At 38.7% G+C, this 56341-nt stretch carries 65 protein-coding genes, 1 pseudogene and 1 riboswitch (1 of these 67 cut by a window edge); of the genes and pseudogenes, 55 read left to right on the top strand and 11 right to left on the bottom strand.

The window, feature by feature from the left end; genetic code table 11:
- On the top strand, positions 1-2706 hold the final stretch of the coding sequence (locus tag ACQKTA_RS08030) for a Cna B-type domain-containing protein (protein WP_427813383.1). 3675 nt of this gene lie to the left of the window's left edge; 2706 of the gene's 6381 nt are visible here — the last part of the coding sequence; its start codon lies beyond the left edge, outside the window; its stop codon occupies positions 2704-2706.
- A gap of 85 nt (positions 2707-2791) precedes the next feature.
- Here the strand turns inward: ACQKTA_RS08030 and ACQKTA_RS08025 are convergent, their stop codons facing one another.
- Positions 2792-4294: a helix-turn-helix domain-containing protein gene (locus ACQKTA_RS08025; RefSeq protein ID WP_427813382.1), complete on the bottom strand. Its 1503-nt coding sequence runs from the start codon at positions 4292-4294 to the stop codon at positions 2792-2794.
- 171 nt (positions 4295-4465) lie between these two features.
- Here ACQKTA_RS08025 and ACQKTA_RS08020 point away from each other — a divergent pair, with 171 nt between their 5' ends.
- Positions 4466-5059 (top strand): TMEM175 family protein, encoded by a 594-nt coding sequence (locus ACQKTA_RS08020; protein ID WP_407855091.1) that lies wholly within the window; start codon positions 4466-4468, stop codon positions 5057-5059.
- 25 nt (positions 5060-5084) lie between these two features.
- Here ACQKTA_RS08020 and ACQKTA_RS08015 read toward each other — a convergent pair whose 3' ends face one another.
- Both ACQKTA_RS08015 and ACQKTA_RS08010 read right to left on the bottom strand, forming a co-directional pair.
- Positions 5085-5828 carry an amino acid ABC transporter ATP-binding protein gene (locus ACQKTA_RS08015; protein ID WP_427813381.1) on the bottom strand — a complete coding sequence of 248 codons (744 nt, stop codon included), beginning with the start codon at positions 5826-5828 and terminating at the stop codon, positions 5085-5087.
- A 39-nt stretch (positions 5829-5867) separates the two neighbouring features.
- The gene (locus ACQKTA_RS08010) at positions 5868-7466 is read right to left on the bottom strand and encodes an ABC transporter permease subunit (RefSeq protein WP_427813380.1); all 1599 of its coding nucleotides are present in this window, start codon (positions 7464-7466) and stop codon (positions 5868-5870) included.
- A gap of 127 nt (positions 7467-7593) precedes the next feature.
- Positions 7594-7767, bottom strand: a riboswitch (Lysine riboswitch).
- A 211-nt stretch (positions 7768-7978) separates the two neighbouring features.
- Between ACQKTA_RS08010 and ACQKTA_RS08005 the strand changes: the two genes are divergently transcribed.
- From ACQKTA_RS08005 to ACQKTA_RS07995, 3 genes are read left to right on the top strand one after another with little or no spacing between them, the layout of a single operon-like run.
- Positions 7979-8683, top strand: a complete 705-nt coding sequence (locus tag ACQKTA_RS08005) for an NAD-dependent protein deacylase (protein WP_427813379.1) — start codon at positions 7979-7981, stop codon at positions 8681-8683.
- 56 nt (positions 8684-8739) lie between these two features.
- Positions 8740-9582: a chorismate mutase gene (locus ACQKTA_RS08000; RefSeq protein WP_332579842.1), complete on the top strand. Its 843-nt coding sequence runs from the start codon at positions 8740-8742 to the stop codon at positions 9580-9582.
- Positions 9575-10096 (top strand): transcription repressor NadR, encoded by a 522-nt coding sequence (locus tag ACQKTA_RS07995; protein WP_427813378.1) that lies wholly within the window; start codon positions 9575-9577, stop codon positions 10094-10096. The genes ACQKTA_RS08000 and ACQKTA_RS07995 overlap by 8 nt, the downstream gene beginning before the upstream one ends.
- 93 nt (positions 10097-10189) lie before the next feature.
- Here the strand turns inward: ACQKTA_RS07995 and def are convergent, their stop codons facing one another.
- Complete coding sequence (gene def / locus ACQKTA_RS07990; RefSeq protein ID WP_427813377.1) at positions 10190-10753, bottom strand: peptide deformylase; 564 nt, start codon at positions 10751-10753, stop codon at positions 10190-10192.
- 266 nt (positions 10754-11019) lie between these two features.
- On the opposite strand from def, the gene rpsO reads away from it, so the two are divergent.
- The 3 genes from rpsO (at position 11020) to ACQKTA_RS07975 (ending at position 15888) form a co-directional block, all read left to right on the top strand.
- Positions 11020-11289, top strand: coding sequence for a 30S ribosomal protein S15 (gene rpsO / locus ACQKTA_RS07985; protein WP_332579839.1), 270 nt, complete (start codon positions 11020-11022; stop codon positions 11287-11289).
- A 219-nt stretch (positions 11290-11508) separates the two neighbouring features.
- Positions 11509-13632 carry a polyribonucleotide nucleotidyltransferase gene (pnp, locus tag ACQKTA_RS07980; protein ID WP_427813376.1) on the top strand — a complete coding sequence of 708 codons (2124 nt, stop codon included), beginning with the start codon at positions 11509-11511 and terminating at the stop codon, positions 13630-13632.
- A 258-nt stretch (positions 13633-13890) separates the two neighbouring features.
- Positions 13891-15888, top strand: a complete 1998-nt coding sequence (locus ACQKTA_RS07975; RefSeq protein ID WP_427813375.1) for a KUP/HAK/KT family potassium transporter — start codon at positions 13891-13893, stop codon at positions 15886-15888.
- A gap of 29 nt (positions 15889-15917) precedes the next feature.
- Here ACQKTA_RS07975 and ACQKTA_RS07970 read toward each other — a convergent pair whose 3' ends face one another.
- From ACQKTA_RS07970 to ACQKTA_RS07960, 3 genes are all read right to left on the bottom strand, one after another.
- Entirely contained in the window at positions 15918-17291 is a 1374-nt protein-coding gene (locus ACQKTA_RS07970; RefSeq protein WP_427813374.1) for an MATE family efflux transporter, read from the bottom strand.
- 122 nt (positions 17292-17413) lie between these two features.
- The gene (locus ACQKTA_RS07965; RefSeq protein WP_427813373.1) at positions 17414-17737 is read right to left on the bottom strand and encodes a DUF960 domain-containing protein; all 324 of its coding nucleotides are present in this window, start codon (positions 17735-17737) and stop codon (positions 17414-17416) included.
- Between the two features lie 233 nt (positions 17738-17970).
- Entirely contained in the window at positions 17971-18588 is a 618-nt protein-coding gene (locus ACQKTA_RS07960) for a 50S ribosomal protein L25/general stress protein Ctc (protein ID WP_407856721.1), read from the bottom strand.
- Between the two features lie 397 nt (positions 18589-18985).
- Here ACQKTA_RS07960 and ACQKTA_RS07955 point away from each other — a divergent pair, with 397 nt between their 5' ends.
- The 4 genes from ACQKTA_RS07955 to arr all read left to right on the top strand — a co-directional run bounded on the left by ACQKTA_RS07955 (position 18986) and on the right by arr (position 21621).
- Positions 18986-19702: a 16S rRNA pseudouridine(516) synthase gene (locus ACQKTA_RS07955; RefSeq protein ID WP_427813372.1), complete on the top strand. Its 717-nt coding sequence runs from the start codon at positions 18986-18988 to the stop codon at positions 19700-19702.
- 11 nt (positions 19703-19713) lie between these two features.
- Positions 19714-20400: a YjjG family noncanonical pyrimidine nucleotidase gene (locus ACQKTA_RS07950; RefSeq protein WP_427813371.1), complete on the top strand. Its 687-nt coding sequence runs from the start codon at positions 19714-19716 to the stop codon at positions 20398-20400.
- 71 nt (positions 20401-20471) lie between these two features.
- Positions 20472-21098, top strand: coding sequence for a uridine kinase (gene udk, locus ACQKTA_RS07945; protein ID WP_332579831.1), 627 nt, complete (start codon positions 20472-20474; stop codon positions 21096-21098).
- 106 nt (positions 21099-21204) lie between these two features.
- The gene (gene arr, locus ACQKTA_RS07940) at positions 21205-21621 is read left to right on the top strand and encodes an NAD(+)--rifampin ADP-ribosyltransferase (RefSeq protein WP_427813370.1); all 417 of its coding nucleotides are present in this window, start codon (positions 21205-21207) and stop codon (positions 21619-21621) included.
- A 47-nt stretch (positions 21622-21668) separates the two neighbouring features.
- On the opposite strand, the gene ACQKTA_RS07935 is transcribed toward arr, so the two are convergent.
- Together ACQKTA_RS07935 and rpiA are read right to left on the bottom strand one after the other, a co-directional pair.
- Complete coding sequence (locus ACQKTA_RS07935; RefSeq protein WP_332579830.1) at positions 21669-22355, bottom strand: 2,3-diphosphoglycerate-dependent phosphoglycerate mutase; 687 nt, start codon at positions 22353-22355, stop codon at positions 21669-21671.
- Between the two features lie 129 nt (positions 22356-22484).
- Positions 22485-23165 (bottom strand): ribose-5-phosphate isomerase RpiA, encoded by a 681-nt coding sequence (gene rpiA / locus ACQKTA_RS07930; protein ID WP_427813369.1) that lies wholly within the window; start codon positions 23163-23165, stop codon positions 22485-22487.
- Between the two features lie 404 nt (positions 23166-23569).
- On the opposite strand from rpiA, the gene rpsL reads away from it, so the two are divergent.
- The 38 genes and pseudogenes from rpsL to truA all read left to right on the top strand — a co-directional run bounded on the left by rpsL (position 23570) and on the right by truA (position 46711).
- Entirely contained in the window at positions 23570-23983 is a 414-nt protein-coding gene (rpsL, locus tag ACQKTA_RS07925) for a 30S ribosomal protein S12 (protein ID WP_010742744.1), read from the top strand.
- A gap of 44 nt (positions 23984-24027) precedes the next feature.
- Positions 24028-24498 (top strand): 30S ribosomal protein S7, encoded by a 471-nt coding sequence (rpsG, locus tag ACQKTA_RS07920; RefSeq protein WP_071857892.1) that lies wholly within the window; start codon positions 24028-24030, stop codon positions 24496-24498.
- Positions 24499-24577: 79 nt separating this feature from the next.
- Positions 24578-26662, top strand: a complete 2085-nt coding sequence (fusA, locus tag ACQKTA_RS07915; protein ID WP_427813368.1) for an elongation factor G — start codon at positions 24578-24580, stop codon at positions 26660-26662.
- A 162-nt stretch (positions 26663-26824) separates the two neighbouring features.
- On the top strand, positions 26825-28012 hold the full coding sequence (gene tuf / locus ACQKTA_RS07910; RefSeq protein WP_332654171.1) for an elongation factor Tu: 1188 nt from the start codon (positions 26825-26827) through the stop codon (positions 28010-28012).
- Between the two features lie 140 nt (positions 28013-28152).
- Positions 28153-28899 carry a type 1 glutamine amidotransferase domain-containing protein gene (locus ACQKTA_RS07905; protein WP_427813367.1) on the top strand — a complete coding sequence of 249 codons (747 nt, stop codon included), beginning with the start codon at positions 28153-28155 and terminating at the stop codon, positions 28897-28899.
- A 287-nt stretch (positions 28900-29186) separates the two neighbouring features.
- On the top strand, positions 29187-29495 hold the full coding sequence (gene rpsJ, locus ACQKTA_RS07900; protein WP_010756438.1) for a 30S ribosomal protein S10: 309 nt from the start codon (positions 29187-29189) through the stop codon (positions 29493-29495).
- Between the two features lie 21 nt (positions 29496-29516).
- A complete protein-coding gene (gene rplC, locus ACQKTA_RS07895; RefSeq protein ID WP_427813366.1) occupies positions 29517-30146 on the top strand; it encodes a 50S ribosomal protein L3 in 630 nt (209 codons plus the stop codon).
- Between the two features lie 28 nt (positions 30147-30174).
- Complete coding sequence (gene rplD, locus ACQKTA_RS07890; protein ID WP_407855077.1) at positions 30175-30798, top strand: 50S ribosomal protein L4; 624 nt, start codon at positions 30175-30177, stop codon at positions 30796-30798.
- Positions 30798-31085 (top strand): 50S ribosomal protein L23, encoded by a 288-nt coding sequence (rplW, locus tag ACQKTA_RS07885; RefSeq protein ID WP_407855076.1) that lies wholly within the window; start codon positions 30798-30800, stop codon positions 31083-31085. Before rplD ends, rplW begins: the two co-directional genes overlap by 1 nt.
- 42 nt (positions 31086-31127) lie before the next feature.
- Positions 31128-31961 carry a 50S ribosomal protein L2 gene (rplB, locus tag ACQKTA_RS07880; RefSeq protein ID WP_427813365.1) on the top strand — a complete coding sequence of 278 codons (834 nt, stop codon included), beginning with the start codon at positions 31128-31130 and terminating at the stop codon, positions 31959-31961.
- A 42-nt stretch (positions 31962-32003) separates the two neighbouring features.
- Positions 32004-32282, top strand: a complete 279-nt coding sequence (rpsS, locus tag ACQKTA_RS07875) for a 30S ribosomal protein S19 (RefSeq protein ID WP_071857885.1) — start codon at positions 32004-32006, stop codon at positions 32280-32282.
- A gap of 21 nt (positions 32283-32303) precedes the next feature.
- Positions 32304-32651, top strand: a complete 348-nt coding sequence (rplV, locus tag ACQKTA_RS07870) for a 50S ribosomal protein L22 (RefSeq protein WP_071857884.1) — start codon at positions 32304-32306, stop codon at positions 32649-32651.
- 13 nt (positions 32652-32664) lie between these two features.
- A complete protein-coding gene (rpsC, locus tag ACQKTA_RS07865; RefSeq protein WP_071857883.1) occupies positions 32665-33321 on the top strand; it encodes a 30S ribosomal protein S3 in 657 nt (218 codons plus the stop codon).
- Positions 33322-33323: 2 nt separating this feature from the next.
- Complete coding sequence (rplP, locus tag ACQKTA_RS07860) at positions 33324-33758, top strand: 50S ribosomal protein L16 (RefSeq protein ID WP_071857882.1); 435 nt, start codon at positions 33324-33326, stop codon at positions 33756-33758.
- Positions 33748-33939 carry a 50S ribosomal protein L29 gene (rpmC, locus tag ACQKTA_RS07855; RefSeq protein ID WP_071857881.1) on the top strand — a complete coding sequence of 64 codons (192 nt, stop codon included), beginning with the start codon at positions 33748-33750 and terminating at the stop codon, positions 33937-33939. Before rplP ends, rpmC begins: the two co-directional genes overlap by 11 nt.
- 21 nt (positions 33940-33960) lie before the next feature.
- Complete coding sequence (rpsQ, locus tag ACQKTA_RS07850; RefSeq protein WP_071857880.1) at positions 33961-34227, top strand: 30S ribosomal protein S17; 267 nt, start codon at positions 33961-33963, stop codon at positions 34225-34227.
- A gap of 55 nt (positions 34228-34282) precedes the next feature.
- Positions 34283-34651, top strand: coding sequence for a 50S ribosomal protein L14 (gene rplN / locus ACQKTA_RS07845; RefSeq protein WP_010742760.1), 369 nt, complete (start codon positions 34283-34285; stop codon positions 34649-34651).
- 35 nt (positions 34652-34686) lie between these two features.
- A complete protein-coding gene (rplX, locus tag ACQKTA_RS07840) occupies positions 34687-34998 on the top strand; it encodes a 50S ribosomal protein L24 (RefSeq protein WP_332580457.1) in 312 nt (103 codons plus the stop codon).
- Between the two features lie 26 nt (positions 34999-35024).
- Positions 35025-35563: pseudogene (gene rplE, locus ACQKTA_RS07835) on the top strand (50S ribosomal protein L5).
- A gap of 18 nt (positions 35564-35581) precedes the next feature.
- Positions 35582-35767 carry a type Z 30S ribosomal protein S14 gene (locus ACQKTA_RS07830; RefSeq protein WP_332580455.1) on the top strand — a complete coding sequence of 62 codons (186 nt, stop codon included), beginning with the start codon at positions 35582-35584 and terminating at the stop codon, positions 35765-35767.
- Between the two features lie 32 nt (positions 35768-35799).
- Positions 35800-36198: a 30S ribosomal protein S8 gene (gene rpsH, locus ACQKTA_RS07825; RefSeq protein WP_332580454.1), complete on the top strand. Its 399-nt coding sequence runs from the start codon at positions 35800-35802 to the stop codon at positions 36196-36198.
- 31 nt (positions 36199-36229) lie between these two features.
- Complete coding sequence (gene rplF / locus ACQKTA_RS07820) at positions 36230-36766, top strand: 50S ribosomal protein L6 (RefSeq protein ID WP_427813364.1); 537 nt, start codon at positions 36230-36232, stop codon at positions 36764-36766.
- A 52-nt stretch (positions 36767-36818) separates the two neighbouring features.
- Positions 36819-37175 (top strand): 50S ribosomal protein L18, encoded by a 357-nt coding sequence (gene rplR / locus ACQKTA_RS07815; protein WP_010747204.1) that lies wholly within the window; start codon positions 36819-36821, stop codon positions 37173-37175.
- A 20-nt stretch (positions 37176-37195) separates the two neighbouring features.
- Positions 37196-37696, top strand: coding sequence for a 30S ribosomal protein S5 (gene rpsE / locus ACQKTA_RS07810; RefSeq protein WP_332580452.1), 501 nt, complete (start codon positions 37196-37198; stop codon positions 37694-37696).
- A 14-nt stretch (positions 37697-37710) separates the two neighbouring features.
- Positions 37711-37890, top strand: coding sequence for a 50S ribosomal protein L30 (gene rpmD / locus ACQKTA_RS07805; RefSeq protein WP_010747202.1), 180 nt, complete (start codon positions 37711-37713; stop codon positions 37888-37890).
- 44 nt (positions 37891-37934) lie between these two features.
- Positions 37935-38375, top strand: coding sequence for a 50S ribosomal protein L15 (gene rplO / locus ACQKTA_RS07800; RefSeq protein WP_071857873.1), 441 nt, complete (start codon positions 37935-37937; stop codon positions 38373-38375).
- Complete coding sequence (gene secY / locus ACQKTA_RS07795) at positions 38375-39676, top strand: preprotein translocase subunit SecY (RefSeq protein WP_332580451.1); 1302 nt, start codon at positions 38375-38377, stop codon at positions 39674-39676. The genes rplO and secY overlap by 1 nt, the downstream gene beginning before the upstream one ends.
- 61 nt (positions 39677-39737) lie before the next feature.
- Positions 39738-40385, top strand: a complete 648-nt coding sequence (locus ACQKTA_RS07790) for an adenylate kinase (RefSeq protein ID WP_407855074.1) — start codon at positions 39738-39740, stop codon at positions 40383-40385.
- Positions 40386-40557: 172 nt separating this feature from the next.
- Positions 40558-40776: a translation initiation factor IF-1 gene (gene infA, locus ACQKTA_RS07785; RefSeq protein WP_010742771.1), complete on the top strand. Its 219-nt coding sequence runs from the start codon at positions 40558-40560 to the stop codon at positions 40774-40776.
- Between the two features lie 33 nt (positions 40777-40809).
- Positions 40810-40926, top strand: a complete 117-nt coding sequence (gene rpmJ / locus ACQKTA_RS07780) for a 50S ribosomal protein L36 (protein ID WP_010742772.1) — start codon at positions 40810-40812, stop codon at positions 40924-40926.
- Between the two features lie 18 nt (positions 40927-40944).
- On the top strand, positions 40945-41310 hold the full coding sequence (gene rpsM / locus ACQKTA_RS07775; protein WP_071857870.1) for a 30S ribosomal protein S13: 366 nt from the start codon (positions 40945-40947) through the stop codon (positions 41308-41310).
- Between the two features lie 24 nt (positions 41311-41334).
- Positions 41335-41724, top strand: a complete 390-nt coding sequence (gene rpsK, locus ACQKTA_RS07770) for a 30S ribosomal protein S11 (protein ID WP_010742774.1) — start codon at positions 41335-41337, stop codon at positions 41722-41724.
- An 80-nt stretch (positions 41725-41804) separates the two neighbouring features.
- Positions 41805-42743, top strand: a complete 939-nt coding sequence (locus ACQKTA_RS07765; protein ID WP_071857868.1) for a DNA-directed RNA polymerase subunit alpha — start codon at positions 41805-41807, stop codon at positions 42741-42743.
- A gap of 27 nt (positions 42744-42770) precedes the next feature.
- Complete coding sequence (gene rplQ, locus ACQKTA_RS07760; RefSeq protein WP_427813363.1) at positions 42771-43151, top strand: 50S ribosomal protein L17; 381 nt, start codon at positions 42771-42773, stop codon at positions 43149-43151.
- A 253-nt stretch (positions 43152-43404) separates the two neighbouring features.
- Complete coding sequence (locus tag ACQKTA_RS07755) at positions 43405-44241, top strand: energy-coupling factor ABC transporter ATP-binding protein (protein WP_427813362.1); 837 nt, start codon at positions 43405-43407, stop codon at positions 44239-44241.
- The gene (locus tag ACQKTA_RS07750) at positions 44217-45086 is read left to right on the top strand and encodes an energy-coupling factor ABC transporter ATP-binding protein (RefSeq protein WP_427814526.1); all 870 of its coding nucleotides are present in this window, start codon (positions 44217-44219) and stop codon (positions 45084-45086) included. Before ACQKTA_RS07755 ends, ACQKTA_RS07750 begins: the two co-directional genes overlap by 25 nt.
- Positions 45076-45873: an energy-coupling factor transporter transmembrane component T family protein gene (locus ACQKTA_RS07745; RefSeq protein WP_427814525.1), complete on the top strand. Its 798-nt coding sequence runs from the start codon at positions 45076-45078 to the stop codon at positions 45871-45873. Before ACQKTA_RS07750 ends, ACQKTA_RS07745 begins: the two co-directional genes overlap by 11 nt.
- 91 nt (positions 45874-45964) lie before the next feature.
- Entirely contained in the window at positions 45965-46711 is a 747-nt protein-coding gene (gene truA, locus ACQKTA_RS07740; RefSeq protein WP_427813361.1) for a tRNA pseudouridine(38-40) synthase TruA, read from the top strand.
- 82 nt (positions 46712-46793) lie between these two features.
- Here the strand turns inward: truA and ACQKTA_RS07735 are convergent, their stop codons facing one another.
- Complete coding sequence (locus ACQKTA_RS07735; RefSeq protein ID WP_427813360.1) at positions 46794-49388, bottom strand: YfhO family protein; 2595 nt, start codon at positions 49386-49388, stop codon at positions 46794-46796.
- Between the two features lie 240 nt (positions 49389-49628).
- Positions 49629-49817 carry a 50S ribosomal protein L28 gene (gene rpmB / locus ACQKTA_RS07730; protein ID WP_010747188.1) on the bottom strand — a complete coding sequence of 63 codons (189 nt, stop codon included), beginning with the start codon at positions 49815-49817 and terminating at the stop codon, positions 49629-49631.
- A gap of 323 nt (positions 49818-50140) precedes the next feature.
- On the opposite strand from rpmB, the gene ACQKTA_RS07725 reads away from it, so the two are divergent.
- The 5 genes from ACQKTA_RS07725 (at position 50141) to acpP (ending at position 56099) form a co-directional block, all read left to right on the top strand.
- Positions 50141-50503 carry an Asp23/Gls24 family envelope stress response protein gene (locus tag ACQKTA_RS07725; RefSeq protein WP_316401957.1) on the top strand — a complete coding sequence of 121 codons (363 nt, stop codon included), beginning with the start codon at positions 50141-50143 and terminating at the stop codon, positions 50501-50503.
- 29 nt (positions 50504-50532) lie between these two features.
- A complete protein-coding gene (locus ACQKTA_RS07720; RefSeq protein WP_332580445.1) occupies positions 50533-52215 on the top strand; it encodes a DAK2 domain-containing protein in 1683 nt (560 codons plus the stop codon).
- A gap of 105 nt (positions 52216-52320) precedes the next feature.
- On the top strand, positions 52321-54354 hold the full coding sequence (gene recG / locus ACQKTA_RS07715) for an ATP-dependent DNA helicase RecG (RefSeq protein ID WP_427813359.1): 2034 nt from the start codon (positions 52321-52323) through the stop codon (positions 54352-54354).
- A gap of 377 nt (positions 54355-54731) precedes the next feature.
- On the top strand, positions 54732-55730 hold the full coding sequence (plsX, locus tag ACQKTA_RS07710; RefSeq protein WP_332580443.1) for a phosphate acyltransferase PlsX: 999 nt from the start codon (positions 54732-54734) through the stop codon (positions 55728-55730).
- Positions 55731-55853: 123 nt separating this feature from the next.
- Positions 55854-56099, top strand: a complete 246-nt coding sequence (gene acpP, locus ACQKTA_RS07705) for an acyl carrier protein (RefSeq protein ID WP_332580442.1) — start codon at positions 55854-55856, stop codon at positions 56097-56099.
- Positions 56100-56341: the final 242 nt, after the last annotated feature.

Below are 56341 nucleotides of genomic sequence, written 5' to 3'. Positions count from 1 at the left end.
ATAAATGAAACCAACGTAGCTGCTAATTATCAAGCAGAAACTAACGGAAATAATATTACTAACACGCTAAAAATAACTTCTGTTTCTGGTGAAAAAACATGGAATGATAACAACAACCAATATAATTTGCGTCCAAGCAGTATCAAGGTTCAATTATTACAAGACAAAACACCAATGACAGGTGCAGAATATACAAAAGAAGTAAAAGTTGATCAAAATGGTAAGTGGGATTACACGTTTACAGGATTACCAAAATATGATTCAGAAGGTCATGAGTATAACTATAGTGTTCAAGAAATTGAAGAGAATAAAAATTATACTTCTACAGTAACGGGGATGGATCTAGCTAATAAATTAGCAACAACTAAAGTTAGCGTAGATAAGACATGGAATGACCAAGACAATACGTATAAAACTCGTCCTAAAAATTTAACTGCTACTTTAATGGTCAAACAAGCAGATGGATGGAAAACTTTTAAAGAAGTATTTGGTTCAGACAAATCGCTTGAATTAAATCAAGCGAACAATTGGAAAGGTGATTTTGATAATTTACCCGTTTACGATAAAGAACAAAATCAAGTTCAATATGGGGTAAAAGAAGAATTATCAACCAATACTTACACACCAAATGGTGCTAATGAGGGCGAACAGCAAGTAACGGTCGCTGATGTAGCTGGTATCAGCCATTTGACGAATAACTTGAATACCGTCGCAGTAACAGTCAATAAAACATGGAAAGATTTTGATAATAAATTCAATACACGTCCTAATGAAATTACCTTCCAACTTTATGCATGGACCAAAGATGAAGCCGATGCTGAAAAATTTGGGACTGCCGATCGATCGTCTGGAGAATATACGATCGAAGGTAATGAACAATATCAGTTTAGTCCGTTGACGATTAATGGTTTACCTAAGTATGATCAAAACGGCAACGAGATGCATTACAAAGTTAAAGAAATAAATATTCAAAAAAACTATCAAGCAACACCAAATTATTCGGCGAAAGATAATAGCTTATCAATCGAAAATATCTTAGAAACTACCGATGTGACAATCAATAAGCAATGGGATGATCAAGGGAATCAAGCCTTTGAAAGACCAGAAGTTACATTGCAATTGTTCCGTAAAGTTGCGGGATCTGATGCTGAAGCTATGCCGGGTGCTGATTATACTAAGACGATCAAAGCTGGTAGTAAAGCGGACAGTTGGTCATACACATTTAAAAACTTACCTAAAAAAGATAGTACTGGAAATGTGTATAGTTACTCAGTGAAGGAAATGTCTAAAGACAGCAATTATCAAGCTAGTCAAGTTGATCCACTAACTGTTAAGAATACTTTGATTACTAAACAAGTGCGAGTAGTGAAACATTGGGAAGATTTTGATAATAAATATAATTCACGTCCAGATGAAATTGAATTTAATTTAATGTATAAACAAGATGGTCAAGAACGAGCATTTATGGATATCAATCAAAAAGCGGTAACCAAGTCAATTAAAGTTGCAGCTGGAAATGATTGGAGTTACACCTTTGATAAGTTACCAGCCAAAGATGCTCAAGGAAATGACTATACGTATGATGTCCAAGAAGTATTGAAAAAAGCTGGTAAAGTAATTACACCTAACTACACATCAGAAAATCTTGGAACAACTATGAATAATACGTTAAGAGTTATTACCGTTGATGGTAAAAAACAATGGGATGACCAAGACAATAAATTCAATAGTCGTCCAACAAGTATCAAAGTCCAATTACTACAAAATGGAAAAGCAATGTCGGGAGACAAATACATCCAAGAAGTTAAAGTGAACGAAGACGGAACATGGAGTTATGCCTTTGATAAACTCCCTGAACTAGATACAAACGGTGAAAAATATGTTTATACCGTTAAAGAATTAGATGTACCAAAAAATTATCAAGTCACAGAAGCAGGTATGGACGTCACTAATAAATTAGCTACGACTTCTGTCAGTGGTAAAAAACACTGGGATGACCAAGACAATAAATTCAATAGTCGCCCAACAAGTATCAAAGTCCAATTACTACAAAATGAAAAAGCAATGTCGGGAGACGAATACATCCAAGAAGTTAAAGTGAATGGAGACGGAACATGGAACTATGCCTTTAAGGAACTCCCTGAACTAGATACAAAAGGTGAAAAATATGTTTATACCGTTAAAGAATTAGATACACCAAAAAATTATCAAGCCACAGAAGCTGGTATGGATATCACTAACAAATTAATTACAACTTCTTTTGCAGGAGATAAAGTTTGGGATGACCAAGATGATCAAGATAAAATACGACCTACAAAAGTGACGATTGTTCTATTGCAAAATGGGAAGCAAATTGCTCAGACAGAAACTTCTGCTAAAGAGAAGTGGCATTATCGATTTGAGAAATTAGCTAAATATGATCGTAAGGGTGATCGTTACGATTATGCAGTCAAAGAATTAAATGTTCCCAAAGGCTATCAATCATCAGTAGAAGGACATACGATTATTAATCGTCATACACCAACGCCACCAACATCGGATACGCCAAAGGATCATTTGCCAACTACAAAGGGTGGCACAGGTAAAACAGATGCTAAGATGTACCCACAAACGAATGATAAGAATCAAGTAATTTGGATGATTATAGGTGTAGTAATCATTCTTCTTGTAATTATGATTTGGTCTCGTAAAAGAAAGAGCGAATAATTAAAAAAGACTGGATCGCATTTTAAGATCCAGTCTTTTTTTAAATAAAAACAAGCTGAAGCACTTACTGCTTCAGCTTGTTTTTCTATTCATATACGCGATTTTTCTTGTCGTAAATATTTCGTAATTCCATATATAGTGGAATTAATTCGTTTTTAGTATAAGGAAAATCTAATTGATACAATGGAATATTTGGTTTTTCTTTTTTCAATAATGAAGATGAGCTGATAATCAAGTCGTAATCTTCTTTTAGTGAGATGTCATAAGGCTCTGCATCAATAAAGCGCAAATCTTCTAAGAAGCGATACAAGTCACGAACAAAGATCGCATTATGTTCTAAAGCAATCCCTATTTTAAGATTATTCGCATAAGGGAATTGATTAAAGTAAGGTAGCAATAAACGATTAAATGCACGCGTAAGATAAGGATGCACAGAACTCATAAAGCTGTATGATGGATTGTCTTTAGCCATTTGCATAAATTTTTGGATATTTTGGAAAAGAATGTACTCACCACGTGTTTGTTTTTCATGAGGATTCATCACTAATTCGATCATGCTAGGAAATGGTTGACGGAAAATGAAATAGCCAAATGTAATATTTAATAAATTAGCTACAACCAATGGGTCATCCATTACTTCCGGACGATCAGGGAACAAGGCTTTTTTAGCAAAGTTTCGGAATTCAACGACAAACTCATTGACAGGATTTGGTCGAGCATCAAAATCATGAATCGTTTGTTTCAGACTTTGATCGTCTCGTATCGTGTAAAATGGAGCATAATGAGCCAAGAAATAAATGAAACTAGACTCACCTTTCAATTGACGTGTCGTCATTGGTACATCGATAATGTCACGCAATGAAGTAAAATCGTAATAAGGATTATCCTTCATTAAGAAATTATAGCGTGGATCGTATTTAACAAATTTCTTTTTCTTAGTACGAATGATAAAGATACAAGTAAAGAGTTTCAGTTCTTGGTTACCAAAGTAAGTTCTTGATAATGGGAAATAATCTTTGTAGGTGTCAATCAGCTGGTTCATTAAGTGCTGGTCCACATTTAATGGACATTCGATTCCGCGTGTTCCTAACCATAAAAGATCAAATAATGCTAAGCGGATCAAACGTTCATCGCCAGACATCCCAGCTTCTGTATAGGTAAAGCGAATGTTGAAACGTTTTAAATGTTTTTTTAGCTTGTCGATCTTACGTGATACGGTCGAACGACTCACAAAATATTTTTCACAAAAATGTTCGATAGTCGGGTTTTCTTCGTTTAAAAAGTATAAGATAAATTGGAATGGAACTGCTTGTTGCAATAAATGATAGCGATACTCATCGACACTAGCATTCAGATTTTCTAGATTAACTTTTCCGGCACGCATCATGATCGATTCATGATTGGGACGGATCTCTGCTAATTCTTGATCAATTTCATTTAATTCAATCACACTCTGTTGATAATTTAAGTCTAAATCTTCTGACAATTGGTTGATGGCTAAGACTTGTTTTGATGATTGATTTAAGTATTTAAAAATGTTAAAACGTAAGAGGAGTGACGAATCAAACATAAGTTCCTCGTATAACATCTATATTCCTCCTTATTAATTTCATCCACTAATCTGAATTTTTTTAGTATATTTTCTCCTATATTGTACTTTATTTACATAGGACTGTCAGTTATAAACTGAAGAAATATGGCCAAATTTACATAAAGAAAAAATAAATTTCATGATATTTTAAGAAAGAAGTTGAAGAAAATGACAAAGTCACGTTTAGAAGCGTTTACAGATGGGGTAGTAGCAATTGTCTTGACAGTGCTGGTATTGAACATTCAAATACCTGACGCGCCGACGTTAGCTTCTCTAGTGAGCATCACAAATACATTATTTGCTTATATTGTTAGTTTTATTTTTGTAGCAGTCATTTGGGTCAATCATCATAGGATGATGCAATTGGCGAATAGAATCGATTATCGAGTGATTTGGGCAAACATCTTTTGGCTTTTTTGGCTAACCTTGTGTCCAGCAGTGACGAGTTGGGTGGGGCGAAATCCAGAGTCTTTCTGGCCTGAATTTTCCTATGTGGTCATTTATATGATGTGGAGTTTTTCTTATGGTATCTTATCTAAACAATTGATTCAAGCAAACGAACCTGATAGCAAGGTCGCACAAGTTTTAAAAAAAGATCAAAGAAGTAAGCTATCGATCATCATCAATTTATTAATGTTAGCGGGTATTTTTATTTTTCCGCCGATCGGTATTATAGGACGTTTCTTAGTCTCCGGGATTTGGGTGATCTCATATCAAAAGGCTGATGAGTATTATCAAAAAATAATAAAGAAAAAGTCGTAGGATTTTATTCCTACGACTTTTTTTATTACGCTTGTGGATGTAAGACACGGTGCAAGAATTCTTTTGTTCGCTCTTCTTTAGGATGAACAAAGATATCTTCTGGTGTTCCTTCTTCTGCGATCAGGCCTTTATCCATAAAAATGACGCGATCAGAGACTTCCTTAGCAAAAGCCATCTCATGCGTAACAACGACCATGGTCAATCCACTCTCAGCTAATTTTTTCATAATTTGTAAAACATCACCGACCATTTCAGGGTCTAGAGCAGAGGTCGGTTCATCGAACAACATCACTTCAGGATCCATCGACAGCGCACGCGCAATGGCGACCCGTTGTTTTTGTCCCCCAGATAATTGGGCTGGTTTAGCATCGATAAAGCGAGCCATGCCAACTTTTTCTAGGTTTTCAATAGCTACTTTATGAGCTTCCGCTTCTTTACGCCCTAACACCGTTAGTTGTCCGCTCATACAGTTTTGCAATACATTCATGTTGTTGAATAGATTAAATGATTGAAATACCATTCCTAAATGTGTTCGATATTTTGGCAAGTTGTAACCAGGAGTTAAAACATTTTCACCTTGGTACATAATTTTTCCATCGGTGGGTGTTTCTAATAAGTTGATGCAACGTAAAAAGGTAGATTTACCAGAGCCAGATGCACCAATAATCGTGACAACTTCTCCTTTGTTTACATTCATGTTGATATCTTTTAAGACGAGATTATCGCCGAAACTTTTTTTCAAATGTTCGATTTCAATAATACTACTCATAATGATCCTCCCTAATTGATACGAATTTCTGATTGATTTTTATTTGTCTTCGCCAATTGCAACATCTACGTCATCTAAACGTACATAAGCAGAAGGGCCGTCCATTTTTTTCTCAACGACACGTAAAATACGTGTTGCTGTGAAGGTCAAGATAAAGTAAATCACACAAATGATGAAGTACGTTTGGAAGAACAGATAGTTCGTTCCAGCAGCTGATTTCCCTTGGAAGAACAATTCAGAAACAGAGATGATACTCAATACGGAAGTATCTTTAATATTGATAACTAATTCATTCCCAGTTGCTGGCAAGATATTACGTAGTACTTGCGGTAAAACAACTTTCCGCATCGTTTGGCCATGGGTCATCCCGATAGCATGTGCAGCTTCGAATTGACCTGGATCGACAGCGAAGATTCCGCCGCGAACGATTTCAGACATATATGCACCTGTATTAATAGAAACAATGAACAAAGCAGCTAATGTCCGATTTAAATCAATTCCGAAAGCCATTGCGATTCCGTAGTAGATAACTGCGGATTGAACGATCATCGGTGTACCACGGAAGATTTCAATGTAAGCATTTAAGATCCAACCAAAAAGTTTTTGGAAACCACGCTTAGCGCTATTGTCGGAAACAGGCAGTGTACGGAACACACCGACTAACAAGCCAATCAGTGTACCAACAGTCGTACCAATGATTGCTAACATCAATGTCACACCTGTACCACGTAAGAACATCATGCCGTTTTGTCTTAAGATGCGCACAAAGACATTTTCTTTCTTACCACTTGAACTTTGAGTTTCATCTGAAGCAGGTTGATCTTTGATTGCTTGGTCCATAATTTTTACGCGTTCTTCTTTTGAAATTCCCGCTAAAATTTGATTGACTTGAGCAACATCCGAATCGCCTTTACGCATCCCGACAGAGACTTGAACATCTTCTGGATTGGTTTGGAAACCATTTGCATCATCAAATTCGACCATTTTCAAATCAGAATTGACACTTTCAGCTGTTACACCTTCAGGGCGTTCGCTGACATACCCATCAATAGTTCCTGACTCTAGGGCAACACGCATTGCTGGAAAATTATCCATCGCTTGTTGTTTGTTGACTCCAGGTATTTGTGAAATCACGTCGTAATGGAATGTACTTAATTGGGCAGTGACTTTCGCACCAGAGAAATCTTTGATCGAAGTCGCTTTTGCATATTTGGTATCTTTGCGTGTAACGATAACTAATTGTGATTCGTAATAAGGATCTGAAAAATCAATTTCTTTACTGCGTTCAGCTGTAGGAGACATCCCTGCGATGATCGCATCGATTTTTCCAGATTGTAATGCAGGTAGTAAGCCATCCCACTCAGTTTTTACGATGACTAATTTACGATTCATTTTTTCGGCGATTTTCTTTGCCATTTGGACATCATAGCCGCCGGCGTAAGATTTATCTCCTTGGATCTGTACAGCGCCATTGCGGTCATTGTTTTGGGTCCAGTTGAAAGGAGCATATCCGGCTTCCATACCGACTCTCAATTCTCCTTCAGGGGTTTTTTCGTCAGCATGGCTGACTAATGGTGCAGCAAAAAGTGAAATAAACAAAGCAATAAATGCGATAACTGAAAAGTTTCTTCTATTCATAATTTCTCCCTTTCTTGAAATTACGAGATTGGGTAATGCTGTCTTTGGAAAAATTTGCAACAAAAAAAGCCGCCGATAAAGTCTATAAGGCCGCTTGCAAATAATAAGAAGATGATGTTCCCTCTCACAAAAACATAGCGCAACTTAGCATCACTGCTAAGACAGTCCGCAAGTTCTTAGCTTGCGTCCCAACATACAGAATAAAGAGAATCCTATACATTTCGGCGAAACTTCCTAGACCTATTTCATCGTGTCTCTACACTCCATAGGGTTAATAAGGTTCGCGACCTCTACCTCATTGATTTGAGGCATCTCGTATTCAGTTATTATGTTTCACAGTCTAAAGCCTAAAAATACAAAAGTCAATAAAATCGTTTAAATTAGCCAAAAATAATATTTGAATATTCTAATTTTAATGGATGATTTGTCAGAAAGGACAAAAAATCAAAAGATTAATTGGCTTTTTTGTTTTGTCCTGCATTTATATTATACTGTTTTATGAGGTGACAAAAATGGAGATTACAGTAGATCAAGCAATTGAAACTATTAAAAAGAGTTCAAAAACCACATTTCTTACTGGGGCAGGAGTATCGACGCCTTCTGGAGTACCTGATTACCGTTCGTTGCAAGGTGTTTATCATGGAATCGAAGCGCCAGAGTATTTATTAAGTAATGAATGTCTGATCAATGAACCTGAAAAATTTTATACATTTGTCAAACACTTATATCATACAAAGGCTGAACCTAATGTGATTCATCGCATGATGGCAGAAATGGAACGTACAAAACAAGCATGGGTGATTTCACAAAATATTGACGGGCTTCATGCCGCTGCAGGAAGTCAGCGATTGGTAAATTTTCATGGCTCCCTTTATAATTGTTACTGTCGTCAATGTAGACAAACTGTCGCCTGGAGTGATTATCTAATAAGTGACCGTCATGTGACTTGTGGTGGTCAGCTTCGACCAGATATTGTTTTATATGGTGAGGGGTTTGACGACGACGTGATCCAACAAGCGGTTAAGGCAGTCCGACAGGCAGAATTGATTGTAATCGTAGGAACGAGTTTTCAGGTCCATCCATTTTGTGATTTGGTTTATGAAAAAAATAGCAACACGCAAATAATCGTCATCAATAAAACACCCATCTATTTAGCGGGTGACTATAAGTTTGTCCAAACAGATGGTACAACCGTTTTTCAACAATTAGATCAATGAACGGGATTTTTTTAATATATGAACATTCAAACGAGAACTACTAGGAGGAACTATACGTGGAATTAACAGAAAAAGAAAAGATGATCGCTGGAAAATTATATTTTGCCGGTGATCCTGAATTATCTGCGGATCGAAAGGATGCTCGAGTAAAATTGCGAGCAATCAATCAAGAAACGGATAAAACCAAACGAGAAATATTCGTGAAAGAGGCATTTGGTGGAACGAAAAACCATGTGTATATTGAGCCGTCGATTTCTTTTGACTATGGATACAATATTTTTGTAGGGGAGAATTTTTATTGCAATTTCCACAATGTCTTTCTAGATATTTGTCCGATTACGATCGGCGATAATTGTATGTTCGGACCAAACGTCCAACTATATACAGCAAGCCATCCCATTGAGCCAGTAAAACGCAATAGTGGTTTAGAATTAGGAAAGCCAATTACGATCGGCGACAATGTTTGGATCGGTGGAGCGGCTGTAATTGTTCCTGGGGTAACATTAGGCGACAATGTTGTAGTGGCAGCTGGATCAGTAGTAACAAAATCATTTCCTGATAATGTTGTCGTGGGAGGTAATCCTGCACAAATCATTAAAACGATTGAAGAAGAACCTAAAAAAGATCAATTGACTGAAGCACGTAAAAAAATTGATCAGATTGATCAAGAGCTGGTCAATCTTTTAGAAAAACGTATGTCCGCTGTATCAGAAGTGACAGCCTATAAAGCGCAAACGAAAAAGGCTGTTTTAGACACTAATCGTGAACAAGTTGTATTACAAAAGATCGCGGAGGCTGTAAAAGATGAAACTTACCGTGAAACAATCGTTGAGACGTTTAAAGATATCATGAAACAATCACGTAACTATCAAGAAGGGCGGTTAAACAAACATGATTGATGGCGATCACAGAAAAGCACAGATTTTAGCCGCATTGCAAGAAACCGAAAAACCGATCAGCGCTACGAGCTTCGCTAAGGAATTTGGAGTTAGTCGTCAGATCGTTGTTGGAGATGTGGCTTTGTTGCGAGCAGCCGGTGAAAATATTGTCGCAACTGCTAGAGGCTATTTATTAGAAAGAGAATCAAAAAAATTAGTTAGTAAAATTGCCGTCCAACACGGTCGTTCCCAGGCAGAAGAAGAGTTGCGTATCATCGTGGAACATGGCGGAGAAGTCATCGATGTGATTGTGGAGCATCCCTTGTATGGCGAGTTAGCTGGCGGACTCCACGTGGCATCGCAAAAAGATATTGACCGCTTTTTATTGGCAGCCCAAAAATATCAGGCCGCTTTTTTATCTGAATTAACAGATGGCATCCACTTGCATACGATTGCCTATGAAAGTATCGAAAATTTAGCTGAAATCGAGCAAGCCCTTGCTAAAGCAGGTATCTTATATGAAGAAAGAATTTAAACAAATTGTTTAGAAACTAATCGCCTTCTGATCTTTATATAGGTAAAAAACAAGGACAAAAGTATTTTTACTTTTGTCCTTGTTTTCTTTTAGTTAGTCGATGACTAGCACGCCATCTTTTAAGTGTAATGGATTTTTATCATTGATATGATCGTAGAACATGATGCCGTTGATATGGTCGATCTCATGTTGAACTACGATTGCTTCATAGTTTTTAAGGCGAACTTTGTGGGCTTCACCGGCTGCATCAAAATAAGAAACGGTGATGCGAGCAGCACGTACAACGTAACCTGGTACTTCACGGTCAACGGATAAACAGCCTTCACCTTCGCCAAGGCAAGCTTCTTGAACGGAATGGCTCAAGACTTTTGGATTATACATAACCGTACTTAAACTACTTTCTGGCTTTTCTGGGTCAGTGCTTGGAACGTGAACAGCAATGATCCGTTTTGAAATATCTAATTGGGGAGCCGCTAAACCAACTCCACCACGTAAGTGTAATTCTTCTGCTTTTACGGGATCTTGACTATTTTTTAGAAATTGCAACATTTCATTACCAAGTTCCACGTCTTCAGCAGTTGGAGGGATCGGGACTTCTTTTGCGACTGCGCCCAAGGTTGGATTGCCTTCCCGAATAATATCATCCATTGTGATCATTAAAAAAGTCTCCTCTCAGACATGTTTTCATCACATCAGTTTAACACAAAAAATAAGTAAGGTAAAAAAACTGTTTTTCTTTATCTGTTCTTTAAAAATTTTGTAATGATTTCAAAAGTAAGAGTTAAAATTTTGTATAGCTTGATTTTTCAAGCCGAATCGAGTAAAGTATTAGAGTGTGCATAGACACGCCACCTATCACTTGGTTAGGCGAATCACCAACGCTTTACTCAGTCATAGGGAAAAATCAGAAAGAGGTGAAAAACATGGCAATTTCAAAAGAACGTAAAAACGAAATCATCAATGATTTTGCACGCCATGAAGGAGATACTGGTTCTCCAGAAGTACAAATCGCTGTATTAACGGAAGATATCAATCAATTGAATGAGCATGCACGTACCCACAAAAAAGACCACCATTCATACCGTGGCCTTATGAAAAAAATTGGACATCGTCGTAACTTGTTAGCTTACTTACGTAAAACTGACATCCAACGTTACCGTGAATTAATCCAACGTCTAGGACTACGTCGTTAATTCGTACTACTATGAAAGTGAGGTTCCTAGGAATCTCACTTTTTTTGCTAGTTATGATTGAAAACTGAAAATGTCTGAGTTTCGCTCAGAAAAAATAAAAGCCCATTTGATTAGCGTGTTGTCACTCTACTAACCAAATGCAAGTAGCAGTTGAATTGTTCAACCGCTATTTCCATTTGTTTAGTAGCGTCGCACTGGTCAAAGGGAAAAGGAGAAATTATGTCAGAAAAACAAGTTTTTAAAACCACTTGGGGCGGACGTCCTCTGCAAGTTGAAATCGGTCAGCTTGCCAAACAAGCAAATGGTGCTGTATTGGTTCGCTATGGCGATACTGTTGTATTAAGTGCTGCAGTAGCTTCAAAAGAAGCAAAAGATACCGACTTTTTCCCATTAACAATCAACTACGAAGAAAAAATGTATGCAGTCGGAAAAATCCCTGGCGGCTTCATCAAGCGTGAAGGACGTCCAAGTACTGAAGCGACTTTGACTGCTCGTTTGATCGACCGTCCAATTCGTCCAATGTTTGCAGATGGCTTCCGTAATGAAGTCCAAGTAACAAACGTTGTAATGAGTGTGGAACAAGATTGCTCACCATCAATGGCTGCAATGTTTGGTTCTTCTTTAGCATTAGCAATTTCAGATATTCCATTCGACGGACCGATTGCAGGTGTCGATGTAGGTCGCGTGAACGGTGAATATGTTTTAAATCCTACAGTTGAACAACATGCACAGTCGGATATCGATTTAACTGTTGCTGGAACAAAACAAGCCATCAATATGGTAGAATCTGGTGCCAAAGAAGTATCTGAAGAAGATATGTTAGGCGCGTTATTATTTGGTTTCGATGCAATCAAAGAAATGGTTGCTTTCCAATCTGAAATCGTCGCTGCTGTTGGTAAAGAAAAAATGGAAGTTTCTTTATTGCAAGTCGATGCTGAATTGAAAAAAGAAATTTTTGCTGGCTACTATGAAACAATGAAAACAGCCGTAATGACAATGGATAAATTAGCGCGTGAAGACGAGATCGAAAAAGTAAAAGCAACAGTGAAAGAAGTCTACGCTGAAAAATTTGCTGATCACGAAGACGCAGCGCATTTAACAAAAGAAGTTAAACAAATCGCTGAAGATCTTGAAAAAGATGTGGTTCGCGAGTTGATCACGATTGACAAGATCCGTCCTGACGGCCGTAAATTAGATGAAATTCGTCCATTAGCTGCTGAAACAGGTCTTTTACCACGAGTTCATGGTTCAGGTCTATTCACTCGGGGACAAACACAAGCATTATCTGCTTGTACATTAGCTCCACTAGGCGAACACCAAATTATTGATGGATTAGGTTCGGTTGAAAGTAAACGATTCATCCATCATTATAATTTCCCTCAATTTTCTGTAGGTTCAACTGGACGCGCTGGTTCTCCAGGTCGTCGTGAAATTGGACACGGAGCATTAGGTGAACGTGCGTTAGCTCAAATTATTCCAAGTGAAGAAGATTTCCCTTATACAATTCGTTTAGTTGCGGAAGTATTGGAATCAAATGGTTCTTCATCTCAAGCAAGTATTTGTGCGGGTACTTTAGCATTGATGGATGCTGGTGTGCCAATCAAAGCACCTGTTGCCGGAATCGCTATGGGACTTGTCTCTGATGGCGAAAACTACACGATTTTAACCGATATTCAAGGTCTTGAAGATCATCTTGGCGATATGGACTTTAAAGTTGCAGGAACAAAAGATGGTATCACAGCTTTACAAATGGATATCAAAATCCAAGGTATCACTGAACAAATCCTTTCTGAAGCCTTAACACAAGCGAAAAAAGCGCGGATGGAAATCTTAGAAGTCTTAACAGACACAATTGCTGAACCACGTAAAGAACTAAGTCAATACGCACCGAAAATCGAAATGATCAAGATCGATCCAGATAAGATCAAAACAGTTATCGGTAAAGGCGGAGACACAATCAATGGAATCATTGAAGAAACTGGCGTTAAAATCGATATCGATCAAGATGGCAATGTCAGCATCGCTTCATCTGACGCTGAAATGATCCAAAAAGCCATCAAGATTATTGAAGAATTAACAAAAGAAGTGAAAGTCGGCGAAGTTTACTTAGGTAAAGTTGTCCGCGTTGAAAAATTCGGTGCATTTGTTAACTTGATCAAAGGAAAAGATGCGTTAGTGCATATTTCTCAACTTGCAAATGAACGTGTAAATAAAGTAGAAGATGTAGTTAAACTAGGCGATGAAGTCTTAGTGAAAGTAACTGAAATCGACCGTCAAGGCCGTGTTAATGCATCTCGTAAAGCGATGTTAACCGAAGAAGACGGCAAAAAAGAAGAAAAATAAGCTTGAAAATGAATATTTTCTTTGACAAACCTATTATTAAGTCGGATAATACGGATAAGTTTTAGGGGAGTAGCAACATAGAATAATATTCTATGCTTTTAGATCAACAACTAGTGCCTGGCACTGGTCTAAGAGATAATTTGCAAGACCTAAACAATAGTGAAAGCTGTTGTTTAGGTCTTTTTTTGTATTCAATGTGCTTTCTTCATAAAACAGATGCAGCCGAATAGGCGATTATTTATCTTAGGAGTGTGCAAAATGGAAAAGAAAAAAGATCATATGCGAAGGCTCTCAGCAGCAGGATTACTGATTGCGATGGGTGTTGTTTATGGTGATATTGGAACAAGTCCGTTGTATGTGATGAAAGCTATTTTAGAATCAAATGGTGGCTTAGAGACAGTCACTAAAGATTTTGTACTGGGAGCAGTCTCATTGGTTTTTTGGACAGTCATGCTTTTAACAACAGTCAAATATGTTTTGATTGCTTTACGAGCAGACAATCATGGTGAAGGCGGGATCTTCTCTCTATACACCTTGGTACGTAAAGGTGGGAAATACTTGATTGTTCCTGCGATGATCGGTGGGGCTGCTTTATTAGCAGATGGTGTACTGACTCCAGCAGTGACCGTGACTACAGCAATCGAAGGTCTACGAGGAATTCCTGATTTTTATCAAAAATTTGGCAATAATCAAAACATCATTGTTATCATTACTTTAATTATTCTATTGTTCTTATTTTTGATTCAACGTTTTGGAACAGATTTTGTTGGAAAAGCCTTTGGGCCAGTCATGTTTCTCTGGTTTACATTTTTAGGTTTGATGGGGATCCTGAATATTCCTTATGATTTCAGTGTCATTAAAGCTATCAATCCTTATTATGCCGTCCATCTGTTGTTTAATCCAGATAATAAAATGGGTGTCTTTATTTTAGGAAGTATTTTCCTAGCGACTACCGGAGCAGAAGCACTTTATTCAGATATGGGCCATGTCGGTAAAAAGAGTATTCATTTTAGTTGGCCGTACGTCTTAGTGTGTTTGATGCTGAATTATGCAGGACAAGCTGCTTGGATTTTGCACGCCAAAGGAGATGTTTCGATTGAAGCAATCGAAAATTTAAATCCTTTTTTCCAGATTTTACCTGACGGCTGGATGATTTTTGGCGTGGCATTTGCTACCGTTGCTGCAGTTGTTGCGTCGCAAGCGTTGATCTCTGGCTCATTCACGTTAGTCTCTGAAGCCATCAAATTAAAACTATTGCCAAGAATGCGCATCATTTATCCTGGTAAAAGTATCGGACAAATGTACATACCCGCAATCAATCTGATTTTATGGGCTGCTTGTTCGATCATTGTTTTAACTTTCCGAACCTCTAGCCATATGGAAGCAGCCTATGGTCTTTCGATCACGGTGACTATGTTGATGACGACTTTCTTGTTGTACCATTATTTGCTGCAAAACGGGACATCGAAAATAGTAGCGACGTTGATGCTTGTTTTCTTTGGTGTTTTAGAAGGTTTCTTCTTTATCTCAAGTGTGACTAAGTTCTTCCATGGTGGTTTTGTAGCGGTGGCCATGGCATTAATCATTTTAGGTGTGATGTATATTTGGCATCGTAGTAATCGGGTCCAAGAAAATGCGGGTCAAGATGTAAATTTAAGAGATTATCTGCCACAGCTGAAAGAACTCCGTGAAGATGATACGATTCCGTATTATCAAACGAATGTGGTTTTCTTAGTACCGCGTTTAGAGGGAGATAATATTCCGCAACAATTTGTTTATTCGATTTTAGATAAACGTTTGAAACGAGCAAAAGTATATTGGTTTGTCAATGTGGAAGTAACAGATGAACCGTACACAGAAGAGTATAGTATTGATATGATGGAGACAGATTTTGTTGTAAAAGTTAAATTGTATCTAGGTTTCCGAATTGCGCAAGATGTGAATGTCTATCTGCGTCAGATCATCCATGATTTGATGAAACAAGAACGTTTGCCGAAACAACCGCAACATTACTCACTGACACCTGGTAGACAAGTCGGAGATTTCCGTTTCGTGATGATCCAAGAAGAATTATCGAATGTAACTAAAGTCGATAAATGGGATCGTCAAGTCATGCAAGCGCGTTTGGCGATTAAACACCACACTGTGGCACCAGAAAGATGGTTTGGGATCGAATACAGTGAAGTGACTTATGAGACTGTTCCTTTGATTGTTGGCGAAACAAGAAAAACCTGGCTAAAAGAAAGAAAAATATAAGCATCAAAGAAAAAGAGTGGAGCCCATAATCAGGCTTCACTCTTTATTTGTTGTAATTCAAATGTTTGCGATTGATCGAGTTTCTTTAATTTGCGCATTGCAGCAAAATAAGAAGTTAATAGTACAGCTGTTGATCCCATCCAAGCTAGAGGTGAAGCGAAAGACGCACCGGCAAAACCGAAGGAATGAGTCAAAATAATCGCTGCGAAAGAACGCATCACTAGTTCCATGATTCCGGCAAGTGTTGGGATTTTTGCTTGACCTAAACCTTGTAAGGTATAACGTAAGACAAGCAAAATCGCTAAAATCCAGTACAACGAACCGTTGATATTGAAATAAATTTGTGCTAACTCAAAGACACGTGTTTCGCTAGGGCTAACAAAAAGTCCTACAAAGAAATGTCCGCATGTAACAACTAAAATTCCTGCAAAAATCCCAAAGCCGATACACATCATCAAACATTGTTTCACACCTTGCAAGATCCGACCGTATTCTTTTGCTCCTAAGTTTTGAGCGGTGAACGTAGCCATCGTGATACCGAATGACATCATCGGTAAAATAGCTAATTGATCGATTCGGCTAGCGGTTGTTTGAGCAGCAACGACGTCTGTTCCTAGAGTATTCAAAGCCGACTGTAAGATAACGGCACCGATCGCGATGATCGATGATTGGAATCCCATTGGCAAAGCAGATTTTAAATGAATTTGAAATTCTTCTTTATCAAAAGAAAAATGTTTGCGATTGATTTGCAACAAAGGGATTTTTCGACGAATAAACCAGATACACATCAAGCTAGAGAAGACTTGTGCAATAACAGTAGCAAATCCAGCTCCGGCAACGCCCATATGGAAGTACATGATAAATATCAAATCTAGTACAACATTGATGACTACGGCTAAAGCTAAGAAAAAGAGTGGTGTACGGCTGTCGCCTAAAGCACGTACCATATTCGACAAAAGATTAAAACTCATAGAAGCAAAAATACCGGCTAAAATAACTGAAATAAATTCTTGTGCTTGATTTAAAAGTTCGGGAGGCGTCTGCATTAATAATAGTAAAGGTCGTAAAAACAGTAAGCTTAGTGTCGTCAAAACAATCGTAACACCTAAACTAATCAAAATCGAAGTGGTAAAACTTTTGCGTACACCTTGAGCATCTTTTGCTCCAAAGCGCTGTGCGGTAATAATCGACAAACCAGAAGTCAAACCTTGGGCAAAACCAATAATCAAGAAACTAACACTACTAGTCGCACCAACGGCAGCTAATGCATCTTTGCCTAACGTTTGTCCTACGACAACCATATCAACCATACTATAAAATTGCTGAAAAACATTTCCTACGAATAATGGCAAAGCAAACAGAATAATCAATTTTGCGGGATTTCCACGAGTTAATTCTTTCATCTTTCTCCTACTTTCTAAATAAATTTTCTGAACGATATTACCATAAAATTTTCTGAAAGCAAGAGTATGGAACAAATTATTAAGAAAAAAAGACAACCCTTAAGAAAAGGCTGTCTTTATTACTAACGTTGACGAATTTCATTGGGTAATAAAATTGTTTGACGATGACCATCATCATATGCATAGACTTCTTGTGGAAATTCATATGAATAATTAAATGGCAAATCGATCCCTATTTCAACGTTGCTATCTTCTTGTGAGAAATGCATTGTGACATGACCATTATTGTTGATCAAATCAAAACTTAAAATATTTTCTAATGGGATCAATCCCTTTAAGTCTAAGTCAATGATATACCAGATACTATCAATCAGCTCGCCTGGTAAGCTGGACACCACACCGACAGAGGCATAACGGCTTTTTTTTGAATCGAATGTTTCGAACATAGATGTTTCCCCCTTTAGTTGGAATCACTTACTTAAAGTGCAAATAAGCTTTGTAGTGATATATTGTAAATCTTTTTAGCTAAAAAAACCACTGATTGTTCTTAACTTATAAGAAAGTCTAAATAAGTATGTGACATAGTTTAATCCAAAAAGTGAGAAGATTCAATCCATCGATCGGATAAATAAAAAGAAAAAGGTATGCTGAAATCTCAGCATACCTCGCTAGTTCTTGCTTATTCTTCTGTTGATTCGCCGATAACTTCAGGTTCTGCACCTTCAGCAACTTCATCTTCTTCAGGAAGCTCTTGAGCTTCTTGAACAGACGCAATTTGTTCTTCTGCATCAGTGACGATTGAGTAGTCACTGTTTTTAGGAAGATCAGCAATAGAGATTGAATCGCCGATTTCTAATTTAGAAATATCAACGTCGATACCTTCTGGTAATTTTTCTGGAGTTGCTGAAACAGTTACTGTATAAAGTGTTTGAGTTAACACACCGCCAGCTTTCACTCCTGCAGCTTCGCCAACTAAATTCAATTCAGTTTCAGCTTCAGTTTCTTCTGACAAGTTTACAGATAATAGTTCCACGTGAGTTAAATGCCGTGTAAAGGTGTCTGATTGTGCTTCACGCAATAATGTGTTCACTTTTTTTCCACCGATTTCAATAGCGAAAACAGTGTTGGCACCATTTTCACGCAATAGACGAGTAAATTCTCTTTCGTCGATTGAGATAGATGTGCTTTCGATCTTGTAGCCATTTACGACTGCAGGAACTTTTCCTTCGTGACGCAATTTGTTGCGTAGGGAACGGGGACGAGTTGCTCTTTCTTCTACTTTCAATGATACTGCCATAACCAAATTCCTCCTTAAAATGTGACTGTCTGTGGTTTATCAGACAGATTTTATTTAAGTGACGGGTTATTCTCAGCACAATGGCTTTGCGAAAAACGCAAAAAGACAGTCGTATACACAACTGTCCAAAAAAGTTTGAGTTCAACTTTCTCTACCAGGTCATAACGCTGTGTATGAGAAACCTTTGACACCGGAGTGTCAATTCACTTAATCGTACGAATCTCTGACTCGTATATTAAAAGTGTAGAACTCTTGCAGATAAAATGCAAGGATAAACCCTTTTGCTTTTTTTCAAAAATAATAAAAAAACTATCCGTCTATGAAGATAAAAATTGAAACAGTTGTTTTTTAAGGGGATTTCGGTATAATGAGTCCCGTATATTTTAAGGAGCGGGCCATGCGTTTAGATAAAGTAATCGAAGAAAATTTGAAGACCACACGAAAAGAAATGAAACGACTATTTTTAATGCGGAAAGTTCACGTTGATGGACTAGCGGAGATGAATCAGCAGCGCAATGTGGATAGTCGTTTGCATCAAATTGAAGTAGATGGAAAGGCGCTGCAAACAAAGCACGTTTATTATTTGTTGAATAAGCCAGCGGGCGTCGTGACGGCTAAAAAAGATTCTAAATTTAAAACGGTGACAGAATTAGTTTTACCAGAAGAGCGCCCGACGGAATTGTATCCTGTAGGACGTTTAGATCGTGATACGACAGGCCTGCTTTTATTAACAGACAATGGCCAATTAGGTTATGAGTTATTGCGGCCAGATTCCAAGGTAAATAAAACTTACCGTGCGACGATCAATGCATTAGTGACAGCCGAAGATGTTGAAGCATTTGCTGAAGGCATCGAATTTCATAGAGGGATTCGCTGTCGTCCAGCTAAACTGATTATTTTAACGGCTAATCCGATTTATTCGGAAGTGTTGCTGACGATCAAAGAAGGAAAGTTTCATCAAGTGAAAAAAATGTTTTTGGCTCGAGGGAAAAAAGTGATCAAATTAACTCGCTTAACCATGGGGCCATTACGCTTGCCAACAGATTTGAAACCAGGTAACTACCGACCGTTGACGGCAACAGAATTAAATCAATTAAAAATTTATTTTAGATAGAAGGTAATTTTATGAATTATGACACACTTTTGTTTGATATTGATGACACATTATTAGATTTTAAAGCAGCCGAAGAGGCAGCGTTGTCTAGTCTTTTTGAAGAATTAGAAGTAACACCATCGCTTGAGGTCAAGCAAAACTATAAACAAATGAACCAAGGGTTTTGGCGGGATCATGAAGCTGGATTATTATCAAGACAAGATTTATTAAATAATCGTTTCCGAATTTTCTTTGATCAATATGGTCGCAAAGTAGACGGGCCAAAAACGGAAGCTCGTTATCGGCATTATTTGAATCAGGGTTACCAGTTGATGGATCACAGTTTAGAAGTTGTAGAGAAATTAAGTCAGAAAAAGGAGCTCTATGTCGTGACGAACGGTGTTTCGGAAACACAACATCAACGATTGACCCAATCAGGTTTAGCGCCTTTTTTCAAAAAAATCTTTATTTCCGAAGAAATGGGTGTCAATAAACCAATGAAGGAATTTTTTGACATTGTCTTTTCAGAAATTCCTACTATAGATAAAACAAAAACTATTATTATTGGTGATTCTTTGACTTCGGATATCAAGGGAGGTCAAGTTGCGGGTATCGATACGATCTGGATGAACCCTAAACGTATCAAAACAACCGATATCAAACCAACATTTGAAATTAACCAGCTAACAGATCTCTATCAAATTTTAGAAGATTTTTGAGTTTTTAATAGTAATTTTAGATTGTTCCGCTATAATGGGACTAATGAAGAAACGAAAGAGGTTTTATTTGCATGAAAAACAAGCCGATTATTATTGGTGTAACGGGCGGTTCAGGAAGTGGTAAAACAAGTGTTAGTCGCGCAATCTACAGTCGTTTTCCCAATCATTCCATTATGATGTTGGAACATGATTCTTATTATAAAGACCAAAGCGGTATCAGTTTTGAAGAACGATTGGCAACGAATTATGATCATCCATTTGCTTTTGATACAGATTTATTGATTGAACATTTAAAACAGTTGACGAACTATCAATCAGTTGAAGTGCCGATTTATGATTACGTTGCGCATACTCGGAGTCAAGAAACATATGTCCAAGAACCGCAAGAAGTGATCATCTTGGAAGGTATCATGATTTTAGAGGATGAACGTTTACGCGATATGATGGATATCAAAATTTATGTCGATACAGATGATGATATTCGCATCATTCGTCGTATCAAACGTGACATGAATGAAAGAGGCCGGACATTAGACTCTGTGATCGAACAATATTTGACCGTTGTCAAACCGATGTATCATCAATTTATTGAACCCACAAAACGTTATGCCGATATTATCGTGCCAGAAGGCGGAGAAAATCACGTGGCGATTGATTTGATTGCTACGAAGGTTGCAAGTTTTTTGAATCATGATTAATTTTAAAGACGCTGAGTCTCTCTCAGGGTCTTTTTTTAATTTAAAAGCAGAATATTTTATTGATCACATACTTTTTTATACTATTGATTAATATCAGGGAGAGGGAGTGAAGACGATAGAGACTAGAGAACTAAAAGGACCCTTTTATCATGGAACAAAAGTGAAGTTAGAAGTAGGAGACTATTTAACTGCGGGACATCATTCAAATTATCGGCCGAACGTGATTATGAATCATATTTACTTTACAGCTTTAAAAGATGGTGCAGGTTTAGCGGCAGCATTAGCTAGAGGTGATGGGGATGAATATGTTTATCAAATCGAGCCTATGGGTGATTTTGAAGACGATCCAAATGTAACAGATAAAAAATTTCCAGGAAATCCGACCAAGTCATATCGGAGTATTCAACCGCTTAAAATCATTGCTCAAGTGACTGATTATCGACCATTGACGGAAGCGGAGCGTGCTGCTTGGAAAGAACGGCTGGAGGTCATTAATACTAGCGATAGTAAAATCATTAATTGAAAAGAAAAAGATCCCGACTCACCACAGTGAATCGGGAAATGTTTTTATTATAAGTAGTATTTTTTAGCTACTGTTAGGTCATCGTTCAAGTCATAAACAAGTGGTTGACCTGTTGGGATTTCTAAGTCCATGATATCTTCATCAGAAATACCTTCGATGTGTTTAGCTAATGCACGTAGTGAGTTACCGTGAGCAGCAACTAAAACAGTTTTGCCGTCTTTCAAAGCAGGCGCGATTTCATCTTGCCAGAAAGGTAAAGCACGTTCTAAAGTAACTTTTAAGTTTTCTCCTCCAGGAATATCGCGAGGGTCTAACATTGCATAACGACGATCTTGAGCAGCTGAACCTTCGTCAGTAGCTTCCATCAATGGAGGCAATACGTCGTATGAACGGCGCCAGATATGAACTTGGTCATCTCCGTATTTTTCAGCAGTTTCTTTTTTGTTTAATCCTTGTAGTTTACCATAATGACGTTCGTTTAAGCGCCAAGATTTAACTGTTGGTACCCAAAGTTGGTCAGATTCTTCAAGAATATAGTTACAAGTTTTGATTGCACGAGTTAAAACTGATGTATAAGCTACATCAAATTCAATTCCTGCTTCTTTGATTTTACGTCCGCCTTCTTTTGCTTCTTCGACACCTTCTGGAGCCAAGTCAACGTCTGCCCAACCAGTAAATTGGTTCAATTTGTTCCATTCACTTAATCCGTGACGAGAAAAAACTAATTTTGGCATAATATTCTCTCCTTTGAAATTTCTGAAATTTTCAATTACTGAGTCATTGTACAATTTTTTTGCAATGATTTCCATAAAAATGAGCGCGTTTTTTCTCAAAACACGCTCATTAAAGGGTTTTCTATCAAATTATTTTGTAGGAACGATCAAAGTTTGCGGTCCTTCAGGAGTACCGACGATCACACGAGAAATCATATCGATGAACAGACCATGTTCTACTACGCCGACACATTCATCTAATTCTTTTGCTAAAGTGCGAGGATCGGCAATTTTTTCCAAATGCAAATCAATGATATAATGTCCGCCGTCGGTTGTTAATGTTTGGCCAGCTTCATCCACGCGCCATGTTGGGTTATAACCGCGCTCTTCGAATAAACGGAAAATATTGTGACTGCCGAAAGGGACAACCTCTACTGGAAGAGGGAATTTACCTAAATGAGAGACCATTTTACTTTCATCAACGATCCAAATACAATCTTTTGAATAAGTAGCGACAACTTTTTCAAATAGTAAGGCTGCGCCGCCACCTTTGATACCTTGAAAATCTTCGCTGATCTCATCTGCGCCATCAATAGTTAAATCTACAGATTCTACATCGTCGATAGCTTTTAACGGTATTCCTAATTCTTTTGCTTGTGCTTCAGTTTTTGATGAGGTAACGACACCCGTGATCTTTAAACCTTCTTCATTTACTCTGCGGCCTAATTCTTTTACCAAATAGTAGGCAGTCGATCCAGTTCCTAATCCGACGGTCATCCCGTCTTTGACATATTTTGCCGCTTCGATCCCGACTAACTCTTTCAAATTCATTGATAATTCCCACCTTTAACTAAGTTAGGTTTATTGTAATCGGAAAAAAGAAAAAAAGATAGCCTTTTCAGTAAAAATAACCAAAAAAGAAAATCCTGATTTAAATGGTTTCTAGAACTTTAAAAATATAAAAATAAAAGTTTGGTTCGATTTCTAATTGAATTATAGTGACAAAAATAGAGTGAAACAAAATAAATAAAAAAGTTATTCTGTTTGTTGACACAGGTATTTTATCATGGTATGCTATCAAAGGTGCTTTGTGAACAGGTCTCTCGCTGAGACGTGCTGACTGTGTCAAGGTACGCTTGATAGGGAATGCAGGAATGCATTATTTTTTATCGCCGAAAAAGAACCACCAGGATGTGTGGTACTAGAAAGCGAATCGAGGAAGGAGGAAACAAGGGATGCCTACAATTAATCAATTAGTACGTAAACCTCGTAAATCAAAGGTGGAGAAATCAAATTCACCAGCATTGAACAAAGGATATAACAGCTTTAAAAAAGCTCAAACAAACGTTAACTCACCACAAAAACGTGGAGTTTGTACACGTGTGGGTACTATGACACCGAAGAAACCGAACTCAGCGTTACGTAAATATGCTCGTGTTCGTTTGTCAAACTTAATCGAAGTAACAGCTTATATTCCAGGTATCGGCCATAACTTACAAGAACATAGTGTTGTTCTTTTACGTGGTGGACGTGTAAAAGATTTACCAGGGGTACGTTATCATATCGTTCGTGGTGCACTAGATACTGCGGGTGTTAACGATCGTAAACAAAGCCGTTCTAAATACGGTACTAAAAAACCTAAAGCTTAATCAAACGAATAGATAAGACATATTTTCGGAAGGAGGAGTTACGTATGACTCGTAAAGGAACTATCGCAAAACGCGATGTTTTGCCAGATCCTATGTATAACTCTAAGTTAGTAACTCGTTTAATCAACCGTGTAATGGTTGACGGTAAACGTGGTACTGCTTCAAGTATTGTATACAACGCTTTTAGCACAATCAAAGAATCAACAGGAAATGACCCGTTGGAAGTTTTCGAACAAGCAATGGAAAACATTATGCCTGTACTAGAAGTTAAAGCTCGCCGTGTTGGGGGTTCTAACTATCAAGTACCAGTTGAAGTACGTCCAGAACGTCGTACTACTTTAGGGTTGCGTTGGGTTGTAAACTTCGCTCGTTTACGCGGCGAACATACAATGGAAGAACGCTTAGCGAAAGAAATCATGGATGCTGCTAACAACACTGGAGCTTCTGTGAAAAAACGCGAAGATACACACAAAATGGCGGAAGCCAACCGTGCATTTGCTCATTATCGTTGGTAAGATTTTTTCTGCTGGCGAAGGTCAACAGAAAAATGGCCAAAAATGCTAAATTCAATATAAGAGAGGAGCAAACAAAGAAATGGCAAGAGAATTTTCTCTAGAAAACACTCGTAATATCGGGATCATGGCCCACGTTGATGCAGGTAAAACTACAGCAACTGAGCGTATCTTGTACTACACTGGTAAAATCCATAAAATTGGTGAAACCCACGAAGGCGCTTCTCAAATGGATTGGATGGAACAAGAACAAGAACGTGGTATCACGATCACTTCCGCTGCTACTACAGCACAATGGAAAGGTCACCGCGTAAATATCATTGATACCCCAGGACACGTGGACTTCACAATCGAAGTTCAACGTTCATTACGTGTACTTGATGGCGCAGTAACTGTATTGGACTCACAATCAGGTGTAGAACCACAAACAGAAACTGTTTGGCGTCAAGCAACAGAATACCAAGTTCCACGTATCGTATTCTGTAATAAAATGGATAAAATCGGTGCAGATTTCCTTTATTCAGTAAGTACTATACACGATCGTTTACAAGCGAATGCTCATCCAATTCAATTACCAATTGGTGCTGAAGATGACTTCACTGGTATCATCGATTTAGTTAAAATGAAAGCTGAAATCTACACAAATGACTTAGGTACGGAAATTCAAGAAACTGAAATTCCTGCAGATTACCAAGAGTTAGCTGAAGAATGGCGTGAAAAATTAGTAGAAGCAGTTGCTGATACTGATGAAGACCTAATGATGAAATTCCTAGAAGGTGAAGAAATCACTGACGAAGAATTAAAAGCAGGTATCCGTAAAGCTACTCTAGCTGTTGATTTCTATCCTGTATTATGTGGTTCTGCCTTCAAGAACAAAGGTGTTCAATTGATGTTGGATGCAGTCATTGACTATCTTCCAGCACCAACAGACGTACCTGCGATCAAAGGTTTCAACCCTAAAACTGATGAAGAAACTGAACGTCCAGCTGACGATTCAGCGCCTTTCTCATCACTAGCATTTAAAGTAATGACTGACCCATTCGTAGGTCGTCTAACTTTCTTCCGTGTTTACTCAGGCGTATTGAACTCAGGTTCTTACGTATTGAATGCCTCTAAAGGCAAACGTGAACGTATCGGACGTATCCTTCAAATGCACGCGAACACTCGTAAAGAAATCGAAACGGTTTACTCTGGAGATATCGCAGCAGCTGTTGGATTGAAAGATACTACTACTGGGGATACACTTTGTGATGAAAAAGCACCAGTTATCTTAGAATCAATCGAATTCCCTGATCCAGTTATCGAAGTTGCTGTTGAACCTAAATCAAAAGCTGACCAAGATAAAATGGGTGTTGCTCTACAAAAACTAGCTGAAGAAGATCCATCATTCCGCGTTGAAACTAACGTTGAAACTGGTGAAACTGTTATCGCTGGTATGGGTGAACTTCACTTAGACGTGTTAGTTGACCGTATGCGTCGTGAATTCAAAGTTGAGGCTAACGTTGGTGCGCCTCAAGTATCTTATCGTGAAACATTCCGTGCTGCTACTAATGCAGAAGGTAAGTTTGTACGTCAGTCTGGTGGTAAAGGTCAATACGGTCACGTATGGATCGAATTTACACCAAATGAAGAAGGTGCTGGCTTCGAGTTCGAAAACGCGATTGTCGGTGGTGTGGTTCCTCGTGAATACATCCCAGCAGTTGAAAAAGGATTAGAAGATGCAATGGCAAACGGTGTATTAGCTGGTTATCCTTTAGTTGACATTAAAGCTAAGCTTTATGATGGTTCTTACCATGATGTCGATTCAAATGAAACTGCCTTCCGTGTAGCTGCTTCTATGGCGCTACGTGCTGCTGCTAAAAAAGCTAGTCCATCAATCCTTGAACCAATGATGAAAGTTACAATTACTGTTCCAGAAGATTACTTAGGTGATGTTATGGGTCACGTAACTGCTCGTCGTGGACGTGTTGAAGGTATGGAAGCACATGGTAACGCGCAAATCGTTAACGCAATCGTGCCGTTAGCTGAAATGTTCGGTTACGCTACAACGCTTCGTTCTTCTACTCAAGGACGTGGAACATTCATGATGGTATTTGACCACTATGAAGATGTACCAAAATCAGTTCAAGAAGAAATCATTAAGAAAAATGGCGGCAAAGCTGAATAATTCTTAAATGTCAATCTAAATTGATAGGTTTCCTTTAAAATACTGTATTTTTAATAATGAATCATGTAAAATAATTAACTGATGATATGGGCTCGCGCTGCTTATGCGGCGCGGACTTATCAGATAAAAAATAATCTCATTTACTTAGGAGGAACATTTTAAATGGCTAAAGAAAAATTTGACCGTTCAAAACCCCATGTTAACATTGGTACTATCGGACACGTTGACCATGGTAAAACTACTTTAACAGCTGCAATTACAACTGTACTTGCTAAACAAGGCGGAGCTCAAGCTATGGACTACGCTTCAATCGATGGCGCTCCTGAAGAACGCGAACGCGGAATCACAATCAATACTTCACACGTTGAGTATGAAACTGAAAACCGTCACTACGCTCACGTTGACTGCCCAGGACACGCGGACTACGTTAAAAACATGATCACTGGTGCTGCACAAATGGACGGAGCTATCTTAGTAGTATCTGCTGCTGATGGCCCTATGCCTCAAACACGTGAACACATCTTGTTATCACGTAACGTTGGTGTTCCTTACATCGTTGTATTCTTAAACAAAATGGATATGGTTGATGATGAAGAATTACTAGAATTAGTTGAAATGGAAGTTCGTGACTTATTGTCAGAATACGACTTCCCAGGCGACGACACTCCAGTTGTTGCTGGTTCAGCTTTGAAAGCCTTAGAAGGCGACGCTTCATACGAAGAAAAAATCTTAGAATTAATGGCTGCTGTTGACGAATATATCCCAACTCCAGTTCGTGATACTGACAAACCATTCATGATGCCAGTCGAAGATGTATTCTCAATCACTGGTCGTGGTACTGTTGCAACTGGTCGTGTTGAACGTGGACAAGTTCGCGTTGGTGACGAAGTTGAAATCGTAGGTATCGCTGAAAATACTGCTAAAACAACTGTAACAGGTGTTGAAATGTTCCGTAAATTGTTAGACTACGCTGAAGCGGGTGATAACATTGGTGCATTATTACGTGGTGTTGCACGTGAAGATATCCAACGTGGACAAGTATTAGCTAAACCAGCTTCAATCACTCCACATACAAAATTCTCTGCAGAAGTTTACGTTTTAACTAAAGAAGAAGGCGGACGTCATACTCCTTTCTTCACTAACTACCGTCCTCAGTTCTACTTCCGTACAACTGACGTAACTGGTGTAGTTGATCTACCAGAAGGTACTGAAATGGTAATGCCTGGTGATAACGTAACTATGGAAGTTGAATTAATCCACCCAATCGCTATCGAAGACGGAACTCGTTTCTCAATTCGTGAAGGCGGACGTACTGTTGGTTCAGGCGTTGTTACAACAATCAAAGCGTAATTAATATTACGATTTAAATTTGCTCGGACGTAAAGAGTTATCAGCTTGCTGATAACTCTTTTTTTATTTTTTTACAGAAGAGAATATTTGTCTGCGTACAAGAGAACGTTTAAGATATAAGAATAATAGGAGGAGAGAAAATGATTGTAATTCCTTTACCGCATTATGGTTTTGATCCAACAGAAGCAGCAATTCCTTGGAAGTACTTGAATGATCATTCTGTGGAGATCGTGTTTGCTACACCAGATGGTCATGTTGCCGCGGCTGATAAACGATTGTTGACAGGAGAAGGTTTTGGTATTTTTAAATCAATGCTTATGGCAAATGATCAAGCTTTATCAGCCTATCAAGAAATGAGTAAGAGTGAAGCGTTTAATCATCCAATTAGCTATTCTGATATAGTGGTGGATGAATACCAAGGAATATTATTGCCAGGCGGACATGATAAGGGGATGAAAAGCTATCTCGAATCATCTATTTTACAAGGAAAAGTAGTCGAATTTTTTGATAAGAATAAAATAGTTGGAGCCATCTGTCATGGGACGATCTTGGCAGCAAGAAGTATTGATCCGATTAGTAAGAGATCAGTATTATTTGATTACAAAACGACTTCGTTATTGAAGCTTCAAGAAATGGGTGCTTATTATCTTACGGTTTTGTGGCTTCACGATTATTACCGGACATATCCGTTATCGGTAGAAGAGGAAGTAAAATCAGTTTTAAAAAATAGTAACCAATTTAAACCAGGAAGATTTTCTTCGCGTCGTGATACGTTCAGTGATGAAGAGCCAGCTTTTGTTGTTGAAGATCGCAATTATATATCTGGACGTTGGCCAGGAGATGCCCATACATTTGCAAAAAAATTTTTTCAACATTTAAAAGGCTGAGATAATTTTTCTTCTATAATAATTTTATTGGTCTTTTTCTATTTTCAGAAAATAAAATCGAAAATCAAAAAAAGTCTGATAAAATCCTTGCAATAGTAGATGGAATATAATATAATCATAAAGGTGCTGTTTGCAGAAGTGTGAATGACACTGGGGGGTTCATAAATGAATCCGCCGGCTTTGAAACGAGAGGTTGCGACACGCCCGGACGCTTTGCCACGAACGAGCGTGACGGAGATTTTCGTGGAGCTATGTCTACTTTTAAAATAGGCGAAGGAGGGAACAAGATGGCAAAACAAAAAATTCGTATCCGTTTAAAAGCGTATGAACATGGTATTTTAGACCAATCAGCGGATAAAATTGTAGAAACTGCAAAAAGAACTGGAGCTAGTGTATCTGGTCCAATTCCATTACCAACAGAACGTAGTCTTTACACTGTGATCCGTGCGACTCATAAATACAAAGATTCACGCGAACAATTCGAAATGCGTACTCACAAACGTCTAATCGACATTGTGAACCCAACACCAAAAACAGTTGACGCTTTAATGAAGCTTGACTTACCATCAGGTGTTAACATTGAAATCAAACTATAATAAGAAAATGGAGGTGTAATCATGACCAAAGGAATCTTAGGGAAAAAAGTGGGAATGACACAAATCTTCACAGAATCTGGCGAACTTATTCCAGTAACTGTTGTCGAAGCTACTCCAAACGTTGTTTTACAAGTTAAAACAGTGAAAACAGATGGCTACGAAGCTGTTCAATTAGGCTACCAAGATATGCGTGAAGTTTTGTCTAACAAACCTGCGAAAGGTCATGTTGCAAAAGCAAACACGGCTCCTAAGCGCTTCATTCGAGAATTCAAAGATGTTGAGCTAGGAGACTACGAAGTAGGACAAGAAGTGAAAGTTGATACTTTCCAAGCTGGAGACATCATTGATGTTACCGGAACGACTAAAGGTAAAGGATTCCAAGGCGTTATCAAACGTCACGGACAAAGCCGCGGCCCTATGGCTCACGGATCTCGTTACCACCGTCGTCCTGGATCTATGGGTCCTGTTGCACCAAACCGTGTATTTAAAAATAAACATTTAGCTGGCCGTATGGGTGGCAACCGTGTGACAATTCAAAATCTTGAAGTTGTTCGTGTTGACGCTGACCGCAATGTTATCTTAGTAAAAGGAAATGTTCCTGGCGCTAAAAAATCTTTAATCACTATCAAATCAGCTGTAAAAGCTAAATAATTAGTTATAGGAAAGGAGGAACTAAGGAATGCCAACTGTAGCATTATTCAAACAAGATGGAACTCAAAACGGTGACATCACTTTAAATGAAGAAATCTTCGGAATCGAACCAAATGAAAGTGTTGTTTACGATGCAATCATTATGCAACGCGCCTCATTAAGACAAGGAACACACGCTGTGAAAAATCGTAGCGCAGTTCGTGGCGGTGGCCGCAAACCATGGCGTCAAAAAGGAACTGGACGTGCTCGTCAAGGTTCTATCCGTTCACCACAATGGCGTGGAGGTGGCGTTGTCTTCGGACCTACACCACGTTCATACAGCTACAAACTTCCTAAAAAAGTTCGTCGCTTAGCAATCAAATCTGTTTTATCAGAAAAAGTTGCTGAAAATAAATTAGTTGCTGTTGAGGCTTTAAGCTTTGAAGCTCCTAAAACAAAAGAATTCAAACAAGTTTTAACTAGCTTGTCAATTGATTCAAAAGTATTGGTTGTATTAGAAACAGAAAACGAAGTTGCAGGCTTAGCTGCTCGTAACTTATCAAACGTAACTGTTACTACTTCAAACAACGTTACTGTATTAGATGTAGTCGCTAATGACAAAATCTTAGCAACGCAAACTGCTCTTACTCAAATTGAGGAGGTGCTTGCATAATGAACTTACTAGACGTAATTAAACGCCCGGTGATCACTGAAAAATCTATGTTAGACATGGACGAAAAGAAATATACTTTCGAAGTTGACACTCGTGCGAACAAAACTTTAGTCAAACAAGCTGTTGAAGCTGCTTTTGACGTTAAAGTTAAAAATGTAAACATTATGAATGCTAAACCAAAAGCAAAACGTATGGGTAAATACCAAGGCTTCACTAAAAAACGTCGCAAAGCTGTTGTGACATTAACTGAAGGTTCAAAAGACATCCAACTTTTCGACGCTGAATAATAAGCGTTAGAAATTCACTAGTAAATAGGAGGGAAACTAGACGTGGCGATTAAAAAGTACAAACCTACCTCAAATGGTCGTCGTAATATGACGAGTTCTGATTTCGCTGAAATCACAACTTCAACGCCTGAAAAGACGTTATTAGAACCATTGAAAAACAACGCCGGTCGTAACAACAACGGTCGCATCACTGTACGTCATCAAGGTGGCGGACATAAACGCCAATACCGTGTTATCGACTTCAAACGTAATAAAGATAACGTGGTTGCTACAGTAAAAACGATCGAATACGATCCAAACCGCTCAGCAAACATTGCATTAGTTCATTATACAGACGGAGTGAAAGCTTACATCTTAGCCCCTAAAGGCTTACAAGTAGGCATGACTGTCGTATCTGGAGCAGATGCAGATATCAAAATCGGAAACACTTTACCACTAGAAAACATTCCAGTTGGTACAGTTATCCACAATATCGAAATGAAACCAGGTAAAGGCGGACAATTAATCCGTTCTGCTGGTACAAGTGCTCAAGTACTTGGTGAAGAAGGAAAATACGTATTAGTACGTTTAAACTCTGGCGAAGTTCGCATGATCTTAGCTACTTGCCGTGCTACAATCGGTTCTGTTGGTAACGAACAACATGAATTGATCAACATCGGTAAAGCTGGTCGTTCTCGTTGGATGCACAAACGCCCAACTGTACGTGGTAGCGTAATGAACCCTAACGATCACCCACACGGTGGTGGTGAAGGTAAAGCTCCAGTCGGACGTAAAGCTCCAGTATCTCCTTGGGGACAACCTGCATTGGGTTACAAAACTCGTAACAAGAAAGCTGCATCAGATAAGCTTATTGTTCGTCGTCGTAAGACTAAATAGAACCATTGACTATGTGTCGCATATTTTGAGAGGAGGTACACCATGGGTCGTAGTTTGAAAAAAGGACCTTTCGTTGATGATCATTTGATGAAAAAGGTCGAAGCGCAACAAGGTGTTGAAAAGAAAAAAGTTATCAAAACTTGGTCTCGTCGTTCAACAATTTTCCCTAGCTTCGTAGGGTTTACAATTGCTGTATATGACGGACGCAAACATGTACCAGTTTACATCCAAGAAGACATGGTTGGACATAAATTAGGTGAATTTGCACCATCAAGAACTTATCGTGGACATGCCGCCGACGATAAGAAAACAAAACGCTAATTTTGAGGGGAGGATATCAACATGGCAGAACAAATTACATCAGCTAAGGCAACTGCGAAAACAGTTCGCACTTCTCCTCGTAAATCACGTTTAGTAATCGATCTTATTAGAGGAAAAAGCGTAGCAGAAGCAATTTCAATTTTGAAGTTCACACCAAACAAATCTGCTGGAATCATTGAAAAAGTTATGATGTCAGCCGTTGCTAACGCAGAAAACAACTTTGACTTAGATGTTGAAAACTTGGTAGTTTCTGAAGCATTTGTTAACGAAGGACCAACAATGAAACGGTTCCGTCCACGTGCAAAAGGTTCAGCATCACCAATCAACAAACGTACAAGTCATATTACCGTTGTGGTATCAGAAAAATAAGGAGGGATAATCAGTGGGTCAAAAAGTAAATCCTATTGGAATGCGTGTAGGTATCATCCGTGATTGGGATGCTAAATGGTATGCTGAAAAAGAGTATGCTGAATTTCTACACGAAGATTTGAGAATCCGTAAGTTCATCGCAACTAAACTTGCTGATGCCGCTGTGTCAACTGTTGAAATCGAACGCGCTGCAAATCGCGTTAACATTTCAATCCACACAGCCAAACCTGGTATGGTTATCGGTAAAGGCGGATCTGAAGTTGAGAGCCTAAGAAAAGAATTAAATAAATTAACTGGTAAACGAGTTCATATCAACATCGTTGAAATCAAAAAACCAGATTTAGATGCAAAATTAGTCGGAGAAGGAATTGCACGTCAATTAGAAAACCGTGTTGCCTTCCGTCGTGCACAAAAACAAGCAATCCAACGCACTATGCGTTCTGGCGCTAAAGGAATCAAAACTCAAGTATCTGGTCGTTTGAATGGTGCGGATATCGCTCGTTCAGAAGGATACTCTGAAGGAACAGTTCCTCTTCATACATTGCGTGCTGACATCGACTACGCTTGGGAAGAAGCAAACACAACATACGGAAAACTAGGAGTTAAAGTGTGGATTTATCGTGGAGAAATTCTTCCTACAAAGAAAAACACTGAGAAAGGAGGGAAATAATCATGTTAGTACCTAAACGTGTAAAACACCGTCGTGAATTCCGCGGAAAAATGCGTGGGGAAGCTAAAGGTGGAAAAGAAATTTCATTTGGAGAATATGGCTTACAAGCTGTTGATTCACATTGGATTACTAACCGCCAAATTGAAGCTGCTCGTATTGCAATGACTCGTTACATGAAACGTGGTGGGAAAGTATGGATTAAAATTTTCCCTCACAAATCTTATACTGCCAAAGCAATTGGTGTACGTATGGGATCTGGTAAAGGTGCTCCTGAAGGCTGGGTTTCACCAGTTAAACGCGGCAAGATCATGTTTGAAATCGCCGGCGTTCCTGAAGAAGTTGCTCGTGAAGCATTACGTCTTGCTTCTCACAAATTACCAATGAAAACTAAGATCGTAAAACGTGAGGAAATGGGTGGTGAATCGAATGAAGGTTAAAGAAATCAGAGAATTAACCACTGCCGAAATGCTAGATCAAGAAAAACAATTAAAAGAAGAATTGTTCAATCTTAGATTCCAATTAGCAACAGGTCAATTAGAAAACACTGCACGTATTAAAGAAGTACGTAAATCGATTGCACGCATCAAAACTGTGTTGCACGAACAAGCTGACAAATAGTGGAAGGAGGCCATTTCCAGTATGACTGAAGAAAGAAATCAACGTAAAGTTTATCAAGGACGTGTGGTATCTGACAAAATGGACAAAACGATCACTGTTGTCGTTGAAACCCAAAAGAACCACCCAATCTACGGTAAACGTATGAAATATTCTAAAAAATACAAAGCTCACGATGAAAACAATGAAGCAAAAACTGGTGATATCGTGAAAATCATGGAAACTCGTCCATTATCAGCTACCAAACGTTTCCGTCTGGTTGAAATCGTTGAAAAAGCAGTGATTATCTAATCACACGAGATTTTCCTATATAGATGTTTTTTAAATCTGAAAGGAGGATACACAAGTGATCCAAGCAGAAAGCCGTTTAAAAATCGCGGACAACTCAGGTGCACGTGAAATTTTAACTATTAAAGTTCTTGGTGGATCTGGTCGCAAAACTGCAAATATCGGTGATGTGATCGTTGCTACGGTTAAACAAGCAACGCCAGGTGGTGTTGTCAAAAAAGGTGACGTCGTAAAAGCCGTTATCGTTCGTACTAAATCAGGCGCTCGTCGTACTGACGGTTCTTATATTAAATTTGATGAAAATGCAGCTGTTATCATTCGTGATGACAAGAGCCCAAGAGGAACACGTATCTTCGGACCTGTCGCTCGTGAACTACGCGAAGGCAACTTCATGAAGATCGTTTCATTGGCACCGGAAGTATTATAATCGAGAGATTCAACTAAAGGAGGTGCGCAACAGTAATGTTCGTTAAAAAAGGCGATAAAGTAAAAGTTATCTCTGGTAAAGACAGAAATAAAGAAGGCGTTGTATTAGAAGCCCTTCCTAAACAAGATAAAGTCGTTGTTGAAGGCGTCAATATCGTGAAAAAACATAAAAAAGCCTCTCAAGAAGCCCCTCAAGGCGGAATCGTTGAGGTAGAAGCACCAATTCATGCTTCTAATGTTATGGTTATCGACCCTTCAAATGGAGAAGCGACACGCGTTGGCTATAAAGTGGTTGACGGTAAGAAAGTCCGCGTTTCTAAGAAAACCGGCGAAACACTAGATAAATAATTAAACAAGGAAGGAGGATCTTATAGATGAACCGCCTAAAAGAAAAATTTGTAAGTGAAATTACACCATCTTTGATGGAAAAATTTAACTATGATTCAGTAATGGAAGTTCCTAAAGTTGAAAAAATCGTCATCAACATGGGTGTTGGTGATGCGGTATCAAACACTAAAAACTTAGACAAAGCCGTTGAAGAATTAGCTTTGATTTCTGGTCAAAAACCACTTATCACAAAAGCTAAGAAATCAATCGCTGGTTTCCGTTTACGTGAAGGAATGCCTATCGGTGCGAAAGTAACACTACGCGGAGAAGAATGTATGAATTCTTAGACAAATTAGTGACTGTGTCACTTCCTCGTGTACGTGACTTCCACGGAGTAAGCAAAAAATCCTTTGATGGCCGTGGTAACTTTACTTTAGGTGTTAAGGAACAATTGATCTTCCCTGAAGTAGATTTTGATTTAGTTGATAAAGTACGCGGTATGGATATCGTTGTTGTAACAACTGCTAAAACAGACGAAGAATCACGCGAATTATTAACACAACTTGGAATGCCATTCCAAAAATAAATCAAGGAGGCGAAAAAATTGGCTAAAAAATCAATGATTGCTAAAAACGAACGCCCTGCAAAACATTCTACGCAAGAATATACTCGCTGCGAACGTTGCGGACGTCCACATTCAGTTTATCGTAAATTTCATCTTTGCCGTATTTGCTTCCGCGAACTTGCCTACAAAGGTCAAATTCCCGGCGTGAAGAAAGCTAGCTGGTAAAACAAACTCGCAAAAAGGAGGTAAATAGTTCAATGGTCATGACAGATCCAATTGCAGATTTTCTAACTCGTATTCGTAATGCCAACATGGTGAAACACGATACAGTAGAAGTACCTGCTTCAACAATCAAACGTGACATCGCTGAAATCCTTAAACGTGAAGGTTTCGTACGTGATGTTGAATATATCGAAGATGACAAACAAGGCATGATCCGTGTTTTCCTTAAATACGGTAAAAATGACGAACGTGTTATCACGAACTTAAAACGTATCTCTAAACCAGGCTTACGTGTTTACGTTAAAGCTGACGAAGTACCACGTGTACTTAACGGTTTAGGTATCGCAATCATTTCTACTTCTGAAGGTTTATTAACTGATAAAGAAGCTAGAAACAAAAACGTCGGTGGCGAAGTGCTAGCTTACGTTTGGTAATATCAAACAATCCATGAGGAGGTGTCTTTAAGTGAGCCGTATTGGTAATAAATTAGTCGTTATTCCTGCAGGAGTTGAAGTAACTCAAAACGGAAATAATGTTACTGTTAAAGGACCTAAGGGTGAATTAACTCGTACTTTTTCTTCTGATATTACAATGAATATTGAAGGAAACGAAGTATCATTCACTCGTCCAAACGACAGCAAAGAAATGAAAACAATCCACGGAACTACTCGTGCAAACTTCAATAACATGGTTATTGGTGTTTCTGAAGGATTCCAAAAAGCATTAGAATTAATCGGGGTTGGGTACCGTGCACAATTACAAGGTTCAAAACTTGTATTGAACGTTGGTTATTCACATCCAGTAGAGATGGTAGCTCCAGAAGGCGTTACAATCGAAGTACCTGCAAACACTCAAGTAATCGTCAAGGGTGCAGACAAAGAAGTAGTTGGCGAATTAGCTGCGAAAATCCGCGGAACTCGTCCTCCAGAACCTTACAAAGGCAAAGGTATTCGTTATGTTGGCGAATATGTACGTCGTAAAGAAGGTAAAACTGGTAAATAGTAGGTCCTACCTACATGCGGCTTAGGCCAGCTTATATATAGAGGTGACAATTGTGATTACAAAACCAGATAAAAATAAAACACGCCAAAAGCGTCATATGCGTGTACGTAACAAAATCTCTGGTACTGCTGAGTGCCCACGCTTGAACGTTTTCCGTTCTAACAAAAACATCTACGCGCAAGTAATTGATGACGTAGCGGGTGTGACGCTAGCAAGTGCCTCTGCCTTGGATAAAGAAATTTCAGGTGGAACAAAAACTGAACAAGCACAAGCTGTTGGTAAATTAGTAGCTGAACGTGCTTCTGAAAAAGGTATCAAAAAAGTAGTCTTTGACCGTGGTGGATACCTTTACCATGGCCGCGTAGCAGCTTTAGCTGAAGCAGCTCGCGAAAATGGACTAGAATTTTAGGAGAAGGAGGAACACCATTCATGGTTTATATCGATCCAAAACATTTGGAATTAGAAGACCGCGTCGTAGCGATCAACCGTGTTACTAAAGTTGTTAAAGGTGGACGTCGTCTACGTTTCGCAGCATTAGTAGTTGTCGGTGACAAAAATGGTCACGTAGGTTTTGGTACTGGTAAAGCTCAAGAAGTACCAGAAGCTATTCGTAAAGCAATCGAAGACGCTAAGAAAAACCTTGTCGAAGTACCAATGGTAGGAACTACGCTTCCTCACGAAGTTATTGGTGTATTTGGCGGCGGCCGTATCTTAATGAAACCAGCCGTTGAAGGTGCTGGAGTTGCTGCTGGTGGACCAGTTCGTGCCGTATTGGAACTTGCTGGCGTTGCTGACGTAACTTCTAAATCTTTAGGTTCAAACACACCAATCAACGTTGTTCGTGCAACTGTTGAAGGTTTAACTCAATTGAAAAAAGCAGAAGAAGTAGCTGCATTACGTGGCATCTCTGTTGAAAACTTAGCTAAATAAGGAGGGCGAATGAAATGGCTGAATTAAAAATTACTTTAAAACGCAGTATTATCGGACGTCCTCAAAACCAACGTGATACTGTTAAAGCGTTGGGTCTTAAAAAAATGAACAGCACAGTTGTTAAACCTGCCAATGATGCAATCAAAGGTATGGTTAACACAGTGTCTCATTTAGTGGACGTAGAAGAAGTTTAATACAACAAAAAATGATGATTAAATTCTAAGGAGGTGCCCATAATATGAAACTTCATGAATTACAACCTGCAGAAGGCTCACGTAAAGTTCGCAATCGCGTTGGTCGTGGTACTTCATCTGGTAACGGTAAAACAGCTGGACGTGGTCAAAAAGGTCAAAAGGCTCGTTCAGGCGGTGGTGTGCGTTTAGGTTTTGAGGGTGGTCAAACACCTTTATTCCGTCGTTTACCAAAACGTGGATTTACTAACGTTAACCGTAAAGAATATGCTGTAATCAATCTTGATGTGTTAAACCGCTTTGAAGACGGAACTGAAGTAACACCAGTTGCTTTAGTTGAAGCTGGAATCGTGAAAAACGAAAAAGCTGGAATCAAAGTTCTAGGAAACGGATCATTAGATAAAAAATTAACCGTTAAAGCAGCTAAATTCTCTAAAAGTGCTCAAGAATCTATTGAAGCTGCTGGTGGATCTATCGAGGTGATCTAATGTTCAAACTTTTAAAAGATTCTTTCAAAGTTCAGAACATCCGCTCTCGGATTTTATTTACTGTTTTAATGTTGTTAGTTTTTAGATTGGGTGCACAAATCACTGTTCCAGGTGTAAATGCACAAGGTTTGCAAGGCTTGAGTGAAATGCCATTTTTCAGAATGTTGAATATGGTAAGTGGCTCAGCTATGCAAAACTTCTCAATCTTTTCTATGGGGGTTTCTCCATACATTACTGCTTCAATTGTTATCCAATTGTTGCAGATGGATATCGTGCCTAAATTTGTTGAATGGTCAAAACAAGGGGAAGTAGGTCGCAAAAAGTTAAATCAAGCAACGCGCTATTTAACTTTAGTCTTAGCTTTCATCCAGTCTGTAAGTATTACAGCTGGGTTTGACTATTTTGCACAATTTGGTTTCGTTCCAAACCGTAACGTTCAAACGTTCGTTACAATTGGTTTGATTCTTACTGCTGGTACTATGTTTGTTACTTGGCTAGGAGAACAAATCACTGAAAAAGGAATTGGTAATGGCGTTTCAATGATCATCTTTGCTGGGATCGTTTCTCGACTACCGCAAAGTATTAAAGATATTTATGAAGATTATTTTGTAAATATTGATTCAAGTGATATCTGGAAATCAGTGATTTTTGTCATTATTTTACTTATTGCTATTGTGGTCATTGTTGTTTTTGTAACATATTTCCAACAAGCAGAAAGAAAAATTCCTATTCAATATACAAAACAAGTCGTGGGTGCACCTACTAGTAGTTATTTACCTTTAAAAGTAAATGCTGCAGGGGTTATTCCAGTTATTTTTGCTAGTTCATTCATTGCAACACCAAATGCGGTGTTACAAGCATTAGCTAGTAAGTATAGTGGGGAGAGCTGGTATGACGTTGTAACTAATTTATTTAGTTATAATACGATTCCAGGAGCTGCGATTTATACTGTTCTGATTGTTTCATTTACTTTCTTCTATGCATTTGTTCAGGTCAATCCTGAAAAATTAGCAGAGAATTTACAAAAGCAAGGAAGTTATATTCCTCGTGTAAGACCAGGTAAAGGAACGGAAGAATATGTATCCGCAATTTTAATGCGTTTAAGTGTTGTTGGTGCTATTTTCTTAGGGCTAATTGCTTTAATTCCGATCATTGCTCAAATGCTTTGGGACTTACCTCAATCAATCGGTTTAGGTGGAACAAGTCTTTTGATCGTTGTCGGTGTTGCATTAGAAACTGCAAAACAGTTAGAAGGACTCATGTTGAAACGACGTTATGTCGGCTTCATGGATGAAGAGTAGATTCGCGTGTTGAGGTTTTCCTCAACGCCGTTCTCGCTTCAATTACTTAGGAGGGAAATCAATGAACCTGATCTTAATGGGACTGCCAGGAGCAGGAAAAGGAACACAAGCAGAAAGAATTATTGCATCACACAATATTCCACATATCAGCACGGGGGATATGTTCCGAGAAGCAATCAAAAACGAGACTACACTCGGATTGAAAGCAAAATCCTACATGGACGCAGGGAATTTGGTCCCAGATGAAGTTACTAACGGTATCGTAAAGGAACGCTTAGCTCAAAAAGACACTGAAAAAGGTTTCTTATTGGATGGCTTCCCTCGTACTTTGGATCAAGCAAAAGCATTAGCTGAAATGTTGATTGACTTGAATAAAAAGTTAGATGCTGTGATTGAAATTCAAGTAGCAGAAGAAGTGTTAGTTGAACGTTTAGCTGGACGCTTCATGTGCCGCAATTGTGGCGCGACTTATCATAAAATCTTCAACCCTACAAAAGTAGAAGGAACTTGCGATCACTGTGGTGGTCATGAATTCTATCAACGTGAAGATGATAAGCCAGAAACAGTTAAAAATCGTTTGTCTGTTAACATTAAAAACAGTGAACCAATTTTAGCTTATTATGAAGAAGAAGGTTTGTTATATCCAGTTGATGGAGATCGTGAAATTGATGCCGTATTTGCGGATGTAGAAAAGATTATCGAAAAATAATTTGCCTACCGACTTGAAATGCAGTTTATCTTGCCAAGTTCGATGTTTTATGATAGAATATATCAGTCTGACTTCTAGCTTTTAGAAGTTAACTTTAGAATTAGGGTGGGAACTGCAGTTTCCGCCATTTTATCGTGTGAAAATGCGAAACAACTACAAGGAGGTACTCTGCGTGGCAAAAGAAGATATGATTGAAATCGAAGGAACAGTCGTCGAAACTTTGCCGAATGCAATGTTTAAAGTCGAATTGGAAAACGGACACGAAGTTCTTGCACACGTATCTGGTAAAATCCGGATGTATTACATTCGAATCCTACCTGGAGATAAGGTTACTGTTGAACTTTCTCCTTATGATTTGAGCCGTGGTCGCATTACCTATCGCTTTAAGTAAGTTGTACTCCGTAAAACTTCAGGAGGTAAAATCATGAAAGTAAGACCATCAGTAAAACCAATGTGTGAACATTGTAAAGTAATTCGTCGTAATGGACGCGTTATGGTGATTTGCCCAGCAAACCCAAAACATAAACAACGTCAAGGATAATTGGAGGTGTAATTAAGTATGGCTCGTATTGCAGGAGTAGATATTCCTCGTGATAAACGCGTGGTAATTTCACTTACTTATATTTACGGTATCGGAAATACTACAGCGAAACAAATTTTAGCCGACGCAGGCGTTTCTGAAGATGTTCGTGTACGTGACTTAACGAACGAACAAACAGACGCTATCCGTGCGGAAATCGATAAATTAAAAGTTGAAGGCGACCTACGTCGTGAAACTAACTTGAACATCAAACGTTTGATGGAAATCGGTTCTTACCGTGGAATTCGTCATCGTCGTGGCTTGCCTACACGTGGACAAAACACTAAGAACAACGCTCGTACTCGTAAAGGCCCAGCTCGCGCTATTGCCGGCAAGAAAAAATAATTAGTGAAGGAGGTTTAAATCTTCATGGTAGCAAAGAAAGTCAATCGTAAACGTCGTGTGAAGAAGAATATCGAAACAGGTATCGCTCATATTCATTCGACTTTTAATAATACAATCATCATGATCACTGATGCTAGCGGTAACGCAGTAGCATGGTCATCTGCAGGTTCATTAGGCTTCAAAGGTAGTAAAAAATCTACTCCTTTCGCTGCTCAAATGGCTGCTGAAACTGCAACGAAAGCTGCAATGGAACATGGATTGAAAAGTGTTGAAGTAACTGTTAAAGGACCTGGTTCTGGTCGTGAAGCAGCGATTCGTTCATTGCAAGCAACTGGTTTAGAAGTAACTGCAATTCGTGACGTGACTCCAGTACCTCATAATGGATGCCGCCCTCCAAAACGCCGTCGTGTTTAATGAGTGCCCAACTCTATGAGTTTTACAAGGAATGTCATTGAACAAGACACTTTTCGTTTTGAAAGGGGTAAAAAACAAGAATGATTGAATTCGAAAAACCAAGAATCACAAAAATTGATGAAGACAGAGATTATGGCAAGTTCGTTGTTGAACCTTTGGAAAGAGGTTATGGAACTACTTTAGGTAATTCTCTACGTCGTATTCTACTTTCTTCTTTACCAGGTGCTGCCATTACTAATATTCAAATCGATGGAGCGTTACATGAATTCTCAACCATCAAAGGTGTGCGAGAAGACGTTGTACAAATCATCTTGAATATCAAAGGTCTGGCTCTGAAGTTATTTGCTGAAGAAGAAAAAACCCTTGAGATCGATATTACTGGACCAGCTACGGTAACTGCCGGCGATATTATCGTTGACAGTGACGTTGAAATCTTAAACAAAGATATGTACATTTGTACTGTTGCTGAAGGCGCGACATTCCATGCACGTTTAACAGTAAAACCTGGTCGAGGCTATGTTCAAGCAGACGAAAATAAAAAGGAAGATATGCCAATCGGTGTCCTTCCGGTCGATTCAATCTATACACCAGTACGCAAAGTAAACTACCAAGTTGAAAATACACGTGTTGGTCGTCGAGATGATTTCGATAAATTAACGATGGAAATTTGGACTGACGGATCTATCATTGCTCAAGAAGCATTGAGTCTAGCAGCGAAAATTTTAACTGAACATTTGGACATTTTTGTAAATCTTACTGATGAAGCAAAAAATGCTGAAATCATGGTAGAAAAAGAAGAAACACAAAAAGAAAAAATGCTAGAAATGACCATCGAAGAACTAGACTTGTCTGTACGTTCGTACAATTGCTTGAAACGTGCCGGAATTAATACGGTTCAAGAATTAACGAATAAGTCTGAACCTGAAATGATCAAAGTACGTAATTTAGGTCGTAAATCACTTGAAGAAGTGAAAGCTAAATTACATGATCTTGGTCTAGGACTACGTAAAGACGATTAATATTGTTGACAAAGGAGGGAAACCTACGTGAGTTATCGTAAATTAGGACGCACATCTAGCCAACGTAAAGCTATGTTGCGTGACTTAACAACTGACTTAATTATCAATGAACGCATCGTTACGACTGAAGCTCGTGCGAAAGAAGTACGTTCAACTACTGAAAAGATGATTACCTTAGGAAAACGCGGGGATCTTCATGCACGTCACCAAGCTGCAAGCTTTGTACGTAATGAAATCGCTGATGTTCGTGAAGAAAACGAAGCTATCGTTGTTGAATCTGCATTACAAAAATTATTCAACGACATCGCTCCTCGTTACGCTGAACGTCAAGGTGGATACACTCGTATCTTAAAAACAGAACCTCGTCGTGGCGACAACGCCCCTATGGTTGTTTTAGAACTTGTATAATAATCACTCGTCACTTTATAGATGATTCTTTTAGAGTGTTATGATGTTGGAGATTTTCTCCGAGTCTAGCTCAGCGCCGCTTCCCAGATGTCTGGGAAGCCGGCACTCATCATAAAGTGTTTTTTTATACCCAAATTTACTGTCAAGACAGATAGGTATACAAAAGCATTTTATTGAGTATCTAGGATTGATAAAACAACACTTTTTTGCTAGGCTTAGAACAGATTTGGAAAAGAAGTAGAAAGGTATGACCATGAAGCCAATTATTGAGATCAATCAAATTGAATTTAGTTACCAAGAAGAATCAACTCCAGCGTTGAAAAATGTTAGTTTTTCAATTCAAAAAGGGGAATGGGTTGCAATCGTTGGGCATAATGGCTCAGGAAAATCGACTTTAGCTAAAACGATCAATGGCTTGCATTTACCGCAAAAAGGAAATGTTACTGTTGGCGGGATGGAATTGTCGTATGATTCTGTTTGGGACGTTCGCCGAATGGTTGGAATGGTTTTTCAAAATCCAGACAATCAGTTCGTAGGAGCAACTGTTGAAGATGATGTTGCTTTTGGTTTAGAGAATCAAGGAATCGAACGTGAAGAAATGCAGCGACGAGTGAAAGATGCATTGGAAAAAGTAAAAATGCAAGATTTTGCTACTCGGGAACCTGCTCGACTTTCTGGTGGACAAAAACAGCGCGTGGCAATTGCCGGCGTCGTAGCTTTACGTCCAGATATTATTATCTTAGATGAGGCAACAAGCATGCTAGATCCTGAAGGACGTGACGATGTGATCGCGACGATACGTAAAATCAAAGAAGAAAGTGATTTAACAGTCATCTCGATCACCCATGATATCGATGAAGCGGCAAGTGCTAATCGAATTTTAGTTATGCGTGAGGGAGAATTATTTCGCGAAGGAACAACGGAAGAAATATTTTCTGAAGGACCAGAGTTAGTATCATTAGGCTTAGATTTGCCGTTTCCTGAAAAACTGAAAGCTGCACTTAAAGAGCGTGGCATCGAAGTGCCTGCAAATTATTTAGACGAAGAAGGGATGATGGATTGGTTATGGACATCCGTTTTGAAAAAGTAAACTATGTATATCAACCGAATACTCCCTTTGAACAACGAGCTTTGTATGATATTGATTTAGATATTAAACAAGGTTCTTATACAGCGCTGGTTGGCCATACAGGCAGTGGGAAATCAACACTGCTACAGCATTTGAATGCTTTATTGAAACCAACTGAAGGACAAGTGATCATCGGTGATCGGAAAATTACGCCATCGACCGATAATAAAAATTTGAAGCCAGTTCGTAAAAAAGTTGGGATCGTCTTTCAGTTTCCTGAGGCACAATTATTTGAAGAAACAGTTGCGAAAGATATTGCCTTTGGGCCTAAAAATTTTGGTGTCAAAGAAGAGGAAGCCTTAGTTTCGGCTAAAGAGAATTTGAAAATGGTCGGCTTAGATGAATCGTATCTTGAACGTTCACCGTTTGAGCTTTCCGGAGGTCAAATGCGACGTGTAGCAATTGCGGGGGTTCTAGCCATGGAACCTGAAGTTTTGGTCTTAGATGAGCCGACAGCAGGGTTAGATCCAATGGGACGTAAAGAAATGATGGATATGTTTTTGCGGTTACATCGTGAAAAAAATATTACCATCGTTTTAGTGACACACTTAATGGATGATGTAGCTAATTTTGCTGATTATGTTTATGTTTTGGAAAAAGGGCAAGTAGTGAAACACGGAACACCGCAAAATGTTTTTGATGATGTCGAATGGCTTAAAGAAAAACAATTAGGTGTGCCTCAGGCGAGTGCGTTTGCTGAAAAGATGCAATTACGCGGAGCGAAGTTCACTGAGTTGCCATTGACTGAAAATGAATTGGCTGATTGGATCGTCACACATGCAGGAGGTCCTGCGAATAATGAATAAATTAATTTTTGGACGATATATCCCAGGGGATTCATTGATTCACCGGTTAGACCCAAGAGCAAAATTGCTCGCAAGTTTTTATTTCATTGGGATTATTTTTTTAGCCAACAATTGGCAAAGTTATCTATTTTTGGCCGTCTTTACTATGGTTGCTGTCTTAGCCTCTAAGATTAGTTTGAGTTTCTTTTTAAAAGGAATTCGCCCATTGATTTGGTTGATTATTTTTACTGTCGCTTTACAGATGCTCTTTACTCGTGGCGGTACGTTGTATTGGTCATGGGGAGTATTCAGTCTTTCTTCTTATGGAATCCAAAATGGACTGTTTATCTTTTGTCGATTTGTGCTGATTATTTTTATGTCAACATTGTTAACCTTGACGACACCCCCATTATCTATGTCAGATGCGATCGAATCTTTGTTGAATCCATTAAAAAGATTCCATTTTCCGGTTCATGAAATCGCATTGATGCTATCGATTGCCTTGCGTTTTGTTCCAACGCTGATGGATGAGACCGAAAAAATCATGAATGCTCAACGTGCACGAGGCGTTGATTTTAACGATGGTAGTTTGGTACAAAAAGTTAAAGCTATCGTTCCGTTATTGATTCCTCTATTTGTCAGCAGCTTCAATCGAGCAGAAGATTTGGCAACTGCTATGGAAGCTCGAGGATATCGTGGTGGTGAAGGCCGGAGTAAGTATCGGAAGTTGCAGTGGATGAATCGTGATACGATCGTCTTACTAGTTTTTGCTATTGTGACGGTCATTTTGATCTTTTTACGAAGTTAAGCTTGGAGGAATCCAAGCTTTTTTCTATTGGAATGGATAAAAAAAGCTGTTATAATGACACGAATTTATTGAGAAGGAGTTTTTTTAGCGGATGGTTAGATATAAAGCGGTAATCGCTTATGATGGAACAAATTTCAATGGCTTCCAACGTCAACCGAATGGTCGAACGGTTCAAGGTGAAGTCGAAAAAACCTTACAAAAAATGAATAATGGAACGCCAGTCACGATTATAGGTTCTGGCCGAACAGATGCAGGTGTCCATGCGATTGGTCAAGTGATCCATTTTGATTATCCGCAAGAAAGACCTTTAGAACGGATGCGTTTTGCGTTAGATACACAAACACCAGATGATATAGCCGTTTCATCTGTAGAAATTGCTGCTAATGATTTTCATGCGCGGTATCATGTAACTGAAAAAACGTATCATTTCAAAGTTCAAATCGCAAAACCACGAAGTCCGTTTCGTCGTTTTTATGCATCATATTTTCCTTACCCGATAGATCTTGATTTGATTCGTCGGGCCTTGCCAGATTTATTGGGTACACATGATTTTACTTCTTTTTGTGCTACGGGTGGAGCGATTGAAGACAAAGTACGGACGATCTATCAAGCCGATTTAGAAGTTGATGAGACGGGGACCGAATTGACCTTTATTTTTAGAGGTAATGGTTTTTTATATAAAATGATCCGAATTTTGGTCGGAACACTTTTGAAAATCGGAAATGGCCGGATGCCAGCGGATAGTATTCCAGCGATCCTTGAAGCGAAAGATCGTAATTTGGCAGGGCCGACAGCACATCCAGAAGGGCTTTATTTAGCAAAAGTAAACTATGAATAGTAAAAAGCACGCTAAATTGATTTAGCGTGCTTTCTTTTTGCAAAATTGTCCTACGAAAAATACAACTAGCTAAGATTTACTGTTAATGACGATAAACTTTTTTTGGTTTTAGCATTCGTAAGTAGAGGATAAATAATCCAATCGAAACTACAAATGAAATAGCTCCTATAATAAAGCCTTTTGGCATATAACTAAAAGTGACAGTATGTTTTCCTTTAGGTACATGGATACTGATAAAAGCATCTTGGAAAGCTTTGATATCGACTTTTTTTCCATCAACTTTCGCTGTCCAGCCTTCATCATAAGGGATGGTAGTGACTAAAGTTTGTTCTTCATTAGCATTGACGGTTCCTTGAGCGCTATTTTTACCAGTTTTTAATGCCACACCGTTTTCTTGGATCTTATCGACAGCCAATTGATAAGCAATCGTATCCAGAGCTAGTACTTGCGGATTTTGGAAGCTAATTGATTTTGTCCCATAGAAACTAGCAGTAAATGTTACAGTCGTAGCAGCTGGATAATACCCTAGATCATAATACTGACCACTGATACTGATTTGAGCTTGACGTGTCTGACCATTGGCAGTCACGGCTGCTGTAGAACTTTCTAATTCTGAAAAATTATAAGGATACAGACTTAGGTATGCTTGGGTGTTTGCAGGGACTTGAACAGTCCAGGAAACATCTTTAGCGACATTGCTTTGTTTTTCGGCAATTGTCGTAATATTACCAGAATTTGTGACGGTCGCATTTTTAGTTGAAACTTGAGTCATCGGCAAGAATTTGAAATACTGAAGCTGTTCTTGTGACAAAGCATTGAACAATTGCATTTGGGTTCCAAGATTATCATTGGACAAAGCTTTTAAATTATCGACACTTGTTGGTGCCGTAAAGGCTAATGGTAAAGCGTTGCTATTTTCAAAAAGATTGTATTCACCGGAACTCTTAGTTTTAGTAAAGCCGTATTTATTCAAATTGGTCGTTTTAGCAATGTTGTACTTGATACCTGTAAAGGCATCTGCCAACAAGGTATTGTTTTGATAACGAATATTTAAATTTGTTCCGCGAGAACGGAAACCTAATTGATCTAAGTAGCTGGATGAGTGGCGATTGCGAATCGAAGAAAACATGCTGACTCCGCTATAGCCATAATTAAAGGAATCATTCGACGAAACAGGATCTAAATTCTCTAGTCGATAAAAACTTTTATTGTCACTTTTTGTCTTATCCACTAAATTTTTAATATCTGGATAGGGTGCAGTATACAGACTGCGAGAAGCATAATTCCAATCTTTTAAGATCCCGCGAACCATGAAGTCGCTGTTGACAGCTGCTTCGGAACACATAAGCAGTAATAACATGATACTCAATGTTTTAAGCGGAAGTTTATTAAAATGATAGCCTGTCAGTAACAAGGCATATAAGGCTAAGAAACCTAATGTGATATATAGTGAAATGTCTTTTAAGTAATTATAATCTTTGCCTTTTGTTCCCCAGAAGATCGCAAAAACGGCAATTAGGAGTAACAAGGAGGCAACCAATTGTAAGAGATTCTCACGATCGAGTTGTTCCCAGCCCCAAGCAGCCAAATTAATGACCAAGAAGGATAGAAGGTAAGCATAACGGAATAAAAACATATTCGGTGCATGCATACCATGCCAGAACAAATTCATTGGTTGAATATAAAAACTAGCAATCAAAATTGCAAAAATCATGCCGTAGGCCAATTTATTTTTCCAAGGGATCTTTTTACAGATAAAGAAAAACAAACAAAGTGCTAAAGGTAAGAGGCCAATATAAATGAACGGAATCGAACCATATTTGGTCGTATCGTACGAGCCGATCATATTTTTAGCGATGAAATCCCACCAACCAGTAGCTTCGGTCTTAAATGTTGTGATCTGTGTCAACTCTTCCCCGTTGGTTCGTAAATCTAAAACGGAAGGAAGAATCATGATCATCGATGCAAACCCTGCTAATAGTGAGGTGATCGCATAAGGCAAGATACTTTTTTTGTATTGTTTCCAATTAGTAGCTAAACGAGCAATAAAATATAAGACGGAGAAGATCCCGATCATAAAGCCCATATAAAAACTTGTTAAAAACAACATTAAATAGGAAACAAAAAGAACCGTCGGCTTTTTCAAATCCATCACCCGGTTGATTCCTAAAATAATCAATGGGAGATAAATAAAGGCGTCCAACCACATGATGATCTCCGAATGTGCGATAGCAAAAGACATCAAAGCGTAAGCGACGCTCAATGCGACACGAGACCAATCTGGAAGTTTGAAGCTGCCTTTGGCGTAAAACCAAAAAGCTAGTCCGGCAGCACCGATTTTTAGGATAGTTAGAAAATACAAAGCATCCGGCATCAGCTGATTGGGAAAGAAAATCACTAAAGGTGTAAAAAATCCGCCTAAATAATAGGAGACTAAGGATAGATAATTCAACCCTAGAGAAGTGTTCCAGTTATAGAAAATTCCTTGCTTTCCTAAAAGCATATTTCGAAAACTTGCATGGAAATTCGAAAATTGAGAAAAAGCGTCACTGGCTAAAACGCTTCGGCTTGATCCGGGATAAATCCCAATCGTCAAGTAGACGGCCACCATGATCAACGCTGGCAAGAAAAAGCTGGCTAATAAATACCATCGATTTTCTTTGAGATAGTTCTTCATAATAAAAATCACCCATCTTCTTTCAACAGACTACTCAAATTTTACCATAGAAGCGATTGGATTTTGTGAAGGAGCTATGAAACGCAAGCAAAGATTTATAAAATTATCCGCAAAAAGAAAAAGAGTCGACAGCGTCGACTCTTTTTGTGCGTTTTCAATTATAGAAATCATTGACCAAAATGAAAAAAGTCAAAATAAAAAACCGCTCGTGATTGAACGGTTTGGTTTGATTGGATAATATTAAACGCGCTCAACTTTTCCAGATTTCAAAGCACGAGTTGAGACCCAAACTTTTTTAGGTTTTCCGTCAACTAACACGCGAACTTTTTGTAAATTAGGTTTTACAGTACGTTTAGTAGCGTTCATAGCGTGAGAACGGTTATTTGCACTTCTTGTTTTACGACCAGTAAAATAGCAAACTTTTGCCATGTGATGTTTCCTCCTTTTGCCTTGATGTTGGAGCGCTTCTTTGGCTCATACTAAAATAACTTATCACATATCATTAAAATTAGCAAGTGAATTTTTTTAGAAAGATTGACATTCAAGGCATTTGCGGGTAAATTATACTCTGTTAGCGTAAAGACTTTGAAAAAAGTTGCAAATACTTAAAGAGCAAGAAGAAAGATTGTGTAAGATGAGCCGGTCTTATCGATAAATCACAATGAAACTTTCTTTTATTTGTCGTAGGGCTATGATAAACTGTTATAGTAGAAAAAATGGGCGATTAGGCCTATTTAAGGAGGCTAACAACTATGGCTGTGAAAATCAATACACAGACAGGTATGATCGAAATTTCAAACGAAGTCATCGCGACGGTTGTCGGCGGTGCAGTTACTGACGTGTTTGGTATCGTCGGTATGGCTAGCAAAAATCAAATTAAAGATAATATCACAGAGATTTTAAGAAAAGAAAATTATTCACGCGGCGTTGTTGTACGTCAAGAAGAAAATGGAATCGCAGTCGACGTTTATACAATCGTTAGCTACGGCACAAAAATCTCCGAAGTATCTCGGAATGTCCAAGAAAAAGTAAAATATAACTTGGAAACGATGCTAGGGGTTACGGCTAATTCAGTGAATGTGTATGTTCAAGGTGTGCGTGTTCTGCCAGACTAAAGGCAGTGTTCTTAAGGAGGACTATGTAAGTGAAGGTAACAGAGATCAGCGCAAGTCAATTTCAAGAGATGGTTGAGGCTGGCGCTAAACGTCTGCAAGTCAATGCAGAGTATGTCAATTCATTAAATGTATTCCCAGTGCCTGATGGCGATACTGGTACCAACATGAATTTATCCATGACCAGTGGTGCAACTGCTGTTGTCAATTCTGCTTCAGATAAAGTTGGAGAATTAGCGAATGTCTTAGCGAAAGGATTGTTGATGGGCGCGCGAGGAAATTCTGGCGTTATCTTGTCACAATTGTTCCGTGGATTTTCTAAGGCTATTTTAGATGTGGAAACATTAAATGCTGAAGATTTAGCAAAAGCATTGGTTCACGGTGTGGAAACTGCTTATAAAGCAGTCATGAAACCTGTAGAAGGTACGATCTTAACGGTCGCACGTGAATCAGCAAAAGCTGGCGAACGTAAAGCCAAACAAACAGACGATGTGATCGAAGTGATGACAGACGTTGTAAAATTTGGTAAAAAAGCATTGGACAAAACACCTGATATGCTGCCCGTCTTAAAAGAAGTAGGCGTAGTCGACAGTGGTGGTCAAGGTCTGTTGTTTATCTATGAAGGTTTTTTAAGTGCGTTGACAGGTGAATTCCAAGCCGACGATACGTATGAACCAAGTCCAGCTGAAATGGACGAAATGGTCAATGCAGAACACCATCGCAGTGTCCAAGGTCAATTAGCGACAGAAGACATTACTTTTGGTTATTGTACAGAAATCATGGTTCGTCTTGGTGAAGGTCCAACGGTCGATAGCGCGTTTGACTATGATACATTCCGCAATTATTTAGATGGTATCGGTGATTCATTATTAGTTGTTAATGATGAAGAAATCGTAAAAGTCCATGTTCATACGGAACATCCTGGGGAAGTTATGAACTACGGCCAAAAATTTGGTGCGTTGATCAAAGTGAAAGTTGATAATATGCGTCTACAACACGAAACAATTTTGGAGCATGATGAAGAAGTAACTGCTTTTGAAGCAACTCCAGCTGAACGCAAACCCTTTGCTGTGATCGCGATTGCAGCTGGTGAAGGTGTTCAAGAATTGTTCAAGAGTTTAGGTGCTGATTATGTTATCAGCGGCGGACAAACAATGAACCCAAGTACTGAAGACATCTTGAAAGCAATCAAGGAAGTCAATGCTGACCAAGTAGTCGTATTGCCGAATAATAAAAACATCTTTATGGCTGCTGATCAAGCTGCCGAAGTTTCTGAGATTCCTGTAGTAGTCGTACCAAGTAAAACAGTATCTCAAGGGATGACAGCAATGTTGGCTTTCAATGGAGAGCAAAGTTTGGAAGACAATAAAACAGCGATGACGGATATGTTGGAATCAGTAATCAGCGGACAAGTCACTCACGCGATTCGCGATACATCAATCGATGGTGTTGAAATCCACGAAGGGGATTTCTTAGGAATGATCGATGGTAAAATCGTTCTTTCTGAACCAGATCAATATCAAACAACCCTTGATACATTAAACAAAATGATCAATGAAGATATTGAAATCATCACGATCATCGTCGGTGAAGATGGAAATCAAGCAGAAGCTGAAAAAATCAGTGAAGCATTAGAAGCAAGTCATCCGGACTTAGAAGTTGAGATCCACGAAGGAAATCAACCAGTTTATCCATACTTGCTTTCAGCAGAATAGTAATAAATTTATAGTAGTAATAAAGTGAAGGGAGTGGGCCAAGTGAAGTTGGTGCGCTCCTTTTGTTAGTTTTGCATTACATAGATGAAAGAGAGGAGGAGGACTATGGGAATCCAAGAAGCTGTATCCGTATTACCTGGCGTCGGACCTAAAAGAGTTCAAATATTGGCTGAGTTGGGAATTGTAACTGTCGAAGATCTGTTGAGTTATTATCCTTTTCGCTATGAAGATATCCAAGAAAAGAATTTGTTAGAAATCAATGATCAAGAAAAGGTCACATTAAAAGGGGTAATCGTTTCTGCACCAGTGGTTAGCCGTTTTGGTTATAAAAAAAGTCGGTTACAATTTCGAATGATGCAAGAACATGCGGTATTTATGGTGTCCTTCTTTAATCAGCCTTATTTGAAAGAGAAAATCGAAGTTGGGGAAGAATTAGCCGTTTATGGAAAATGGGATGCCAAGCGAAAATCGATGAATGGGATGAAAATCTTAGGCGGGAAACAAACGGAAGAGTATGCACCGATTTATCATGTGACGAAATCAATCCGTCAAAGTACACTAGTAGATTTGATCAAGGTGTCCTTTGAAAAATTTGGTGATCAAGTACCCGAAGACCTGCCAGAGTATCTGTTGGAAAAATATCGGTTGATGCCAAGAAAGCAAGCGATGCGTGCGATGCATTTTCCCAAAAATCCAGCTGAAAGCCACCAAGCCAAGCGGCGTGTTGTCTTTGAAGAATTTTTCTTATTCCAAATGCGGATGCAAGGGTTGAAAAAAAGTGAACGGAGCGAAAAGAATGGTATAGCGATCCGTTATGACGTGGAACGGTTAAAAACATTCACCCAGACATTGCCTTTTGAATTAACGGATGCTCAAAAGCGTGTGACGAATGAGATCTGTTATGACCTGCGTAGTCAAAAGCATATGCAACGTTTATTACAAGGGGATGTCGGTAGCGGGAAAACCGTGGTTGCGGCCATTGCATTGTATGCTGCGATGACAGCTGGTTTCCAAGGAGCTTTAATGGTTCCAACTGAAATTTTGGCGCAGCAGCATTTAGAAAGTCTAATCCAACTATTTGATTCTTTAGAAATGAATGTGGCCTTACTGACAGGATCAACCAAAACTAAAGAACGACGTGCTATTTTAGCCGGTTTGCAGAATGGTGAAATCGATGTGATCGTAGGAACACATGCCTTGATCCAAGACGATGTTCAGTTCAATAATTTGGGCTTGGTCATAACGGATGAACAGCATCGATTCGGGGTGAATCAACGGCGCGTGTTAAGAGAAAAAGGTTTGCATCCTGATGTTTTATTCATGACCGCAACACCGATTCCTCGGACGTTAGCAATTACTGCTTATGGTGAGATGGATGTTTCAGTTATTGATCAAATGCCGGCTGGACGAATCCCAATCAAGACTAGTTGGATCAAATCAAAGCAATTAGAACATACTTTGGATTGGGCAAAGCTTGAACTAAAGGCGGGACATCAATTGTATGTGATCTGTCCATTGATTGAAGAATCAGAAGCGTTGGATGTGAAAAATGCGACAGAAATCTATGAGCATTTGAGTGAGTATTATGCACCAGACTATCAAGTAAGTCTATTACACGGTAAGATGAAAAATGCGGAAAAAGAAGCGATCATGGAAGAATTCAAAGACAACCAAAGTCAAATTTTAGTTTCCACTACAGTAATTGAAGTTGGTGTGAACGTACCGAATGCGACAGTGATGTTTATCATGGATGCGGATCGTTTTGGCTTAGCTCAATTGCATCAATTGCGTGGCCGTGTCGGCCGTGGCTCCGACGCCTCTTATTGCGTTCTAGTGGCAAGTCCCAAAAATGAGATGGGTAAAGAACGAATGAAGATCATGACTGAAACTAATAATGGGTTTGTTTTAAGCGAAAAAGATTTAGAATTACGTGGGCCGGGGGAAGTCTTTGGCTTCCGTCAATCAGGCTTGCCGCAATTTCTAATTGCCGATCTAGTCAATGATGCGAATGTTTTAGAAGTGGCTCGAGATGAAGCCAATCAAATCTGGCAATTAGAGGACTGGCGAACAGATCCAGCCTTTGCCCCATTAGCTAAGATGCTCAAACCAATTGAAACAGGTGAAACCTACTTTGACTAATGCTATACTGAGTTGTGTGAAAAATGATTAGCTAGATAATAGAAACGGCTAATTTAGATTGAAATATATATTTCGCTTGCGGAAATAAATACATTGGAACGAAAAAGGATGCCAGTCCAACTATCTTGTTTAGTTAGGAAAATAAATTATTTTGAATTAACTAGTTGGATGGTATACGGCTTGAGAATCAGAATTATTTTCGCTTGTGGAAAATAAATACATTGAAACGAAAAAGGATGCCAGTCCAACTATCTTGTTTAGTTAAGAAAATAAATTATTTTGAATTAACTAGTTGGATGGTATACGGCTTGAGAATCAGAATTATTTTCGCTTGCGGAAAATAAATACATTGAAACGAAAAAGGAGAGAGTTTTTTCATGAGAATCGCTGTAGATGCTATGGGCGGAGATTTTGCTCCCAAAGCTATTGTAGAAGGTGTAATGTTAGCACAAAAAAAACATCCGGAGATTGAATTTCAATTATATGGAAAAGAAGACGCCATTCGTCAATATCTAACGAATGAAAAAAATATTACGATCATTCATACTGATGAAAAAATCAATAGTGATGATGAACCAGTGAGAGCTATCCGTCGTAAAAAGAATGCCTCAATGGTCTTGGCTGCCCAAGCAGTAAAAGACGGCAAAGCTGATGCCATTTTTTCTGCTGGAAATACCGGTGCACTCTTAGCTGCAGGCTTGTTCGTAGTTGGCCGAATCAAAGGAATTGAGCGTCCTGGTTTGATGTCAACATTACCTGTTTTAAATGGAACAGAAGGTTTTGATATGTTGGATTTAGGTGCAAATGCTGAAAATAAAGCAGAACACCTTCATCAATACGCAATCTTAGGTTCTTTTTATGCAAAACATGTTCGTGGAATCGAAAATCCTCGTGTAGGATTGTTAAATAATGGGACGGAAGAAACAAAAGGCAGCGAATTAACAAAAGAAGCCTTCAAACAGCTACAAGCAGAAGAAAGTATCAACTTTATCGGTAATGTGGAAGCCCGTGAATTGTTAAATGGCGTGGCAGATGTAGTAGTGACGGATGGGTTTACGGGAAATGCCGTCTTAAAAACGATTGAAGGAACTGCTATGGGCTTGATGACATTATTAAAGGGCAGTATCAATGATGCCGGTGTAAAAGGAAAATTAGGCGCTGTGATGTTGAAAGACACTTTATACGGTTTGAAAGACAAGCTTGATTATTCTGCTCACGGCGGCGCAGTATTATTTGGTCTTAAAGCGCCTGTCATCAAAACACACGGATCGACTGGTCCAGAAGCAGTAGCTAATACGATTGACCAAATCCATCTAATGTTAGAAACAGATGTTGTAGGTCAATCAGTGGAATTTTTTGAAACCCACCAAGGGTAAGACTGTCCAAACGGATTTCTGAAAAAAGGTGGACAAAGGGAACAAACATCAGTAAAATGAGTTGTGACCTTCTAGTAAAAAAACATACCCGAATATTAGTTGATCAAGTGGAGGTGAATGTTGTTGACTCGTGAAGAAGTATTTAGCAAAGTTGCTGAAATAATTTCAAATCACTTTGAAATCGATAAAGATAAAGTGACTCTTGAATTGAGTATCAAAGACGACTTAAATGCAGATTCAATCAGTATCATGGAATTCGTTTTAGAATTAGAAGATGAATTCGGAACAGAAATTTCTGATGATGACGCTGAAAAAATTGAAACTGTTGGAGCTGCAGTTGATTACATTATGCAAAACGACAAAGCTTAATAAAAAAGAGGCGTAGCGAACATTTGCTGCGCCGTTTGTATATCTTCAAAAGACCTGAAAGGGTCTTTTTTATTTAGGTGTTAGTCAATCAAAGTTAAAAAGTGTTGCTTCCAAATGCGCTCATAAAACGAAGGCATTTCTAACGCATTGAGAAAAGAATTTTCATAGGCACTAACACATTTTCGATTAAAAAGTTAGTCAAAGGTTGAAAATTTGCTATGTTCATGACTTCTGATTTAAAA

This window comes from Enterococcus sp. 22-H-5-01 (genome assembly GCF_050310005.1).
In the GTDB taxonomy this organism is placed as follows: domain Bacteria; phylum Bacillota; class Bacilli; order Lactobacillales; family Enterococcaceae; genus Enterococcus_A; species Enterococcus_A hailinensis.
The sequence above is the reverse complement of the archived record's forward strand: the minus strand, read 5'-3'. Positions and strand labels throughout refer to the sequence as shown.

What these genes read in the sequence shown, in the direction of transcription:
- rpmD (WP_010747202.1), top strand. Translation starts at nt 37,711, where the DNA reads ATGGCTGAATTAAAAATTACTTTAAAACGCAGTATTATCGGACGTCCT.
- rplD (WP_407855077.1), top strand. Translation starts at nt 30,175, where the DNA reads ATGCCAACTGTAGCATTATTCAAACAAGATGGAACTCAAAACGGTGAC.
- rpsE (WP_332580452.1), top strand. Translation starts at nt 37,196, where the DNA reads ATGGTTTATATCGATCCAAAACATTTGGAATTAGAAGACCGCGTCGTA.
- ACQKTA_RS08020 (WP_407855091.1), top strand. Translation starts at nt 4,466, where the DNA reads ATGACAAAGTCACGTTTAGAAGCGTTTACAGATGGGGTAGTAGCAATT.
- rpsO (WP_332579839.1), top strand. Translation starts at nt 11,020, where the DNA reads ATGGCAATTTCAAAAGAACGTAAAAACGAAATCATCAATGATTTTGCA.
- rpsL (WP_010742744.1), top strand. Translation starts at nt 23,570, where the DNA reads ATGCCTACAATTAATCAATTAGTACGTAAACCTCGTAAATCAAAGGTG.
- ACQKTA_RS07975 (WP_427813375.1), top strand. Translation starts at nt 13,891, where the DNA reads ATGGAAAAGAAAAAAGATCATATGCGAAGGCTCTCAGCAGCAGGATTA.
- ACQKTA_RS07950 (WP_427813371.1), top strand. Translation starts at nt 19,714, where the DNA reads ATGAATTATGACACACTTTTGTTTGATATTGATGACACATTATTAGAT.
- ACQKTA_RS07755 (WP_427813362.1), top strand. Translation starts at nt 43,405, where the DNA reads ATGAAGCCAATTATTGAGATCAATCAAATTGAATTTAGTTACCAAGAA.
- ACQKTA_RS07735 (WP_427813360.1), bottom strand. Translation starts at nt 49,388, where the DNA reads ATGAAGAACTATCTCAAAGAAAATCGATGGTATTTATTAGCCAGCTTT.
- ACQKTA_RS08015 (WP_427813381.1), bottom strand. Translation starts at nt 5,828, where the DNA reads ATGAGTAGTATTATTGAAATCGAACATTTGAAAAAAAGTTTCGGCGAT.
- ACQKTA_RS07765 (WP_071857868.1), top strand. Translation starts at nt 41,805, where the DNA reads ATGATTGAATTCGAAAAACCAAGAATCACAAAAATTGATGAAGACAGA.
- pnp (WP_427813376.1), top strand. Translation starts at nt 11,509, where the DNA reads ATGTCAGAAAAACAAGTTTTTAAAACCACTTGGGGCGGACGTCCTCTG.
- ACQKTA_RS07960 (WP_407856721.1), bottom strand. Translation starts at nt 18,588, where the DNA reads ATGGCAGTATCATTGAAAGTAGAAGAAAGAGCAACTCGTCCCCGTTCC.
- ACQKTA_RS07935 (WP_332579830.1), bottom strand. Translation starts at nt 22,355, where the DNA reads ATGCCAAAATTAGTTTTTTCTCGTCACGGATTAAGTGAATGGAACAAA.
- rpsS (WP_071857885.1), top strand. Translation starts at nt 32,004, where the DNA reads ATGGGTCGTAGTTTGAAAAAAGGACCTTTCGTTGATGATCATTTGATG.
- ACQKTA_RS08010 (WP_427813380.1), bottom strand. Translation starts at nt 7,466, where the DNA reads ATGAATAGAAGAAACTTTTCAGTTATCGCATTTATTGCTTTGTTTATT.
- rpsQ (WP_071857880.1), top strand. Translation starts at nt 33,961, where the DNA reads ATGACTGAAGAAAGAAATCAACGTAAAGTTTATCAAGGACGTGTGGTA.
- ACQKTA_RS07965 (WP_427813373.1), bottom strand. Translation starts at nt 17,737, where the DNA reads ATGTTCGAAACATTCGATTCAAAAAAAAGCCGTTATGCCTCTGTCGGT.
- def (WP_427813377.1), bottom strand. Translation starts at nt 10,753, where the DNA reads ATGATCACAATGGATGATATTATTCGGGAAGGCAATCCAACCTTGGGC.
- ACQKTA_RS07970 (WP_427813374.1), bottom strand. Translation starts at nt 17,291, where the DNA reads ATGAAAGAATTAACTCGTGGAAATCCCGCAAAATTGATTATTCTGTTT.
- ACQKTA_RS08005 (WP_427813379.1), top strand. Translation starts at nt 7,979, where the DNA reads ATGGAGATTACAGTAGATCAAGCAATTGAAACTATTAAAAAGAGTTCA.
- rpmC (WP_071857881.1), top strand. Translation starts at nt 33,748, where the DNA reads ATGAAGGTTAAAGAAATCAGAGAATTAACCACTGCCGAAATGCTAGAT.
- ACQKTA_RS08025 (WP_427813382.1), bottom strand. Translation starts at nt 4,294, where the DNA reads ATGTTATACGAGGAACTTATGTTTGATTCGTCACTCCTCTTACGTTTT.
- rplV (WP_071857884.1), top strand. Translation starts at nt 32,304, where the DNA reads ATGGCAGAACAAATTACATCAGCTAAGGCAACTGCGAAAACAGTTCGC.
- rpmJ (WP_010742772.1), top strand. Translation starts at nt 40,810, where the DNA reads ATGAAAGTAAGACCATCAGTAAAACCAATGTGTGAACATTGTAAAGTA.
- rpsK (WP_010742774.1), top strand. Translation starts at nt 41,335, where the DNA reads ATGGTAGCAAAGAAAGTCAATCGTAAACGTCGTGTGAAGAAGAATATC.
- rplW (WP_407855076.1), top strand. Translation starts at nt 30,798, where the DNA reads ATGAACTTACTAGACGTAATTAAACGCCCGGTGATCACTGAAAAATCT.
- rpsJ (WP_010756438.1), top strand. Translation starts at nt 29,187, where the DNA reads ATGGCAAAACAAAAAATTCGTATCCGTTTAAAAGCGTATGAACATGGT.
- rplP (WP_071857882.1), top strand. Translation starts at nt 33,324, where the DNA reads ATGTTAGTACCTAAACGTGTAAAACACCGTCGTGAATTCCGCGGAAAA.
- ACQKTA_RS07995 (WP_427813378.1), top strand. Translation starts at nt 9,575, where the DNA reads ATGATTGATGGCGATCACAGAAAAGCACAGATTTTAGCCGCATTGCAA.
- ACQKTA_RS07955 (WP_427813372.1), top strand. Translation starts at nt 18,986, where the DNA reads ATGCGTTTAGATAAAGTAATCGAAGAAAATTTGAAGACCACACGAAAA.
- rplC (WP_427813366.1), top strand. Translation starts at nt 29,517, where the DNA reads ATGACCAAAGGAATCTTAGGGAAAAAAGTGGGAATGACACAAATCTTC.
- recG (WP_427813359.1), top strand. Translation starts at nt 52,321, where the DNA reads ATGGGAATCCAAGAAGCTGTATCCGTATTACCTGGCGTCGGACCTAAA.
- truA (WP_427813361.1), top strand. Translation starts at nt 45,965, where the DNA reads ATGGTTAGATATAAAGCGGTAATCGCTTATGATGGAACAAATTTCAAT.
- rplO (WP_071857873.1), top strand. Translation starts at nt 37,935, where the DNA reads ATGAAACTTCATGAATTACAACCTGCAGAAGGCTCACGTAAAGTTCGC.
- plsX (WP_332580443.1), top strand. Translation starts at nt 54,732, where the DNA reads ATGAGAATCGCTGTAGATGCTATGGGCGGAGATTTTGCTCCCAAAGCT.
- ACQKTA_RS07750 (WP_427814526.1), top strand. Translation starts at nt 44,217, where the DNA reads ATGGACATCCGTTTTGAAAAAGTAAACTATGTATATCAACCGAATACT.
- ACQKTA_RS07790 (WP_407855074.1), top strand. Translation starts at nt 39,738, where the DNA reads ATGAACCTGATCTTAATGGGACTGCCAGGAGCAGGAAAAGGAACACAA.
- rpmB (WP_010747188.1), bottom strand. Translation starts at nt 49,817, where the DNA reads ATGGCAAAAGTTTGCTATTTTACTGGTCGTAAAACAAGAAGTGCAAAT.
- udk (WP_332579831.1), top strand. Translation starts at nt 20,472, where the DNA reads ATGAAAAACAAGCCGATTATTATTGGTGTAACGGGCGGTTCAGGAAGT.
- secY (WP_332580451.1), top strand. Translation starts at nt 38,375, where the DNA reads ATGTTCAAACTTTTAAAAGATTCTTTCAAAGTTCAGAACATCCGCTCT.
- tuf (WP_332654171.1), top strand. Translation starts at nt 26,825, where the DNA reads ATGGCTAAAGAAAAATTTGACCGTTCAAAACCCCATGTTAACATTGGT.
- rpsG (WP_071857892.1), top strand. Translation starts at nt 24,028, where the DNA reads ATGACTCGTAAAGGAACTATCGCAAAACGCGATGTTTTGCCAGATCCT.
- rplX (WP_332580457.1), top strand. Translation starts at nt 34,687, where the DNA reads ATGTTCGTTAAAAAAGGCGATAAAGTAAAAGTTATCTCTGGTAAAGAC.
- rpiA (WP_427813369.1), bottom strand. Translation starts at nt 23,165, where the DNA reads ATGAATTTGAAAGAGTTAGTCGGGATCGAAGCGGCAAAATATGTCAAA.
- ACQKTA_RS07725 (WP_316401957.1), top strand. Translation starts at nt 50,141, where the DNA reads ATGGCTGTGAAAATCAATACACAGACAGGTATGATCGAAATTTCAAAC.
- fusA (WP_427813368.1), top strand. Translation starts at nt 24,578, where the DNA reads ATGGCAAGAGAATTTTCTCTAGAAAACACTCGTAATATCGGGATCATG.
- rpsM (WP_071857870.1), top strand. Translation starts at nt 40,945, where the DNA reads ATGGCTCGTATTGCAGGAGTAGATATTCCTCGTGATAAACGCGTGGTA.
- rpsH (WP_332580454.1), top strand. Translation starts at nt 35,800, where the DNA reads ATGGTCATGACAGATCCAATTGCAGATTTTCTAACTCGTATTCGTAAT.
- ACQKTA_RS07905 (WP_427813367.1), top strand. Translation starts at nt 28,153, where the DNA reads ATGATTGTAATTCCTTTACCGCATTATGGTTTTGATCCAACAGAAGCA.